The organism is Streptococcus sp. KHUD_010 (genome assembly GCF_040207525.1).
GTDB lineage: Bacteria > Bacillota > Bacilli > Lactobacillales > Streptococcaceae > Streptococcus > Streptococcus hominis.
In genome coordinates this window covers 286472-344142 of sequence record NZ_CP157941.1, presented here as the reverse complement: position 1 = coordinate 344142, position 57671 = coordinate 286472, and the positions used below count along the sequence as shown (strand labels likewise).

Here is a 57671-nt window from a genome sequence, read left to right as displayed (position 1 = left end):
GGTTTCTTGGTAAGAGGAGAAATAATTCCTAAAGCAACTTTATAACCTCTGCTCTGCTCAGTCAAGTTAGCTGTCGAAAGAGAAATTTTTACTTTTTGTGCTTTATGAGGTAAGATTTTTGTTAATTCAATTGGTACAGTTTTACTTTCAACAATAGCGCCTGACCTATCTTGAACGTAAATCTTCACTTTCCAATTACGATAAAAGGGAGCAACTCCTTTATTTGCTAATGTTAGTGATAATTGAGTAGTCTTCTTGCCAGAGATAAGTGTCATCTGAGGAACCCATAAACGATAGCCCATGTTTTTCAAGATTTCATTATAGCCACTATCATCATTGTCTATCATTTCAGCAATTTTGGGTCCTAAGAAAGTTGTATGGGACTCTTGAACTTCTTCAATGATTTGTTTGAGCTGTTTGCCCATAAGAGCTTTCATGCTAGCAGAGCTAGTGAATTCACCTCCAATAGGAGCTGTTTGCCAGGCATTTGGCATAGGGACTAAACCATTTTTTGCATTTTCCTGATCATAATCTCCACCAGATTGAATCCAATTGAGCCAAACTTTTTTACTTTCTTCGTCTCCAACCACATCATTATAAAGACCAAATCCATACTTCTTGGCTGCTACGAATGGACGCCGCATTAAAATATTCGCTTCTGGGAAAGCATCTATCCAAGGGGTAATATATTTTTCACGAATAGCCGCTTCCGGCAACTTCCGAATATTAGCCTCATCATTCACATGCCACTCTCCCCAATGACCTAACCCTCCTAGCTCAATAAAAGAAATTTGTCCTGAATCGGCCCAGCGTTGTCCCATTGCTTCAACCGCTTTTTGATAATATTGAAGAAGTTTTTTATCCTCATAATTAGGCGAAAAACCTTTTCCATAGGAAGAAGTATAGCGGTCTCCCGGATCAGACATTTCTTTGATCAACCAAGAAGGAATATCCTCATGAGTGGCTTTCCGAGGATAGTCCAAAACAAAGCGTAAAACAACATGTTTGCCTTCTTTTAGCCAACGTTTGAGCTGATTTTTCTCTTCTAAGGTTTCCCAAGCATATACCCCTTTTTTAGGCTCCAATTCTTTCCAAGTTACATCCATATAAACCAGCTGAACATCCTTAGTTACTTCTGATTCCTTAGCTGAAGGAGCATAGCCCATCAGAGGATTGGCTAGTGCTTTATCAGAGTAAGTAAAATTCTGCTCCACTCGTTTTCTACCTTTTTTAAAAGAAGGAGAAAAAAGCACTACACAAATAAATAGGAGGGCTAAAACACCTAAACAAATTGGTATTATTCTGTTCATTCTCATCATCCGTGATATTCACCATTGTATTGAATCAGAGTCACATCCGAAACTTGCTCAATATTCCGGATTTGCTCTACAAAAACAAAATTCTCTTTTTGACAAAAGACCTCTACTGCCATTTCGACAGTATCTCCTCGCATCGTTTTTGACTTAACAAAATATTTCATTTTTCCAAAAGCCTGAATAATTTTATCGCCCGTTTCATCACCTTTATAATGGATAACAGCAATATAGACTTTTCCTTGCCCCTGCATTTTGCTAAAAATGATTAACATTCCAAAAATGACAGTTGCCGTTACAATTGCCAAAATGTACATGCCCGCTCCAACGGTAATTCCTGTTGTAATAGCCCAGAACAGATAAAGCAAGTCCATCGGATCCTTAACCGCCGTACGATAACGAACGATAGACAACGCCCCTACCATACCAAGTGAAATAACAATGTTTGAGCTAATAGCTAGTGTTACCATCGCTGTTAAAATAGACATTCCAACTAAGGTCATGGCAAAACTTCTAGAATAGACAATGCCGGTAAAAAATCGTTGATAAACAAAGTAAATGAAAGCTCCTAGTGCAATGGCTAATAGTAAGGTTGCAACAATTTTCCCAATATTTTGGGTTGTGAAATTTTCTGATTGTAAGACAGATTTTTTAACGATATCTTGAACACTCATCTTTTTCTCCTCTACTAGTGGTCTGTATCATACCAGTATCCGAAATCATGTAAGTATGCTGTTTTTTCATAACACAATACATATTTGGATACGGCAAGAAACTCGGAAGCTTGTGGCGGAATGATAGTTTTTATAATTTGCGGTAGTAATTCTGTATATTTTACTTCAAAAACCAGCTTGCCTGGTGCGAGAACAGGCAACGTTGGCAAGGTTTCATCAAATATATCATAACTCCCAATAGCAGCACGAACATTGGAATCAAATGTCAATCGAACTGTTCCTGCGTCATAAACCCAAGGTTCTCGTTCATAGTCTACTATGACACGAGGTCGCATCATATTTGCCACACATTCAACATAAAATTCTCGACACAGCGAATAGGGGCTATGAAGAAGAAAATCATAATTTCCATCAATAATTTTCTCTGTTTCTTCTCGTGTCAAAGGTGCAGCTTCCTTATAAATATACTGTCCAAATTTCTTTTTGCGCTCCAATTTGATACTTCGGTCACTAAAATTATAGATCCGAATACGGTATTTTTTACGCATCAAAATTCCCGCTTCTTTCTCCTCATAAGCACTATTCCAGTAATCATCAAAGTACAGACTACGAATAGTATACCCACCATTTTGAGCATGTCTATCCAAAGATAGGATGGAGCCAAAGCGTTGCGTCAATAGTTCTTTTCCTTTCAGACCAATTAGGTATTTCCCTTCATGACGAAACTGTTCTTCTTTATTTATTTTCATAAACATCAACCTTTATCTTACCATCTTCCATCACATAAAAACTTAAAACGCCAAAAAGACTGGTAGTATCCACACGATATTGTTCAAAAGCGGCCTGAGATTTACCATCAGAATTTGTAGCAATCACGCGCATAAAATATTGACCTTTTGGAAGATGTTTTGTAGTGACACTTGTCTCTGCTAGACCTTTCTTGTCAAGGATCTTATCTTTAAAGTTAGGATCCTTAGCTAATTCTACATGATAAGTGATTTCTTTATTGTTAAAATCGTATGATGACATCCACTTAAGAACCAGTTCCCCATTCTCAACTCTTGGCTGGTCAATATAAAATGGTTGAGGAGACTGCAAACTATTTTTATAATCTTGATAATTTTTTTCAACTTCCTTTGGTAATTCATTTAAAATCTTGTCATATTGCTCCTCTTTTATAGGCATACGCTCCACATCTGGCATACGACTTAAATATGGTTTGACAATATTCGCATATTGCTTGCTCAAGTCACCGATACTGTTAGGACTAAGTTGATTTCTATATAATTTATCAACCACTTTATCCAAACCCGTTCTAAATCTTTCAGATTTTAGCAATCGTTGAAAAAGGAGATTCCCCCAATAATTACTGACACCATAACGCGAAGAATTTTGTCCCAACGCCCCCGGTCTACGAAGTTCTCGCTCGCCTTTCCGCAAGGAATCGTCCAAATCCCAAGGTAAAATATACCAACGAGTTCCATTTTGTGGGCTATAAAGGAACATATTCCGATTTTGACTGTCAATGTTTCCCATTAAAATCTGAAAAGCTAACCAATATTGGATATTTTCGGCATCAAAATATTTTTCTAATATTTTATCGCCTGTCGTTGACTTATCATTCAATTTATCCAACATATCAATAAGCTTGGTATGATCGTGATCCCCCTTAACTTCTAAGAGTTCTTCAAATTTTTTCTTATCGAACTTTGGGTCATTTTCCTTTCGAATAGCATCTTCCTTCCGATAAAATTCAAAGTTGTTCAACTTATAAAGTTGACCAGCTCTATCTAATCCATGCGCTTCAAGAGCTGTTTTATTCAGTTGTTCAACTTGTGTATATAGTCCATAGTCCTCAAAATTCTTTGAACCTGAACCAGTTTCATCTTTGACATACAAATGGACAAATTGAGTGCGAAGTCCAACAATTTGCGGAATGCCTTCCATCAATTTAAACGCCAGTCTATTTCGAAAGCGAAGAGCTTCGTAAGGGTGCTTATTCAAATTGATCGTTCGCTGTCCTTCCCAAGTCCCTTTATTTTATTTGATTTCTATCTTATAACTTTTCTGCTTTGAACGGCTGGAGCTTTGTCCTCGAATTTGAACGGTCGCATTTGGAACTTGCTCCTCAAATCCAAATTCACCCGCAACAGGACCTTTTTCATTTCCTACTTGCAAAAGACCCGCAACCTGATAGCGTTTCACTCCCATTTTTTCATAATCATAAGCAGAATATTGATTGATTTCTCGCCAAGAGTGATTGGTGTTCTCCGCAGTATTTCCGCGTCTTACCGTTAAATACATGGTAATTACATCTGGGTCTTTTTGGGCATACAAAGATTCTTTATCTCGAAGATGACGATCGTTGATGTTTGCCACTTTTTCTTTTTTTACATGTTTTGTAGTTGGTTGCTTCGTTTTGTTTCCACCACTATCAGAAATAGCTAAAATAATAAATGCAAGTGCCATTAATCCAAAAACCAGTAAAAATTTAGTCCATTTATTATCCATCCTTCGACCTCGCTTTCAAAGTAGTGAATAACCTCGTAAAGAAGCCTTCCTTTTCACGAGAAACGACTTCTTGACTTCCTAGGATACGATAGGGAAGATCTTTTGTATATTCGCTCAATCGCGTACTCGCCGTAAGATAAAGTACAAGAGCAGCTAATAAGAAGCCATATCCAATAAAAGATGTATCCATAAATTGGGTAAGGATACTAAAAATAACAGAGATTCCTGCAAACCATCTCGCACATTTCTTTGCCCCTTCATAATCAACAAAATAAAGTAGCATCAATAGATTGACATTTCCTACAGCATAAAGCCCGTAACCTAAGCAAAGTGTTTGAAAATAACCTTTCATCTGACTGTTAAAACCAAGCGGTAAAACTGTCAATAGAACAATTCCCACAAACATGGCTAATAAAGTAGCCAGAAGCTGTTTCCATGATAAATACTTTAATTCATTCCGAAGAACATTCATCATTTCAATTTCGCTCTGGTTGATTTTCTTAACACTTCCCACTCCTTCATACATATGGTAATATTTCCTAAATTTAGGATAAAACTTCACCTCAACAGAGACCACAAAGTTTACAGTTGATACTAAAGTAACCAGATAAGCTAACATGGCAGGGACATCGTAAACCGGTGCTGTATAAAACAATCCTCCGATTTCCTTGCTGAGTGGGCCAAACCAATTGATGACGATATGGGAAAAAAGTCCAATAAACATATAAATGCCTACTTTGAAAAGATCTAAATATCGATCAAACCAAATTAAGAATTCAAAATTGGCGGCATAATTTTTGGGGAAGTGCCTGTACAAAATACGAATCATTTGTACAAGAATGAAGCCATAAGATATACAAACACTAAGGAGCAAACCATATGGAATAGCCGATGCCAGCGCCACTAAACCAACTCCAATAGTAATACCTATTGCTATAGCAAAAGTTTTTAGAATACTACGGTAATCTTTTACAGCTGTTAAGTAATTCACGGCATTCCAAATTAGGCATAGTTCACTAAACAAGACCAAATTTAAGATGATTTCTAACAAAGGAATCCCTGAAATCAAGAGAAAAACTCCATAAGTCACAACTCCAAGACCTAGCATTACGGCTCCAGAGGAAAAATAAGAAGATAGCACTTTTTCAAACTTTTTCTCATAAAGCATATCTGCTACATAGCGGGTAACAATCATTGAAAAGAGGTTGGTAATTGCTAGAGAAGCTAGTATAGAATACGAAATTAAGCCCAGTAAATGATCACGTTCACCATTCCCGAAGTGACCTAAAACACTTAGACCGACAACTGACAAGATAAGCAAGATCCCAAGAATCATTGGCCCAACATATACAACTCCTGCATAACCATAAGCTTTTTGTTTTGCAAGGAAGTTACCTTTATTATATACTTTTCGCAGTTCAAATCCCAGACCTGCCATTATCTTACATACTCTTTATATAATTGTCTATATTGTTCAATCATTTGATGATACTGGTAAAATTGCTCACTTCTCTTTTTAGCAATCTGTCCCATTTTTAGACGTTTTTCTTCTGAACTTGCCATTACAAGCATTGCATGTGCTAAGCTCATTAAGTCTGTAGGTGGCACACAATAGCCAGCTGAACCTAATGTATCGTCTAGCTTTCCCTCTAATAATTCTTTACAACAGCCAACATCCGTTGTAACACAAGGTTTTCCAGCAGCCATTGACTCCAAAATAGATAATGGTTGACCTTCTGATATACTTGTTAGAATCATGAAATCCATCTTTTTTAAGTATTCCTTGACATCTACACGTCCTGTAAAAATCAGATTTTCTAATTTTAATTTACGAGCTAAAGCGTAGCATTCTTCCGCATAAGCTTTATCATCCACCCCACCCATGATATAAAGGCGAACATTTGGCATCTGGGAGGATACTTCGTAAAAAGCATAAATCATAGTTTTAATATCTTTAATTGGCGCCATTCTGACAGCAGCGCCGATGTTAATCCAATCATCTTTTTCAAAAGGAATGTTAGAAAAGCTTTCATAATCAATACCATTTGAAATAACTCGGCATTTTTTCGCATCACAACCAAGAGCAATTTGTGTTTCACGAGCTTTTGAAAAAAGACTCGTAATACAATCTGCCTTAGAATAAATAGCATCTGATAACATATAAAAGAAATCAATCCATTGCTTACGCATAGAGGGCAAGATCCAATCTGCACGAATAATCTCTTCCTCACGTTCACGTGTATAAATACCATGCTCCGTTAGAAGTAACGGCTTTCGCGTACGTGTGCTTGCTAATGTAGCTAGAATACCACCATACCCTGTAGAAATAGCATGATACGCATCCGCAGAAGGAATACTGCTTGATAAGAGGTTCAACAGAGGAAAAAGCATGGAACGAATGGTATGAAAGACATCTGACATAGGCTGTGAAGCATATTTTTCTTCACATAGCTCTTGAATCATGGAAAAGAACTCTTCGCTCGCTAAAAAATTATCTCGCTGAATTTTTCCATCTTGCAACATGTCAAAAATAAGTGACCAATCAGGATTGGCACAAAAAACTAACTGTTTTAAAGCTTCATATTCTTCACCAGTTAATTCTTCAAGACTTGTATCTGTCGTTTCGAAGCCATCTAAGCTATCCAGAAACACTTCATGAACTTCTACGACATTTTCAGGAAATTCATAGACAAATTTTCCCTTTTGTTCTTCATTGGCCCCAATAACCCAAATGATAAATTCATGTTCTTTCATTTCTGTGATATATTGGTGCATCCAAGTGGATACACCACCATGTACATAAGGGTAAGAGCCCTCTAAAACCAAACAGATTCTCATTTTTATTTTCTTTTCTCTTTTTATTTCAATTCAATCGCTACTTTTGCAGACGTAGCATGCAATAAATAAAGATTACCAGTCAAATGCTCTAATTTTCCACCTGTCACTTTTCCTGGTTTTCCTTCATTCAACCGAAGCATTACGTAGGCATTATCATGGAAATTCCCAAGATTTAATTCCAAACCAGTATCAGTCTTCTGTTGCTGAACACTTAAAATACCATAGCGTTGAATGGCCCCCGCCATTTCAGAACCCGTCAAATCTCTAATATTAGGTGCCATTTTATCAACCCATGCAATCTCATCACCAAAATCTTTATATAATTTTGCCCAGCCAAGTTTTGCACCTCGATCTTCGTCCATCACATCATCTGGATGGAGGAAATGGGTCATTACATAATGCATATTCAGCTCTGAAAAAACAGTCAGCTTAGAATAATTGTCCCATGATGCACCTGAAACAATCCGTGGTTGCTCAATCAGTCCATCATCAGCTACCTCAAATTCTTGAGAATAGGTGAATTTTCCTGGGAAATAGTTACTGGCAATGCTTTTAATTTCTGGGAATTTCGCTCTCAACACTTCTCTTCCTTCTTTTGAAAGAACATTTGAAGGTGGAATATAGACAGACTTTTCGCCTTTTGGAAAGAGCTCCTTCGTAAATCGAATCAACTCACGAATAGAAGATTCCATTGCTTTTTTGTCTTTCCAAGTCTTGTATGTTGGAAATTCATCTCCATAATCAACATCCTTTGGAGAAAGTGGCTGGTGATTATAACCGTGGTAGCTAATCTCTCCGCCATTTGCTAAAAGAGATTTTCCAAAATACTTAAAGCGCTCTATATCTTTTTGTGCCGTTACATTTCCTGATGTATCATCTTCATAATTTTCAATGACACCACCAGTATACTTGATACCGTACTTTTCAGATAACTTCAATAAATCCGGCCACCAAATATTCGTATAAAAATCAGAAATACTTGTATTGTAATCTCGCTTAATGTAGGTAGCATCTCCTGCTGGTACTGGTGAAGGGAAATCATCCAAATAGAACGTAGCACCATTAATTACTGGATAAGCTGTTGCTTCTGTCAACAAGCTATAAGAAGCTGCATAAATCCCACGAACTGCTCTTTCGTAAATTCCAAAATTATCTACTATAAATTTGCCTTTGCCATATTTTTTCTCCCAAACAAGAGGAATACGCGCTTCATTATCTGTCCAAGCGTGAACTTTGGTGTCTGATGAAAGAGAGACCGTCCAAGCCGATTCAAATCCTCCATCAATTGGATAACTTTTCCCGCCACCAATCATGAAGTCTTTATCAATATACATTTTGTTTACCACAGAATTTTCAGCACTGGAATTCGTTACTCCTAATTTTTGCTCAATGGATGCAGAAGCATCATCCTTAACTAGCGTAACACCAAAGAGAATATTTCCGCCTTGCTCAACCCAGTCAACCATTTCCTGCGTTTTTTCTCCCAGAGTTTCTAAATCGCTTAAAAGTACGATAACTTTTTTATAATTTGAAAAACTAGGAAGAGAATCTTTTGAAATATCAACCAATTGATAGCCTTGCTTCATGTCTTTAAGAATCTGCGAGAATTGTTCTTTCGCTCGTCTACTGGTATCATTGCTCTCATCATAAAGGACAAGATTTTCTTTTGCCAAGCTTTCAAAAACTGTTTTAGAAGTAGGAATATTCCCTTTTAGATAGGTATTTTTACTTGTAGCAACCGTATAACGCTCCCCACTTTTTTGAATCCATAAAAATGCAGCTAACAAAAGAAAAATAACCAGCACTATAATGGATTCTCTTGAATAAGCCAACGTTTTTTTCTTCTTTTTCATTCCTTCCAACCTTTAAGACTGCCAAAAAGCTAATTGTTCTCGATTCTCTTTTGAGATGTAAATTGAATCGTCCTTTATAGCCTTTACTAATTCTTTTATCCTTTCCCCTTGTTTTGTTTCATAATAATATTGCAGATATAACATATAAATGTCTTCTTGTTGTGTCCACTTTTGTGAAATCAAATCTAAATAATCTTTAACTCGATTATAATGTTTGAGCAATAATTCATTTTTAATGAAATTTAGATAATCCGACAACTCTTCTTTTTGTTGTATCTTTTTCTCCAAAAGATTTGAATAATCTGTTCTAAGTAGTGTTTCCAACCGTTTAGTGACAAGTCCCTTTTGCAAGTAACTTGCTAAGGTAGCACAATACTCTGTTAAAACTTGGAAATCATTAGGATTTTGACGATACTTTTTATTTAAATTTTGCAAACGAACATCGTACTGTCGTGACACCTCCGCAATCAAAGTTGTAGCGTAATGTACAACTTCTGTATCTTCATCTTTACGAGCCAAAAACAACAAATCAATAAAACGATTTGGAGTCCGACTAACCATTTCCATTAACATCCACCGTGCTGTCTCTTTATCTTGTAACAACAGTGCTTCTTCTAACGGAATGAGTTCTTCGACATCCTCATATGCATTTCCTAGTTCGTTCTTGTTTTCAATTCCACTTATCTCCGTCCAAACATCTGCCTCTTTTGCCAGAAGAGACGCATTTGATTTATCGTCATGTCTGGGTGGATTTAAAAGCCAAAGCAAAAGATAACCTAGAAATGGTATTGCAATAGGAAAAATAATATAAAACAACGGTAGTTTGATTTTTTTATATTGGAGCAAATAGTAAGAATGAATACATAGAATCAAATCTAAAATCACACAAAAAATAGAAATAATGTATTCCATTTATCAACCTCCGTGTTTGATTGAGTTAAAATTGTTCTCCAAAGACATCGTCTTTTTAATGTTTGCAAATGCTTGATGATAACCCGCTTTATCTAACATGGAAGCTGCTACTCCACCAATCATTTGCAAAAAGTGACGACGAGAGAGCGATAAACGATTATAAGAAACATCTTCAATCCACAGTAGGTACTTTAATCCTGAAGCAGCTTTTATTTCTAATGCATAAAATGGATAATCTGGAAGAAGATTCTTATTTATCCAAACTTCATCATTTTTTAACTCTTCTGCTAATATCGGGTAGTTACTTAGATGGAAGTCAGAAAAATTAGATAATGAATAAATGTTGACTTTATTTGTTCCCAATTGTTCCTCAATAACTTTCTTCGTTTCATTTAAAACCGCTTCTACTGTCGGCTTATCTAATTGTTGAAAAATAGAGAATAGTTTGCTCGCACCATTTTGATTGCTAACGACTTGCTGAACGAGCTTTTCACGATCATAAACTGCATCCTCATAGGAGATAGATAAGAGTTCATTTCTTTCATTTAGCAGCTGATTTTCTTTTTCTAGCATTTCTTTCTCATCTTGGTACTTCATCTGGATAATCCCACAAATAAGAGCAACAAACAGATAAGCCGCAAAGGAAATCCACCTATCAGTATTATAGACGATCGATTGCCAGTTTCCTCCCGAGAAGATATTGGCTGCAAATAACCCCAGTATCGAAAGGAGCCCTGCAAAAATACCATATAAAGTTCCAAAGATTGTACTAATCAAGGTTACAAAAAGTAAGCGAATATCAATCATTTTAAATTGATTGAAACCATTTAATAACGTACTCAAACCTTCTGATAGTAAAAAAGCAAGTGAAATTTCAGCTACTTTTTGATAAGCCTTACGAGACCGCATCATATAAATAGCCTTTTTAAAATGCTTGAATTCCAGATAATTAGACGTCTTAGTTTCTTTTACAAAATCTTTGTAAAGATCTGATAGATTATCTAGAACCGAGTAACGAATAAACCAGCCATAACGTTGTCTTAAATTATCTTCATCTGTCGAGCGATAAAGATAAGGTTCAGTTGACTTTGAATCAATCTCTATTGCACTTTTAGAGAGAGACAGTTCTTCTAATTTCGCCGCAAATTGCTGAAATGTAATCTGAAAGGGGTTATAAATAGTTAAGATTTCTGTTTGGTAATCCCAGCTATCAAAAATTTTGCTGATTAGCTCTGCTAAATCTTCTGAATTGATAAAATTCGCAATTTCATCTGGATATTCTCCAATATGAACTGTTTTATTTTGGTGAAGACTGTCAAATAACTGATAAAAATAATCTTCTGGTAATCTAGAAGAATACATATAAGGACTGCGAACTATTTTTAGGGATTGTCCATTCACCTTAGCCCAGTGTTGACAAAGACTTTCTGCTGCTATTTCTAATTCTTGATGACAGGTAAGTATCTCAGGACCCGTTACATAAAGAATCTTAGAGTTGGTCAACTCCTCAGTGCACCTCAAAAAAGACTGTAGCCTTTCTAACTCACCTATTTGATGATTTTTATAAGTTAAAAAGTTAGAGAAATAAAGAATTTGGTCAAATTGATAAGTTTTTAAAATTTTAGTCATATCAATTTTCTCTGATTTAGGGAAAACTGTCAGTTTTAATTTTTTTGAACTTTTCAAATGCGTTTCCCCTAAAAGATACACTATGGTATCTGGGAAGGCTGTTTGTATAAACTCTTTGGTTACATATCCTGTATTTCCGAATAGTAGAGTTTTCAATTTTCTTTTCTCCTTTTTAAAAGAAAGTGATGTCAATTTTTAAATATAATATTGAATATATAATACTATTTTAAGCATCAAACTAAATATAATAACCGTTTTTCTCAAAAATAGCAAGTATATCCCACTAATTTTTTACTAATTTATTTTGTGTTTTCTCCACATATTTATTACACGCCATTTCGATTCCTTTCTTTCTCCTCTATTTTGTGTTATATTTATCATATACAAAGAATTTAATTTGGAATAAAAATCCATTTTTAGAACGAAGGAGAAAACATGTCTGTTATTGAAAAATTAACAAAATCAGCTCACTTGATTGATATGAATGACATCATTCGCGAAGGAAATCCAACACTTCGGGCAGTCGCCAAGGATGTCACCTTTCCACTTACCGAACAAGAAGTTATCTTGGGTGAAAAAATGCTCCAATTTTTGAGGAATTCACAAGATCCTGTGATGGCTGAAAAAATGGGACTTCGAGGCGGCGTTGGTCTAGCTGCACCTCAGCTAGATCTGTCAAAGCGGATTATTGCTATATTGGTGCCAAACCTGCCAGATAAAGAGGGCAATCCACCAAAGGAAGCCTATGCTTTGCAAACGGTTATGTACAACGCTAAAGTAGTGGCACATTCTGTTCAAGATGCCGCACTAGCTGAAGGAGAGGGCTGCTTGTCAGTTGACCGCGAAGTGCCTGGTTATGTCGTGCGCCATGCACGCGTCACTGTTGAATATTTTGACAAAGAAGGTGAAAAACACCGTATCAAACTCAAAGGATACAACTCAATCGTGGTTCAACACGAGATTGACCACACCAACGGCATCATGTTCTATGACCGCATCAATGCAAAAGAACCCTTCGCAATCAAAGACGGTATGTTAGTGATTGAATAATAAATAAAAGGGAATCTCTGATATAACAGCATTCCCAATTAAAATTTCTTTATAAAAAGAATACAAATAAAAAGAACAATTTTGGCTTCTGATAAACAGAAAATCAAGGTTGTTCTTTTTTGTAGTTATCATGTGAATCTGTCTCAGACTCATGACTTTAGGATGACAAGCAATTTTAACGCAACTGCTATCGCACAAAACAAAGCACCGTTTTGAGGTGGTAAATAGAACTTGTGAAGCAAGTCTCATCTTCATTCGCTTTTGAAACTCCAAAGAGCAATTTTGATGAAAATTTCGTTTTCTGCATTCATTACCTCAACAGTAGGGAAAACTGTTAAGTCGCCTTGTGGGGTGAGACTATACGAGACATTTTGCACCGAAGTTTTGAAACAAGATAGCTGAGATTAACATTTTCAAATTTTAATTCCTTTGTGAGCGACTGCACTAGCAATTGTAGGTATCGGTCTCACTCCTATTTTTAGAAGTCAGCTTCCTCTTTCCCAGAAAATAGCTAAAAGAATAATCGCTCCCAACACAGATGGAATAATCGCTGTATCTGACAGATGAGGTCCCCAATTACCAAAGAGCATTTGCCCAAGCCAGGCTCCAAACCAACCTAGTAAAATCTTGCCAATACAGCCCATTCGTTCTCCACGATTGGTGATTGCTGCTGCAATTAGACCAATAATGAAACCGACAAACATACTCCCAATCATTTAGTTATCCTTCCTGATTATTTTATTATTCTCACTTTTGCATTATTTTTATGCAAACAGCAGCTTTTCTTCTTTTCGGAAGAACGGGCACGACTTGCTAACACAGCCAAACTGACCAACGCCACCGAGGCAAGTACTACTTTTCCAGAAAATTCTAGTGAATAATGAAAATCTCTTAGGGATTTTTTATCTTCAGCTGAAATCATTAACTTCATAATGTATCCTTTCTATTTGTAAATAGCTTACAAAGAACAACCGTAATCTATAAAATTTTGTAAAAAACTTTACAAGTAGTAAAATTTCCACTCTACTTTGACTATTTTAGTAGAACCTTTCAAAAAACAGCCAGCTACTCGCAGGAAGTCATTACCATGAAGCTGCAAAACCAATCATATTTTGCAAACAAACGAGCGAAAATTTTAGTCTAATGGCAACTGTCTCTGATGAAAGTTTCCCACATTCATCAAAAGAAAAGATCTTAGAATAAATCATCAAAGAGACTGAGCTGATTGTCTTCTGGCATATTGCCTAGAATTCCCATTTCATCCATTTTATCAACTAGAGTAGTGGATAAGCCACCGCGCTTGCGCAATTCGGTTTTTGAAAGAAACTCTCCTTCTGCACGCGCTTTAACCAATTGTTTTGCAACGTTGTCTCCCAAACCATCCATAGCAGAAAATGGAGGAATTAAGCTATCTCCGTCAATAAGAAATTCTGTCGCATCACTCTTATAAAGATCGAGTTTGCCAAATTTGAAGCCTCTTTCCAGCATTTCATTGACGATTTCTAGGGTTGTATAAAGGTCAATTTCAACATTGGAAGCTTCATTATTTTTGCGTTTTTCAGCGATTTCGTTCATCTTGCGCTTCACTGCATCTAGCCCACTACCCATGACTTTGATGTCAAAGGCTTTGGCACGAATAGAAAAGTAGGCACAGTAGTAATAAATCGGATGATGCACCTTGAAGTAGGCCACCCGCAAGGCCATCATCACATAGGCAGCCGCGTGAGCTTTGGGAAACATGTACTTAATCTTTCCACAAGATTCAATGTACCACTCAGGCACATTGTTCTCCTTCATGGCAGCGATATAGCCATTTCTCTCTTCATCAGAAATTTTGAGCCACATGCCTTTCCGCACCCGTTCCATAATGGTAAAGGCCATTTTAGGCTCTAAGCCCTTGTGCATCAGATAGACCATAATGTCATCTCGACAACCGATAACGGTGGACAGGTCAGCAATTCCCTGCTTAATCAAATCTTGTGCATTGCCCAACCATACGTCAGTACCGTGAGACAATCCTGATAATTGAAGCAATTCCGCAAAGGTCGTTGGATGAGTTTCATCCACCATACCTCGCACGAAGTTGGTTCCAAATTCAGGAATCCCCAGCATACCAGTCGGCGTACCTATTTGCTCTTGTGTCACTCCGAGAACATCTGTTCCAGAAAAGAGAGCCATAACTTCTTGGTCATCCATTGGAATTTCATTTGGGTCAATGCCTGATAAATCCTGCAATTTTCGAATCATGGTCGGATCATCATGACCGAGAACGTCAAGTTTTAGGACATTTTCATCGATATCATGGAAATTAAAGTGAGTCGTTTGCCACTCTGCCGTCAAATCATCCGCCGGATACTGAACTGGTGTGAAATCATAGACATCCATATAGTTTGGAATAACCACAATTCCTCCAGGGTGCTGTCCAGTCGTCCGTTTGACACCTGCTGCACCTTGCGCCAATCGCTCTACTTCTGCGTCACGGTAAAATTTATTGTAATCCCGCTCATACCCTTTCACAAAACCATAAGCTGTTTTGGCAGCGACTGTACCAACCGTACCAGCACGAAAGGCATATTCCTCACCAAAAATATCTCGGACATCCAAGTGAGCACTCGGTTGATCTTCACCAGAAAAGTTCAAGTCAATATCAGGCACCTTGTCACCATCGAAGCCAAGGAAGGTTTCAAAAGGAATATCCTGTCCATTTTTACTCAACTTATGTCCACAATGCGGACAATCTTTATCTGGCATATCAAAGCCTGAACCGTAAGAACCGTCCGTAATAAATTCTGAATACTGGCATTTGCCACAAACATAGTGAGGAGATAAAGGGTTTACCTCAGTAATCCCAATCATGGTCGCCACAAAACTAGAGCCGACCGAACCACGTGAACCCACTAGATAGCCACGCTCATTTGAACGCTGTACCAACATTTGCGAAGCCAGATAAATCACGGCAAATCCATTCCCCAAAATGGAGGATAATTCCCGCTCAATTCGTCGGTCAACAATATCCGGCAGCGGATTTCCATAAATTTCAAAAGCTTTGGCATAAGTCATCTCAGCGACTTTTTCCTCTGATTTGTCAATAAATGGTGTATAAAGGTCACCTTTCACCACTTCAATCGGTTCAAAGGTTGCTGCCAATTGATTTGGATTGTCAATAACCACTTTGTGAGCTAATTCATCACCTAAGAAGGCAAACTCATCCAACATTTCATTGGTTGTGCGGAAATGCGCTTTTGGAAGTGGAGCTGGTTGAGCATTTTCGCCATGTCCAATGGTACGGTTAATCATCGCTCCTTGCCCTAGACTACGGACGATAATTTCTCGATAAATTTCTTCTTCAGGCTCGATATAATGCACATCACCTGTAGCAAGAACAGGCTTGTCTAATCGATTTCCCACTTCAATCAAATTCTTAATAATGGTATGAAGCTCTTCGATATCCTTGACCTGCTCTTTAGCAATCAACGGTGCATAAATTGCTGGCGGCATGATTTCAATAAAATCGTAGTATTTCGCAACTTCTACTGCAGCATCAACACCTTGCGAAACAACCGCGTCAAACACTTCTCCTTCTGAACAGGCCGTTCCTAAAATCAAGCCTTCTCGGTGCGCATCCAAAACTGTTCGTGGAATCCGCGGTACACCCTCAAAATACTTTGTATTAGACAAACTGACTAATTTAAAAATGTTCTTCAAACCCGTTTGATTTTTTACATAAATCGTAGCGTGTTTGACCCGCGCTTTTTTATAGGAGTTTTCATCCACCAAATCTGTATTTAGCTTTTGAAGATTGGTAACGCCTCGTTTTTCTGCCGCATCGTTAATGAAAATAAAGAGTAGGCGTCCTGTCGCTTCCGCGTCATAATTAGCCATGTGATGATGATCAAGCGATACTTGAAAACGCTTAGTCAGTGGTCCCAAACCGTGACGCTTGTATTCTGGATAGAGATTGCGAGCAAACTCCAAAGTATCAATGACTGGCTGCGTAATTCGTGGAAGTCCATGCCGCTCATAATTGACATTCATAAATCCCACGTCAAAGGTAGCATTGTGGGCAACGAGTACCGTATCTTGGCAGAAGTCTTGAAATTCTTGCAAGACCTGCTCCAGCGGCTTCGCATTTTTGACATGCTCATCTGTAATCCCCGTCAGATCTGTCGTAAAAGCACTCAAAGGATGACCTGGATTGATAAACTCGTCAAACTCGGCAATGACATTGCCCTTGTACATCTTACTTGCCGCGACCTGAATCAAGTCATTGTAAATAGCAGACAAACCGGTAGTTTCCACGTCAAAGACAACATAAGTGGCTTCCTTGAGCTCCATATCCACTTCGTTATAAGTAATAGGAACTCGGTCTTCTACGATATTAGCTTCCATGCCATAAATCAGCTGAATGCCTGCTTTTTTCGCAGCTTTATAGCCATGCGGAAAACTCTGCACATTCCCGTGGTCTGTGATAGCAACTGCCTGATGTCCCCACTTAGCGGCTGTCGCAATCAATTCCTCCACTTCTGGAAGAGCATCCATGGTTGACATATTGGTGTGCGCGTGAAATTCAATCCGCTTCTCACCTTCTGGCATCAAGTCTTTCCGCTCATAATGTGTCACTTCTTGCACATCTTGGACATTCATGGTCAAGTCATGCGTGAAGTTGTTCATTTCAATATTCCCACGCACACGCAACCAAGAATTTTTCCTAATGATGTCAAATTTTTTGGCTTCTTCTTCGTTTTTAAACCATTTCTGAAGGGCGAAGCTAGAAGTATAGTCGGTCATCTTAAAGTTAATCAGCACACGCCCTGTGCGGGTAACTTTTTGCTCAAGATCAAAGACCATACCTTCAAAGACAATGCGATTTTCCTCAGTCTGGATGTCAATCATCTGCGTAATCTCTGCCTTATCCAGCTTTGGTCGGGCAGCCGCTTTTCGTGCTTGAAAATCAGAATAGCTTGGTTTTTCCTCAGCTGGTGGCGGGGCCATTTGTTGCAGCGCTTCGATAGCTTTTAGCGCCTCGTCATTAGCCGCTTGCACAATCTTTTCTTTCTCAGCTTGGAAAGTTTCGACTTGTTGCTGAGTCAAGGCGTCACTTGCTTTGACCTGACAGTGAAAATGCGGAAAGCCAAACTTCACCAATTGCTTGGCTAAATTTGGCAAATGGATTTTCCGAAAATGCTCCGTATCAATACTGGAGGGGCCCTCAATCCAGAGCTGATCGCCGTCCGCGTGTACCTTTAACTGTTGGTACATACTACGAAAGCCCTGACTGGCGCAAGGTCCTTCTGTAAAAGCCTCTTTGTAATAAGCCTGCAACAGCTCCTCTGTAAAATCTTGATTGGCAACCTTAATTTCAAAAATAGCTTGGTTGCCCGTCTTAGAAAATTCTTCATTTAAACGTTTTTTTAATTCTTGAAATAACTCAATGGGTAAAATTTCTCCAAAAACAAACTGAAATTCCCAAACATGACTAACGGTATGCACTAAAACTTGCTCAATTTCTGCATGTAAAAAGGCACTTGATTGTCTCATATCAAGTGGCATATCAATTTGATTCATTAAAATTTCAAACGTAGATGACATCTTTTTTCCTCGTATTGTAATGAAACTATTTTACCATAAAACAAATGAATTTTCGATTAAAAAATAGATAAGGAATATCCCTCATTGTTTTTAATATAAACCAATCATCTCATCAAGGACGTCAAATGCTAAGCTTTTGGTTTCCGGAACTTTGACAATTTTAAGGCTCTATAATTTCTGTAGTGGGTAAAACTACCGCAGAGATTATGGAGCTATTTTTGTGTATACAAAAAGTCCCATATGACCTATAATGAAAAGCGACGAAACTACTCATTAGAAAGACTCATATGGAACAACTCGATTTTATCACAAAACTTCTTGGAATTGAAGACAAAAATATCAAAATAGACAATCTTTTTGATGCCGACACTCACAAAGAAATCATAGCCCACCTTGACTATGATGCCCCTCCATGCCCTGCCTGCAAGGGACAGATGGCCAAATACGACTTCCAGAAACCTTCTAAAATCCCTTATCTGGAGACAGCAGGATACAAAACTCTTATCCGACTCAAAAAGCGGCGCTTTCGCTGTAAGAACTGTGGAAAAATGGCTGTCGCCGAAACCTCCCTCGTCCAGAAAAATCACCAGATTGCCGTCGCAGTCAAACAGAAAATCGCTCAATTATTAGTTGAGAAGCAAGCCATGACTGATATTGCCCACAGGCTCTCAATTTCGACCTCAACCGTCATTCGCAAGCTCAAGGAATTCAAATTTGAAACGAACTGGCAGAGACTGCTAGAGATCATGAGCTGGGATGAGTATAGCTTCAAGAAAGGGAAGATGAGCTTTATCGCTCAGGATTTTAATACCAATGAGGTCCTAGCCATCCTGGACGGCAGAACCCAAGCGGTCATTCGAAATCATTTTCTACGCTATCCTAGACAGGTTCGTAGGAGGGTTAAAGTGATGACCATGGACATGTTCAGTCCTTACTATCAGCTGACCAAGCAGCTTTTTCCGCATGCCCAAATCGTTCTGGATCGTTTCCACATTATCCAGCACCTCAGCCGAGCTATGAACCGTGTCCGCATCCAAATCATGCACCAATTCGACCGAAAATCTCAGGAATACCGAGCCCTCAAACGCTATTGGAAACTCATCCAACAGGACAGCCGCAAGCTCAGCCATAAGCGTTTTTACAGACCAGCTTTTCGGGCGCATTTAACCAATCAAGAGATTCTCCATCAGCTACTCAGCTATTCGGACCAACTTCGACAGCACTATGAGCTTTACCAGCTTCTGCTCTTTCACTTTCAGGAAAAGCAAGCTGATTATTTCTTTGACCTGATGGAGGAGGTTATTTCGGATGTTCACCCGATTTTTCAAACCGTCTTTCGGACTTTCCTGAAGGACAGACACAAGATTACCAACGCCTTGGAACTACCCTACTCCAACGCCAAGCTGGAAGCGACTAACAATCTCATCAAGGTCATCAAGCGAAACGCTTTTGGATTCAGGAGCTTTGACAACTTTAAGAAACGCATTCTCATCGCTTTGAACATCAAAAGAGAGAGAACGAATCTCGTCCTCTCGCGATGGTAGCTGACATCGACCCACTACAGTTGACAAAGAGCCAATTTTAAAACGAAAATTCTCATCGCTTTGAACATCAAAAAAGAGAGAATCAATCTGATTCTCTCTCACTTAGCGATAGGTTACCCACTACAGTTGACACTGAGTCTGTTTTCCTTTTTATTTTTTATATCCTTCTAATGCTTTTTGGCGTTCTTCAATTTGGCCTTTCGCATCTAATTTTTTGCCTTTGTAAACGGTGCTTTCCCATGAACCGTACATTGGATTTGGGAAGATGATGAACTTTTCACCGAATTCGTTCTTTAATTCTTCTAATTTCTTACTACGTTCTTCTGCTGATGTTTTTGAGAAATCCGCAAAGTCAACGAGGTTATCACCTAAAAGCATGACCAAATTCGTCGTTTCTTGTACTTTCTGACGGCGACCTTCTTTTGATTTCACACCTTTTTCTAAAAACATCAAATGATCTTTCCCTTGTACTGGAATACCTTCCTTTTCCAAATTCTTAATTGTCGCGTCTACCTGGCTCGCATCACGGTCAGAAACATAGTAAATTTGAACACCGTTTTGATGTGCATATTGGAGAAATTCTTTAGCACCAGGAACTGCCTTAGCTGAAGCTTTTTTCACCCATGCATCCCAATTTTTAGGATTAAAGGCCGTACCGTCTTTGACATTTTGAACTTGATAAGGACTGTTGTCTAATACCGTTTCATCTAAGTCAAGAACGATTGAGTAGGGCTTATCTGTCGGTTTTTGTAGCAATTCTTTCAAACGATTCGTTGCGACATTATAACCTTGCAGGTACAGCGCTTTAGCTTCATCTGACTTTTGATACCAAAGAGTGGACATGGTGTTTTCCCTTGATCGCAATTGGTCATAAGTCATGGTAACTTTACTGTCAGATGTGTTACTTTGCGCAACCTTATTGTCTGTCGTCTTCGTTCCACAGCTGGTCAATAAAATAACCGAAGCAAGAGCTGAAAAAATTGTGATTGTGGCTTTAGATGATTTCATAAAACCAATCCTCCTAATATTAATCTATCAAAATTATAGCGTTTTCATATCAATATTTCAAGTTCATTTGTTAAATTTTAGCAGAAAAATAGATTTGCAGAAGACAGCTAACAAGTTCATCTAAAATAGTGAACTGTAAGGAGCTTGGAATCTCTACAGCTCACGAACAGTCAATCTTTATTTCTTTTTCTTAAGGACAACTACACTTGATAACAACAAGCCAATTCCTGCTAGCACGCCAGCAATGGAAATTGTCGTCCCTGTGGACGGTAAAGTCTTATCTGCTTTTCCAGATCCCGCTTGCTGTTGCTGCGTCTGACTAGCTGAAGTATTTGACTGTGTTGACGAAGTCGTTGTTTGACCAGACTCTCCTTTCGGCGTAGAAGGCTTGGTTTGATTTTGTTCTTCTTTTGGTTTTTCTTGATTTGGTTTGCTATTTTTTTGAATGCGTAAAATCGTCGCTGTCAATGGTGCTAAGGTAACCCCGTCTGCTCCTAAGGTCACACCAGCTGGATTTGAAATAGCCGTTACCCCTGCGGTATTACCGTCTGCCACGACTTGAGCATTTGCCAAATGCTTGTAGGCTTCGCCAAAGTTAAACTTCCGCTCCTTGTTATCCGCATTAACAAAGACAGCGTAAATGTCTCCATTTGAAGCCACAACTTGGTAGCCAAGAACTGTATCCTCTTTTTCAACCCCGTCTTTACCCGGCTGAGTGATTAAAGTAACATTTTGATCGACTTCGGCTTTGGTCTTGCGTGTAAAGGCATCTGTTGACTTCCGCAAAGCAATCAGCCCTTTCACATAGTCGCGGCTCTTCGTATTTTCAGGGAATTTGTCATCGTTTGTTGCCTTCGTCCAGTCAAAATGATTGACCGCATCGCTCGAATCATAAGAGTCGTGTATAAAGTAAGGATATTCAAATGGTGTACCGTCCGCATTGGTCAGTAGATGTGATTTATTTGGCACTTTGTCTTCTGAAACCGGATATTTATAAGCAGGGTCACGGAATTGCTTGGTTCGTCCGTATTCTTGTCCAGAGTGAAGGAATGACGTCCCTTGAGAAGTAAGGATCATTAGATTGCCCAAACGCAGGCGACGGTGAATTTCTTGATTGTTCGCCGCGATAGCTGGATCTTTTTTAATAGATTGAGCAATCACATCAAAGAGGGTCAAATTATCATGCGCAGCAATGTACTGAATCACATCTCCCGGATCATCTGCTTCAAAATTCGTTGGTTGTGCTTTGATGTTTTTGAAAACATCTTCGACATTGCGTTTTCCACCTGTGATAAAGGCGGGCGCTCCTTCGTTCGGATAACCAGATTTCAAAGTATTTCGAATATCATCTGAGAATACACCGACTGTATCGGTAGATTTCATCCAAGATTGATCCGCTGCTTGGACTGGTTTATTTTCATCTCCAGTGTAAGTCTTCCACCCTTCACCTAACATCACCAAATTTGGATTGAACTTTTTAGCTTCCTCATACGCTTTTTGAATGGAGTCTGCATCGTGATCTCCCATCATATCAAAACGGAAACCATCCACTTTGTATTCGCTCGTCAAATATTTGATAGAATCCACCAAAACACGACGACTCATGTAGTGCGTCGTTCCCAAACGTCCGCCACCAAAACTAGTTCTAGGAGTGCCGTCTGCATCCATAAAGTGATAGTAATTCGGCTCTAAATCTTCAAAAATAGAGGTCTTTGCCGTGTGATTATAAACCACATCCATAATCACACCCATTCCGCGCTTGTGAATTTCATGAACAAGATTTTTAAATTCCTCAATGCGCTTAGCTGGATCTGTCGGATTGGTTGAATACATTCCTGTCAAGGAGAAGTAGTTTTGTGGATCATAACCCCAGTTGTAGTTGCTATTGCTAGAAACATACTTGTCCAATCTTTCGGCATTTTTCAATTCATTGACAAAATAATAACTTAAAACCGGCAGTAACTGAATATGAGTAACCCCAAGTTCTTTTAAATAGTCCAATTTTTCAACGAAAGCTGAGAATGTTCCAAATTGAGACTTCAAATTCTTAGAAATGGCTGCGTCAGAAGTAAAATCACGGACATGCGCTTCGTAGATAACTGCATCCTCCCGGCTCTTGAAGCCTGGAATGTTCGCATAGGTCAGATTTTTCGGACCAAGCTCACTTGGGTCAACAAAGGCTGCCTTTGCAATCTTGTAAGACTCACCTTTTTCGGCATCTTCGCTGTTCCAAGCTGCCAAAGATTTGGCGTATGGATCCAAAGCTAGTACTTTTTTATCACCGCGCGTAATTTCATAATGATAGAAATAACCGCGATAATCCTTAATTCCTAGATTTGTTTGCGATGTCAATGTTGTCTTCCAAGTACCAGCTTCTCCTTTTATCATCGCTACCTTACCAACTACTTTGTTCTGATCATTTTTATCATAAACAACCAAATCTACCTGATACGCACTTGGTGACCAGAAGGTCACATCCACTTTCGTACCTTTTTGGCTAACACGCGCACCCAATTCACCATCATATTTGTAGAGACTATCCTTCAACTGCCAATTCATACTGATTTTAAATTGGTCGTTGCCATACTTTACCGTATAAGGAGCTTGCAATTGTCCAAAGTCTCCTATGATTTTTGCTTTCTTTGTTTTAGGATCAAGCACAATGTCTTTCACAACCACTTCTTTACTGTCCTTGTCTGTAATTTTTAGATTCTTAAGAATATCTTCCTTTTTGGCACTTTCAAGGGTTGAGAAAGTTGCTTCAATCTCCGTCAAGCTGACATGCTGAGCACCTGTCATGCGGATATCATTGACAAAATACGGATTGGTATAAATATTCGGATCTGCATCTCGGAGGAAAATTTGACTGTTTTTCTTCAAATTTGTCAGATTATAATCCTGCGGTTGAATCTTCACATCGTCACCTGATTTGCTTTCATCTAAAAGTAGAAAACCAATTGCTTTTGCAGCATCTTTTAAAGGAACGTCTACATAGCGACCATACTTGCCTGTTTTTTCAAAATCCACTCCGTCAGGCCAATTCTTGCTGGGATTTTCCACATCTCCCCAGAGCCAAAGAGACTTCTTGTCATAATTCCCGTCTGTCCGATAATAATTGACTCGCACCATGCCCTCTTTTAGAGGCTCATAGGTATGAGGATTGTAATCCTTGTCAAACCAGACTTCGTTCATATTCGGACTGAGCAATTCAATCGTCTTGTCACCTGTTAGATTTGTACCTGCTGTATTATTGATTAAGAGACTAATTTTACTCCGTTTTTGTGCCATTTTGACATCAAGATAATAGCCATAATCATCCTTTTTAGCCATTGAAAAGCTAGTTGCTCCTGTCGGCCAGCCGCCTTTTTGGCTGGAAGGTGTCTCCACATCATCCCAGGTCCACAAGCCAAGACTAGCTAAATTCTCCGATGGAAGTGTCTTAAAATGCAGACGAATGCTGCCCTCTTCAATTTTGTCTTCTTTAGCTGGTGTCGCATCTGATGCAACTTTCTCAACAGGCTTCGTTGTCATTTTTTCTTCTGCTGCTTGTGCAGTTTCCTTCTCCGTAGATTGAACTTCCGTACTTGAATCCGTCGTTGGAGCTGGGGTATTTTCTCTTACGGAGCGAGCTTGAGTCAAGTCAAGTTTTTCTGATGAGCTTCCCTCAGTTGAAGCTGTACGTGAAGAATTGGCAACACTAGGTGTTGCCGAAAGCGAGTTGGTTGCTTGCCCTTGATTTTCCGACTTTTCCGAAACGACTGCTTGATGGTTCGTCACTTCTACTCCATCAGACTGTTCACTTGTTGGTGATGTTGGTTGCACTGTTTCAATAGATGTGTTTTCGACACTATTTGCTTCCTCTGCTTGCGCTAAGACATTCCCCGCCAAAAAAACACTAGCAGAAATAGCAATAGACGCTACCCCTACTTTTAATCTGCGAATTCCAAAATACTGACGCTTCTCAGCTGTTCGAGATTGTAAACGATAAACTTTCTTCATAAAAAGAAAACTCCTTTATTTTTTAGTTGCACAAATATTTTTAGACTAGTGCAAACGTTTTCTGTAGATATTATATATATTTATCAACAAAATGTAAAGGCTTTCAAACAAAAAATCTCTGTTTTTTTGACAAAGGTTAAATGTATTTTCTATATTATTAGATAAATTGCAATAAAAAGTGCAACGTTTACTCGTACTCATCCACTAGAGCTTTACAAGCAGTTCTGTAAGCTAAACATTTTCGTGGTCGGTGATTGATATCATATAAGGCCTTGTTCAAAGCCTCATCAGAGATGGCGGCTAAATCTGCTTTCTTTGGGAAATATTCTCTTAGTAAGCCATTGGCGTTTTCATTGTTTCCTCTCTGCCAGGATGAATAGGCGTCCGCAAAGAAAAAGGAAATTCCTAAATTCTCTACCAGAGGATAGCAGGCAAACTCTTTTCCCCTGTCTGAAGTGAAGGTTTTAAGAGCCTCTTTTGGAAATAGCTTACAAAGTTGTTCGATGGCTGAAAACATGGATTTGGCTGTTCTGTCTGGTATCTTGAAAGCTAAGTAACAGCGCGTTTTTCGCTCCAGAAAGGTCGCTAAACAGCCCTTACTTTTGCCTCTGGAAGACACACAGTATCGAGCTCCCAGTGACCAAAGGTCTCACGATTCCTGACCTCTTTAGGACGTTTGGCAATCGACATGCCAATCCTAAATGTCCCACGTGTTTCTTTGGGTTGTTGAGTTTTTCCTTTACGACGAAGGACGCTTAAATCCAGAGCAATCAAACCAGCATAGAGCCAGTTATAGATAGTTTTAAAAGTTACCATTGGCTTTTGTTCAAGCTGATAGCGGTCACACATCTGTTCAGGCGACTAGGAGGATTTTAAACCGTCTTCAATTTCCTTTTTCAACTTTGGTGTCAAACGAGACTTCCGACCTTTTTGTTTGGCCCTGCGATCGTACTCTTCCTGTGCTAAGGCTGCGGAATAACCATTTTGACATCGTCTTAACTCTCTTGAAATGGTAGACTTATGGACGCCAAGTTTATTTGCAATTTGGCAAGGTTTCAAACCTAATTCTAAGTAGGTTTCTATCTTTATTCGGTCGGTTATGGTAAGATGGGAGTAGCTCATAGTTTTTCCTCGGGTTCTGTTTGTGTGGTTACTTACAGTTTACACCAATGAAACGCTATGAGTTTTTTTGTTGCACTATATTTTACAATTTATCAATAACAAAAATGGACAAATGTCCTATGAAACAATGCAACTGACTTCATACAAAAAAACCAGTCCGTAAAGACTGGCTGTCTGTAAAGTTAAATATTCAAGGTTTCAATAAAAGCACCTGCCGCTAACTTTTGCTCCAACTTGTTGATAGTAGATTTGTCTAGGTAAGAGCTTAACTCAGCAAAAGCTTGGCAAATTTTGAAAACCGTATCTGCCTCTTGCTGATGGTAGAATGGTAGATCCTTATGCTTTCTGAGCCACCACTCTGAATCATAGTTGAGATCTTCTCTTTGATAGTAGACAAGGTTCTTCTTGGGTGTCAGATAAATCGTTTGATAGATTATTTTTTTCCTATCTTCAGAAAAACGGCTGTTACTATAAATCTTGATTCCTTTAAATTTTTTATACTCTCTGATTCCATGATCCACTAGCCTGCATTCCACTTCCTTATATTCCATCGTGACACCTCCTTAATTTTTCCACTTCCATTATAGCAGTTTTACGCAGGTTTTCAAGAAATGTTTCATAAGAAATGGATTATTAAGCTAGTTTTCAGCTGTATCGTACTATTTCTGCTTTACAATCATCCTTATTTTAAATACGACGGGCTGTTTGAGTGATGGTTTCTAAGAATTGCTGGCGCTGTTCATCAGAAATTTTTTCAACATTTGTTAATTGTGTTAGCTTAACCGGTGCGACAGCGCAGATTTTTAAAATTTGATTTTTCAGGACTTTACCATAATCCTGAATAAAAGGCAGCACAAAGGCCGGCGTATTATGGGTGGTGATAATCCAAGCAGATTTTCCTTGTAAGTGCCCTTCAAGACCGACTTTTTTATAAGAATAAGCGAAATCAGCTACAAATACTCGGTCAATAAATCCTTTGAGCATAGCCGGCATTCCGCTCCACCAAATCGGGAAAATGAAGATTAGGTGGTCTGCCCAAGTGACAAGATCACGGTATTTTTCCATTTCAGGAACCTTAGCCAAATCGCGGCGTTTTTGATTTTCATCAAATCGTAAGATTGGATCAAACTGTTTAGCATATAAATCTAAGGTTTTGACAGAATGCGCTTCAGAAAGATTGGTTTGGACTTGCTTGAGAATAGCACCGTCAAAACTTTGAGGGTTTGGATGAGTAAAAATAATTAAGATTTTCATGACTGTTCTCCTTTTATATAGATATCAAGCATCTGCTCAATGTTAGTCTGAATGGCTTTGTTGTCAAGGTCACGTCCAATGGGACTGTTCGCCAAAACAGCAAGACCTGAAATAAAACTCCAAAAATGAAACAGTGTTTCAGCTTCGCTGTTGGTAAAGCCTTCCTCCTTACGAAGCTCTAAAACAATCCGTTTAAATGCAGCGAATCCTGGCAAATCAGAATCCAGCGAAATAGTATCCTGAGTGACTTTCATATACTTAAAAGGAAATTTAATGAAGAGGGCTTCAAAGAAATAGGGGTAATCCTTCGCAAAGATGATAAAGTTAAATCCCATTTGGGCCAGTTGATTTCGTGCATAAGCCTTCCAATCGATCTTTTTTTGGATCTCTTGGTTGAGAAAAGTAGAAAGGCGTTTTAAAACGACTTTTAAATAGTTTTCTTTACTTTCAAAATGTCGGTAAGGAGTGCCGTGAGTAACACCGCAGGATTTAGCGACAGTCCTCAGTGATAGCTGGTCGATACCATGTTCTTCAATCTCTTTAATCCCCGTCTGGATCAGTCTTTCTTTTAACTCTGCTGTATTTCGTTTCATTTTTTCCCTCAAAAAGTATACAATGTCTACTTTCTTAGTATACATTGTATACTTTTTCTTGTCAATATTTTCTGTTTAGAAAAATTTCAGTAAAAAAGAGGATGGGACAAAAGTCCAACCTCAAATATAAAAAGCGAACAAAACTAGTTTTCTGGTAATCAGAATTCTGCTTTGTTCGCTTTTCGCATTTAATTATAGATTTGAAGGGCTTAATAATTAAGATTTTTAAAAATTGAAATCTTTTTGTCCCAAACTCTTCTTCTTTATCAAATAAGTAAGCTAATTTGAAAAACAACAAGTCTCTTATCGCTGGATAAACTCTGATTTGAGCACAATGGTTTTTTTCTCTTCAGATAAACCTGCAAATCTTGCATTTCTTCCTCTTCAAAGCTAATCATCATGATTTTAAAAAGATTATCACAAGCTGAAAGAAAACAATCTTCATCATGAACTTGAGTCGGTGCCTGATGAGTCAAGTCGTATTCGTAACGAATTCCTTCATCTATTGTATCACAATACCAATGATTCAAGTCATAATAACTGAGACTGACCTGTGGAAAATGCTGCCGCACAGCCTGTAAAATCGTTGATGCGGTCTGCTTGAAAATAACCTTGGTGTGCAGCGGACGAATTTGATGATTGACAACCTCATAAATTAAACCACCATTAAAGCCCACTTGCGGACCTTGCAAACCCAACAATTCAATAGCCTCACGCATCTCCATTGGCGCACGCGCAGAGACCATCGTAATCGGAATGGCTGCTCTGCGAATGCATCTGGCATTCCTTTCGGAAACTTGCCCCTTTGAATTTAAAAGCGTCCCATCCATATCAGTAAAAATACGTTTAATCGTTCTTGTTTGCATGATTTTTCTCTCCTTTTCTTTATGGATTTGCGCTCCACTCCGAGTTCAAATCTTATTTCTTCGCTAGCTTGACTTCATTGTACAATCTGGAACGCGTTCCATGTCAATAGGAAAATGAAAAAAGTGAATTAAATTTTTTAGAGGTAGCAAAAAAGGATTCCAAATGTTATCAGAATCCTCATTTTTCTTTTATTTCGCAACAATATTCGCCAATTTAGGTGACTTCAATAGCCTGAGAAACTATTGAAGGTTGGGGTTACGGCTAACAGAACCTATTACTTAACAACAATATTAACAAGTTTGTTAGGGACTACAATCACCTTTATGATTTCTTTGCCAGTGATTTCTGACTTGATTTTTTCGTTGGCAAGAGCAAGTTTTTCAAGTTCTTCACGGCTGGAATCTTTTGCTACAACGAGTTTAGCACGTACTTTACCTTTGATTTGGATAACAATTTCAACGTCGTTTTCAACGAGTTTTGCCTCGTCCCATGTTGGCCATGCAACGTATGAAATTGATTCGCCTGATTGTGTCAATGTTTGCCACAATTCTTCAGAAAGGTGTGGTGCAAATGGTGCTAACAATTGTACAAAGCCTTTAGCGTAGTCAGCAAAGAGTTTGTCCTCTTTGTTAGCAGCGTTGACGAATACCATTAATTGCGCAATAGCTGTATTGAATTTCATGGCTTCAAGTTGTTCAGTTACAGCTTTGACTGTTTCGTTGTAAACTTTATCCAAATTACCATTGTTTTCTGCAACAATTTCTTTTGTCGTCAACAAGCGATAGACGCGGTCGAGGAATTTACGTGAGCCTTCAAGACCTTCTTCAGACCATGCGATTGAGGCATCAAGCGGTCCCATGAACATTTCGTACACGCGAAGTGTATCTGCACCATAATGTTCAACCACATCATCAGGGTTAACAACGTTTTTAAGTGATTTAGACATTTTCGCTGGTGCTTGTTCAAGTTCTTCACCAGTTTCAATGTGAAAGAATGAACCGTCACGTTTTTCAACTTTGTCAGTTGCCACAAGTGCACCACGGTGATCGCGGTAGCTTGTTCCCAAAATCATCCCTTGGTTAAAGAGCTTTTGGAATGGTTCCTTGGTTGGAACGATACCTAAATCATAAAGGAATTTATGCCAGAAACGAGCGTAAAGAAGGTGAAGCACAGCGTGTTCTGCACCACCGATGTAAATATCAACTGGTAGCCATTGTTTCAACAATTCTTCATCTGCTAATTTTTCATCGTTGTGTGGATCAATATAGCGCAGATAATACCAGCTGGAACCAGCCCATTGAGGCATAGTATTGGTTTCACGGCGGCCCTTCACCCCGTCTTCACGGGTCACTTCCAGCCAATCGGTCAAGTTAGCAAGTGGGGATTCCCCTGTACCGGAAGGTTTGATGTCTTTGGTTACTGGCAATACAAGTGGTAATTGCTCCTCTGGAACAGCTGTTGTTGTACCGTCTTCCCAATGGATGATTGGGATTGGTTCACCCCAATAACGTTGACGTGAGAAGAGCCAGTCACGCAAGCGGTAAGTCACTTTCTTGTTACCAACGCCTTCTGCTTCAAGCCATTCAACCATTTTGTCAATAGCTTGCGCTTTATCAAGTCCATCTAGGAAACCAGAGTTGATGTGAAGTCCGTCTTCTGTGTAAGCTTCCTCTTCAACATTTCCGCCTTCGAGAACTGGAATGATATCCAAATCGAATTGTTTTGCAAATTCCCAGTCGCGATCATCATGCGCAGGAACTGCCATAATAGCTCCTGTCCCATAGCTAGCAAGCACATAATCGGCAATCCAGATTGGCATTTCTTTACCATTTACTGGGTTAATGGCATAGCTACCAGTCCAAACACCTGTTTTTTCTTTAGCAAGGTCCGTACGAGCAAGGTCAGATTTAAGACTTGCTTGATGTTTATAGTCAGCAACTGCTTGCGCTTGTTCTGGTGTTGTAATAGCTTCAACAAGTGGGTGCTCAGGCGCTAAAACAGCGTAAGTCGCACCAAATAATGTATCTGGACGAGTGGTAAAGACGGTGAATTCCTTATCTGTTCCTTTCACTTTGAAGGTGACATTGGCACCAGTTGATTTCCCAATCCAGTTGCGTTGCATGTCCTTGATAGACTCTGGCCAATCAAGTTCATCCAAGTCATTGAGCAAGCGCTCTGCATAGGCAGTGATTCTGAGCATCCATTGGCGCATTGGTTTGCGGACAACTGGATAGCCTCCACGCTCAGATGTTCCGTCAGGAAGGACCTCTTCATTGGCGATAGCTGTTCCTAGTTCCTCAACCCAGTTTACTGGGACTTCCGCTTCATAAGCCAAGCCTTTCTCGTAAAGCTTGGTGAAGATCCACTGAGTCCACTTGTAGTAGTTTGGATCTGTGGTGTTGACTTCACGGTCCCAGTCGTAAGAAAATCCAAGCGCATTAATTTGGCGTTTGAAGTTGGCAATATTTTCCGCTGTAAATTCTGCTGGGTCATTTCCTGTGTCCATAGCGTATTGCTCTGCAGGCAAACCAAAGGCATCCCATCCCATTGGGTGAAGGACGTTGTATCCTTGCGCACGTTTGTAACGGCTGAGGATATCGGTTGCTGTATAACCTTCTGGGTGTCCTACGTGCAATCCAGCTCCTGAAGGATATGGGAACATGTCAAGCGCATAAAACTTCGGTTTTGATACATCCGTTCCTGTCTTAAATGTATGATGTTTCGCCCAGTAGCCTTGCCACTTAGGCTCAATTTCTTTATGATTGTAAAAACTCATGCTATTTCTCCAATTTTATGATGTTACTATTATACCATTTTCAAGAGATTTTTACAGATGAAATCATGAAGTTTCCATTGATATCTATTACAAAACATACTCTAACTATTTCCTTTTAATTGACCACTAAAATTAAAAGTTGTATAATGCTAGCTGGAGGAAATATCATGGATTTACAAACGATTTTTGCATATGGGTTCATTCTCCTTTTCATCATCACAGAAACGTGGATTAAAAGGAAAACAAAATCAAACAATGAAAATAACTCTGAAGACAAAGGAAGTCGTTACATCATTATTGGTAGTGTTGTTTGTTGTCTTCTATTAATGAATGAACAACTTCTACCTTCTATAGCTCAACTGCCACATTTTTTGATCTATATTGGAATTCTCCTTTCTCTAGCCGGCTTTATATTACGTATCTATGCAGTTAATTATCTTGGGAAGAATTTTACACTTGCTGTTCAAACAACAGATAGTCAACAATTGGTAGAAGCAGGTCCCTACTCTATAGTGAGAAATCCTGCCTATACTGGTAGTATCGTATCCATACTTGGCTTGTCAATTGTTTCATTAAATCCTCTCACAATTATTATTTGTCTCATTCTATTGGTAGTTGGTTACAGTATTCGATTAAAGGTAGAAGAAAAAGCCTTACACAATCATTTTGGAAAAACATATGAAACATACTGTCAAAAGGTTCGCTATCGAATTTTCCCTTATATTTGGTAATTTCATTCAAATATAACATACCTTTCAACTAGATTTGACTGATTACTAAACATGATAAATATTTCTTTAATGAAGGATTGAGTTTTGCGTTATACAAGATTCAATCCTTTTAGTTTGATTTCACTCTGTTTATATCGGATGCCACTATATTGAACTTTGGGATTTCTCCAAAACGATTCTAACCTTCCTTTCATAACATCTCCCAAAAATTTTTACTTTTTCGGAACTATTGATTTAAATCATACCCTTTAACTCAAAATTAGCTCCTAATCGGAGCTAACTTCTATCAATTTTTTATTTCTTCAATCTTCTCACGTCCGAGTTCTCGATAGCTACGGTCGCCAACGACTTGAACCGTAAACTGGCCGTTCTCATATTCAAGAATCGTCACGCTACCATTATCGAGACCATGCGGATGCATGCCATTGATCAGGTACACAATGGTTCCAATGGTCATCCCGTGGCTGACAACAAGGGCATTCCCACCACCTTGTTCTTCCATTTCTTTGGCAATCGATTCAAAGCCTTCCTTAATTCGGCTACTGAGTTTTTCCCAGCCTTCTGCCCAACCAGCAGTATCAACCTCTACCAAGCCTTCTGCCAGCTCTGCATAGGCAGTGATTTTAAGCATCCATTGGCGCATTGGTTTGCGGACAACTGGATAGCCACCACGCTCCGATGTCCCATCTGGAAGGACTTCTTCATTGGCGATAGCTGTTCCTAGTTCCTCAACCCAGTTTACTGGTACTTCGGCTTCGTATGCCAAGCCTTTTTCATATAATTTTGTGAAAATCCACTGAGTCCATTTGTAGTAGTTAGGATCCGTTGTATTCACTTCACGATCCCAGTCATATGAGAAACCAAGTGAGTTGATTTGGCGTTTGAAATTGGCAATGTTTTCTGCCGTAAACTCAGCTGGGTCATTTCCTGTGTCCATCGCGTATTGCTCAGCAGGAAGCCCAAAAGCATCCCAGCCCATTGGGTGAAGAACATTGTAGCCTTGCGCACGTTTGAAACGGCTAAGAATATCAGTCGCAGTGTATCCTTCTGGATGTCCTACGTGCAGACCAGCTCCAGATGGGTAAGGAAACATATCCAGCGCATAAAAGTTTGGTTTGTCAGCATCTGTTCCTGTCTTGAAGGTATGATTTTCAGCCCAATAATGTTGCCATTTTTTTCAATTGATTTGTGATTATAAAAGGTCATTGATTCACTCCAATTTTGTGATGTTATTATTATACCATTTTTAGGCGATTTTAAAAGGCATAATTAGGGAAAGAGGAAACATAATCAAAAAAGGATACTTTACTAACTGGATTTGTTTTCTAGATCATTTTATTGAGAAGTTTTAACTCCATAGCTAAATGGAAAATCCTAAAATATGAAGCCTAGCATTTATTCTACCCTTTTTATTGCAGTCGCTTTAACCGCGATACGTCCAATTCATAGACTTCACCTGCAAATGCCACTGTTGACAGACGGTGTGAAATCATAAAAATCATTCCTTGGCATTCTTCTTTTACAATAGACAGAAACGCCGCTTCGTTGAGCGAATCAAGATTGCTAGTCGGCTCATCAAAGATATAACAATCCGCCTTTTTCAAGAGTGCCCGCATAAGCTCTAAACGCTGTCTTTCTCCAGCTGAAAAGTCACGTTCACCGTCAATAATTGTATCCAAACCATTCGGCAATCTTTCTAGGCACTCTTTTAGTCGGCATCTTTCTGCCAACTTCCAGATACTCTCATCACTAATGTCGTTTCTCCCCAGTAAGAGATTTTCTCTCAAAGATTGGTGAAAAAGCTGAGCTATCTGTGGTACATAGGCAAATGAAGCCTGCAAATGCTGACGATTGATTTCTCTAGCATCTACACCAGTAAGAAAAACTGAACCAGCATTGCTGTCATACCAACGCATAATGAGCTTCATCAGGGTTGATTTACCACTACCACTCTTACCAATCAAGCCAATAATCTTCCCTTTTTCAAAATGTGCAGAGAAATTATTAAACAGCTTTTGCTGACGATTGTCGTAGGCAAAATCCATATTCTCAATCAGAATATCGTCTAAAGTGACAGCTATTTCCTGACCAGTTTGGACGGGCTCTACCTCATCTAAGAGAGCAAAAACAGTACGACCTGCATTCATAGCTCGTTTAAATCCTAAAGGCAGGCGTCCTAATTCTAAAAAAGGAGCAAAAGAGCTAGAAAAAGCAACTAAAACGAGAACCGCTCCCTGACAAGATAACTGATGATTTTCCACTTGATAGAATGCCAAAAGAGCAACGCTTGTAAGAGACAGTCCCACCACCAAAAAGGTTACCGTTTGCTGTAGATATTGTTTCTGGGTAACCTGTCTTTCCAACTGATTCACGGTCTGACTTTTGCCCGTCAATTCTGCAAATCGTTCGTGACTCTTGCCAAATTGAGACAAATCGCCCATCGCTTTCAGACTTTCCAAGAAAAAAGAAACATAATTCGAGCGTTCCTGATTTTGCTTCTGCAAAATATCTTGTAAACCGAGAGCAAACATTCTCGGTAAAATAATAGCTAAAATCCCATAAGTCATTAAAGTCACTAAAGCAAACCAAAACGAGAAATATGCAAAATACATTCCCATCAAAAGAGCTGTCAAGAACCCTGTACAAATAGGAGCTATCGTATGTGCAAAAAAGATTTCCAGCGCTTCAATATCTTCACCAATCATCTTGAGCAATTTTCCGCTGTCCTGACGATCCAACTTTGCTGGTGCCAAACGGCGTAGCTTCGCAAAAATGAGCTTACGTAAATCCGCCAGAGAATGGAAGGCAACAAAATGCCCAAAATAATGCTCTCCATAGCGAAAGGCGCCCCGAGCCAGGGCTAGTCCAATCAATAAAATCAGACTCCACCAAGCAGACTGCTGACCATTTAAAGCATGAAAACCTAATACAATCACAAGAGTTGGAATTGTCACCGTTGTGACAAAGCCAAGTACCGCAAAGAAAACCGCTAGAGCGATAAAAGGGAGCAAATGGTTCATCACCTGAAAAAGTCTGCTGAGGATAGCACGAGTTGTGTAACGTTTTTTAGTTTCCATGCGTTAATTCCTCCAACTCTTGCTGGGTATTTGCCAATTGACGGTATTCTTCACTCTGTTCATAGACTTCTGTCGGCGTTCCCAAAACCGTTTTTTCTTTTTCTATAAAGAGAACTTGACTTGCTTTAGCGACTTGTTTTATCTTATGGCTAATCTCAATGACAAGCGCATCTTGCGCTACCAAATTTAGCAAATCATAGATAGCCACTTCATTGTCTTTATCTACACTGGATGTCACTTCATCAAACAGATAGAGTGAACGCTTGGCCAAGACAGCTCGCACACAAATGATCTGCTGGCGTTGCCCCGGTGATAATTGACTGCCGTTTTCCCCCACAAGAGTCTCAAGACCTTGAGGCAGATCTCTTACAAATGCTAAAACACCTTTTTCAGCCAGCCAGTCCTCTAATTCAACCCGCGACCAATCTACCGCCAACTGTAAATTCTCAAGAATGGATGCGTTTAAAAGGACACTGTTTGCTGACACGTACATGACTTCCTGATAAATGGTTGATTGGGATAGGCCTTTGATTTCTTTTGCTCCTAAGAAAATGGAGCCTCTGTCCGCCTGTCGTTTCCCCAACAACAGCTTGGCTAACGTCGTTTTCCCACGGCCGCTTTCTCCTGCAATGGCTAAGATTTGTCCTCGTTTCATTTTAAAACTTAGATTTTCAAATAATTTTCTATCCGCAAAAGCAAAATCCAAGCCATTAACTGTCAATTCACTAAAAGGAGGCAATTCCTGCCGTTCCTCTTTTGCTTCTTTTTCAATCGAATCCAAAAACCCAAAAATTCGATCAGCCATTTTGGTATTCATCATAACTAAATGCATTCCATAACCGGCTTCACGAATCGGCGTGAAAAACTCAGTTGCAATAAAAACAAAGTAAATCATAGCAAACAGTGATAAGTGCCCTGCTTGTAACATGGAAGCTGCAACGAATCCTGACACGCCAATCCCCAAGTACATGACTGCATCCATGTAGCCAACTGACTGCAGCTGAAATCCTAGAAGTTCCATAGTTGCATCACGGAAATCCTCTGCCTGCGCTGCAAATTCCTTTTCATATTTAGCATCTGCCTGATAAGAATAAAGAGTGTTCAGCCCCTGAAGATCATCTAAAAAGAGATTGCCAACATCCATATAAGAAGCCCAGTAACGATTCATAATCCTGCGCGAACGCTTCTGCATGAGAATGATAGACATAGGAATCAAAGGCAGCGAGAGAATAAAAATCAAACCGCCAGCAGGGAACAGAAAAAACACAATCACCAACACTGTCAAGCAATTCAAATACGTTCGTAGATTTAAGGGGAGATAATAAGAATAATACGTATCCAAACTGTCAATTCCTTGTGACGCTACCGTCAAAACATCTGCAGCCGTCTTACTATCTTGAAATTCTCCGTCTTTATCTACGAAAGCCTGAAAAAATACTGCTTTTAGTTTGTTGCGAGCAAACTGCGAAGCTACTCCTTGGAAATTTTTCGCCAGAAGCGAAAGCGCAAAACCTAAACAAGAAAAGAAAAATAGCCAAAAAAGAACCGACAAAAAATTCAATGGTATTCCCTCATATAAATCCGACAAAACTTTTGCTATCAATGCAAAGCCCAAAATCCGCATGATGAATTGAAGCCAAGCTAAAAAAGCCGATAGATAAATCAGTTTCATTTTAGGCTGGATCAGTTCTTTCAAACGAGCAATCAGCTCTTTCTTTCTGCCTCGTGATATTTTTTCTTGCTCTTCTGTCATCACTTTCTCCTCACGTTCTTCATTCTATCCTATATTTATTCATTATAACACTCCCAAACAGAGAAATAAATTAAATTTTCAGTTTTTTTAATTTGTTCAGTCCATGAAAACTTTCCTTCTTTGTGTAATTTATTCATAAGACAAAGCAATTAGCCAGCCTCTATGCGCTAAACACACAAAAAACCAGCTGACCATTCCAACTGGTTTTGAGTAAAGTGATACCATTACCAAATAATCACACGGTCTTCTGGTTTGCGCCACATGCCGTCTCCTTCTTTAACGTCAAAAGTCGTAAAGAAATCATCAAAGTTTGGCAATTGAATATTGGTCCGAAGTTTTCCGGGAGCATGCACGTCCACGCTGGCTAGCATTTGCATGTATTCTGGACGAGCTTTCATGCGCCAGATACGAGCAAAGTTCGTAAAGAACTCTTCTGCAGAGAAGTCTGCTTCTTTCTTAGCAGCTTCCAGTGCTGCCGCAATACCACCAAGGTCTGCAATATTTTCTGAAACAGTTAGTTTCCCATTGACTTTAGCACCGTAAGAATCCTGTCCGTCAAATTGCTCAATCACCTTTTGAGTACGTGCTTGGAAGGCCTCGTAATCTTCTGGCTTCCACCAATTGTTCAAACTTCCGTGTTCGTCAAATGAAGCTCCATTTGAGTCAAAGGCATGAGAAATTTCATGAGCAATCACCGCACCGATACCGCCATAGTTGGCTGATGAAGATTGATGTAAATCATAAAATGGCGCTTGGAGAATAGCTGCTGGGAACACAATTTGATTTTGCTGTGGGTCATAATATGCATTGACCATATGAGCTGGCATGTGCCATTCACTGCGATCCACTTCCTTGTTCCACTTGCTCCATGTATGCGCAATAGAAATTTTTGCTAAGTTTCGAGCATTCTCAACTAAGCTCAAATTCTCATCAATCACTTTTTTCTCATAGGTTTCTGGCAATTTCTCTGGATAGCCGATATGCGGTGTGATGACATTGAGCTTAACAATCGCTTTGCCACGTGTTTCCTTAGCGAGCCAATCCGCCGTTTCCAGACGCGACTTATAAACATCAATCATAGCAGCAACTTTGTGCTCTACATCTGCTTTTGCTTCAGGCGAGAATTTTTCTCCCGCATACCAAAGACCAAGGGCTTGGTTATACGGACCTTGCGCTAGCTGGTAAGCTGCCTTTTCTTTTGGACGGGGTTCTGGGACACCTGAGATAGCGCGTGCATAGGTCCCTGAAAGGACACGAATTTCTTCAGTGAGTAAAGAAGTCCATGCTCCAGCCGCAAACAATTTCAATCCTGCATGGATAGCAGCCCAATTCTTTTCTGAATAATATTCCGCCGCAAACTCTTTCCAGAAGCGCTCTTGCGGAACAATCACCTTGTCTGGGATTTGTCCCAAAATCTCTGTAAAAATCGCATTAAGTGGCAACTCTGGAGCTAGCTTCGTGAAATCTGTCCAATCATAAGGATGATATAATTTCACATATTCCGAGCTTTCTTCATTTGACAGGACATACTTGGCTAATTTAGCATCCAATTCCAGATATTTATCTAAAATATCTTTTGTTTCTTCTTTCGAAAAGCCAAATTTAGGCAGCAGTTTTTCCTGCATTTTCCGCCAGATTGCCAGCAATTCCTTACCTTTTTCATTTCCTTCTTCATAGTAGGTTGTATCTGGCAAAATGATTCCAGGTGCATCAGCCCAGAGAACATTCATTTGCGCATTCATAAAGTCTGGCGCGACGTCAAAAGTAAAGAAATTTGGCTTTCCAGCCATTTCATATTCAGCAATCTTTCCAGTAAATTCTTTGAAAGAGCCGAGCGCTTTATATTCTTCTACCAGCGGCATTGCAGGAGCAACTCCTGCTTGTTCCCGCCCGTCAAAATCTGCCACCAAACGGTGATATTTCACAAAATTTTTCAAGACTGGATCATTCGGTACATTTTGGCCTGCTAACCATTTATCAGTTGTGGCCAGCATCAATTTTTCAATATCTTGATCCAAATCCATAAATCCACCTGTCATAGGTTTATCATCAGGAATAACTGCTGTTTTTTCCCATTCACCATTAACATAATCAAAAAAATCATCTTGTAAACGTGTCATCTTGTTCTCGCTTTCATTGTTTTACCTTAATCCTATCAAAAAAGTTCTGAATAATCAAACTTTTATCAAAAGGGAGTTTTCTGGCAAACCTTGCTTCTGATTTTCTTAAAAAATCTAAAAATTAACTTGACTTAATTTTTATTTTAAGGTATATTAATAGCAGGGGTGTATAAAAATGATACGTATCGAAAATTTAAGTGTCTCTTATCAGGAAACGCTTGCTCTCAATCAGATTTCTTTGGAAATCCAAGGCCCAACTATCATGGGAGTTATTGGTCCCAACGGAGCTGGTAAATCCACCCTTTTAAAAGGAATGTTGGGCATCATTGATCATGTTGGACAAACTTATCTTGATGATAAAGAATTCTCAAAGGTACTTAGCCATGTAGCTTATGTGGAACAAAAAGTTCACATTGACTACAACTTCCCTATCAAAGTGAAAGAGTGTGTGTCTCTTGGACTGTATCCAAAAGTGAAACTCTTCCACAGACTAACAAGCACAGACTGGGACAAGGTGACAAATGCACTACGCATTGTCGGCTTAGAGGATTATGCTGAACGCCAAATCAGCCAATTGTCAGGAGGGCAATTTCAACGGATCTTGATTGCGCGCTGTCTAGTACAAGAAGCTGACTGTATCTTTCTGGATGAACCATTCGTTGGGATTGATTCAATCAGTGAAGAAATCATCATGACAACGCTACGCAGTCTAAAAGAACAAGGAAAAACGATTCTCATTGTTCACCATGACTTAGGAAAAGTCCCACATTACTTTGATCAAGTTTTAATTTTGAATAAAGAACTCATTGCCATTGGAGAAACTTCATCAACTTTCACAGAAGAAAACTTGAAAAAAGCCTATGGCTCTCAGCTTTTTGTGAATGGAGGTCTTTAATATGTTTTCAGAATTTATTGATGGACTACAAAATTTCCATTTTCTACAAAATGCGCTGATTACAGCCATTGTCATCGGGATTGTTGCTGGAGCAGTTGGTTGCTTCATTATCCTAAGAGGCATGTCTTTGATGGGCGATGCCATTTCACACGCGGTCTTGCCGGGAGTTGCGCTCTCCTTTATTTTAGGAATCAACTTCTTTATCGGAGCCATTGTTTTTGGACTTTTAGCTTCGGTCATTATTACTTATATTAAAGGAAATTCAATTATCAAAAGTGATACTGCCATTGGAATAACTTTTAGTTCCTTTTTAGCTCTTGGAGTCATTTTGATTGGAGTTGCTAATAGCTCAACTGACCTTTTCCATATTCTTTTTGGGAATATCTTAGCTGTGCAAGACATTGACATGTGGATTACAATCGGTGTCGGAATCGCTGTTCTAATTATTATTGGACTATTCTTCAAAGAATTATTGATTACATCTTTCGATCCACTTCTGGCAAAAGCGATGGGGATGCCAGTCAACTTTTATCATTATCTCTTGATGATTCTCTTGACGCTGGTTGCAGTTACAGCTATGCAAAGCGTGGGAACAATTTTGATTGTTGCTATGCTGATTACACCTGCTGCTACTGCTTATCTTTACGCTAACAGTCTTAAAACGATGATTATCTTGTCTTCTAGCTTGGGGGCACTTGCATCTGTCTTAGGACTTTTCATCGGCTATACCTTTAATGTTGCGGCTGGTTCAAGTATTGTACTGACATCTGCCATTATCTTTGCCATTAGTTTCTTTATCGCTCCAAAACAACGATTTAACAAACTTAAAAACAAACCCAAGCTAAAATAAAGTTAGTATTAAATTTATCAAAGGAGAACCTTACATGAAAAAATTAGGTTTTGTCGCCGTTCTGTTTTTGGCTGTCGTAGGACTCTTTGCCTGCGCTGGTCAGAAAGGAACATCTACTAAGAATTCAAAATTGAATGTTGTTGCTACCAACTCGATCATTGCTGATATTACAAAAAATATCGCTGGTGATAAAATCAATCTGCACAGCATTGTTCCAGTCGGAAAAGACCCACACGAATATGAACCACTTCCAGACGATGTCAAGAAAACTTCTAATGCTGATTTAATCTTCTATAATGGTATCAATCTTGAAACAGGCGGAAATGCTTGGTTTACAAAATTAGTTAAAAATGCGAAAAAGACTGAAAACAAAGATTACTATGCTGTAAGTGACGGTGTTGAGGTCATTTATCTTGAAGGTCAGAATGAAAAAGGAAAAGAAGATCCACACGCTTGGCTCAATCTTGAAAACGGAGTGATCTATGCAAAAAATATTACAAAACGTTTGATTGAAAAAGACCCTAAAAATAAAGAAACTTACGAAAAAAACTTGAAAGCATATACTGCAAAATTAGAAAAATTAGACAAGGAAGCAAAGGAAAAATTCAACAACATTCCTGCTGACAAGAAAATGATTGTTACCAGCGAAGGTTGCTTCAAATACTTCTCTAAAGCCTACGGCGTGCCTTCTGCTTACATTTGGGAAATCAACACAGAAGAAGAAGGAACTCCAGACCAAATCAAAACATTGGTTGAAAAACTTCGTAAAACCAAAGTCCCTTCACTCTTTGTCGAAAGTAGTGTCGATGAACGTCCAATGAAGACCGTTTCAAAAGATACGAAAATTCCAATTTATGCTAAAATTTTCACTGACTCAGTCGCTGAAAAAGGAGAAAAAGGCGATAGCTACTATGACATGATGAAATGGAACTTAGATAAGATTTCAGAAGGTCTTAGCAAATAAGAAATGGAAAAAGGAGCCGGAATTGATTGCCAGTTCCTTTTTACTTAAAATTCTTCTTGAATAAATAAGCCTTTCATTTCTCTGAAATAAGCGGTTATCGGCTGTATTCTTAAACTATTTTTGATATACTAGTAAGATAAGGAGTAAAAGGACAACATGACCCCAAACAAAGAAGATTACCTCAAATGTATTTATGAGATCGGTACGCATACTCAAAAAATTACAAATAAAGAAATCGCGGCCCAAATGCAGGTGTCTCCCCCAGCTGTCACAGAAATGATTAAAAAGATGATTGCTGAAAAATTAATTATAAAAGATAAGATTAAGGGCTATTTATTGACCAGACTTGGTCTCCACCTTGTCTCTGAACTATATCGCAAACATCGCTTAATTGAATATTTTCTGGTACACAATCTACAATACACCACAACTGATCAAATCCACGAGGAAGCGGAAGTTTTAGAACACACCGTTTCAGAATTATTTGTCGAGCGCTTAGAAAAAATGCTAGGTTACCCAGAAACTTGCCCCCACGGCGGAACCATTCCAGCAAAAGGTGAATTACTAGTTGAAAAGTATCAGCTAACATTGGATCAAGTTGAAAATGCTGGGACCTATCGCTTAGCACGTGTCCATGACGAATTTGAGTTATTAAAATATTTGGAAAAGCACAATTTACATCTGGGAGATACGCTGATACTGGAACAATACGATCCTTACGCTCAACTGTATGCGCTCAAGGTCAATGGAAAAGAGCTGCAAGTCAACTCTGTTATCGCTCAACAGCTTTATGTGGAGAAAATCTAAAAAGAAGTCGAAGCTGATAACACCAACACATTAGAGACTGCTCAATGCGTATTGAGTTTTATCCTAGAAAGCAAACGAGTCTGGAACAGTTTTGTCCCAGACTCGTTTTTATTTATCCTTTTCTCAACGATTCTTCGTATCTAACACAATCGTCACCGGTCCGTCATTGACTAGCTCAACCTGCATATCAGCTGCGAAAACACCTGTTTTAACAGCTATTTCTCGACCTAGCAATTCGTTGAAGTCATCATATAGTTGACTAGCCAAGTCTGGTTGCGCAGCGCCTGTAAAAGCTGGGCGATTGCCTTTTTCTGTATCTGCGTAAAGGGTAAATTGAGAAATAGAAAGAATCTCTCCCTTTACGTCTTTAATGGACAAGTTCATCTTGTCTTCATCATCTAAAAAAATCCGCATATTGGCAATTTTTCTCGCTGCATACGCCACATCTTCTTGATCATCATCTGGGGCAACACCGACTAACAACAGCAGTCCTTGCTGAATTTGATTGTAAAGTTTGCTATCAATCGATACCGAAGCCCGCTTCACACGCTGAATCACTATTTTCATTTTGAACTTTCTAATTTCTGTTACATTTTGTGAATAAATTTACAAGAACGCAATTCCAGCAAAACATTTCCGCTCTGTTGTCCTCACTTAGCCGTTTGTCCGTTTGACAGAATAAACTTCTGGCACGCTCTTAATCTTATCTACAACTGTCGTGAGCATAGATAAATTAGCGATTCCGAAAGAAACATGGATGTTTGCAAATTTCATATCCTTCGTTGGCTGTGCATTGACAGTAGAAATATTCTTGGTTGTATTGGACAAGACTTGTAGCACATCGTTTAAAAGACCTGCTCGATTCAAACCATAAATATCAATGTGTGCTGTATATTCTTTCGTAGAGGTATTTTCTTCCCATTCGACATCAATCAAACGCTGCTCATAATTTTCCTGCGCCCGCAGATTCATACAGTCCTTACGGTGAATTGCTACCCCACGACCTTTGGTAATGTACCCGACAATCTCGTCACCAGGAACTGGATTACAGCATTTGGCAATCCGTATCAAAAGCCCCGACGCACCTTGGATAATAACGCCGCCCTCATGCTTGACTTTCAGCGTTTCTTTATTCTCCCGTTTCACTTCGCCGCCCTTGACAAGCTCTTCTGCTTCAGCTCTCGCTTTAGCGCGTTCTTCCTCACGGCGTTCTTTTTCTGTCAAACGATTAAAAATAGAAATCGCACCAATCTCACCAAAACCAATTGCCGCAAAAAGAGCTTCTTCTGTTTTGTAGCTCGTTTTTTGCAGGACTTCTTCCATGTGCTTTTTGTCCATGTATTTATTGGCTACATAGCCATGTTCTTGGAATTGTGCCTGTAAAAGTTCGCGCCCTTTAGAAATGGACAATTCCTTGTCTTGGTTTTTGAAAAATTGACGAATCTTATTGCGTGCCTTGCTTGTTTTTACAACATTTATCCAGTCACGGCTTGGTCCAAAGGAGTTGGAACTGGTGATAATCTCGACTTGATCCCCTGTTTTTAACTTCGTAGTCAGTGGCACCATGCGACCATTTACCTTGGCACCGACCGCTTTTTCACCAACTTTGGTATGGATTTCATAAGCAAAATCAATCGGTCCAGAGTCTTTTGGCAACGAGCGGACAGCTCCGTCCGGTGTAAAGACATATATTTCCTCAGCCAGGTAATTTTCTTTGACAGAATCCACAAAATCTTGCGCATCGTTTGATTGGTCTTGGAGTTCCATCATCTCCTTGATCCAGTTCATTCCAATCGCAGATTCTTTGCTATCAACTTGACCTTTAATGCCTTTTTTATAAGCCCAGTGAGCGGCAACCCCGTATTCAGCCACTTCGTGCATCTCTTTCGTCCGAATTTGAAACTCAATCGGACCTTTAGGCCCATAAACGGTGGTGTGGATAGACTGATAACCGTTTGCTTTGCGATTGGCAATATAATCTTTAAAACGTCCGGGCATTGGTCGCCAAAGTTCATGAATGTAACCCAGCATGGCATACACATCACTTTGCGTATCTAAAATGCAGCGAATAGCAATCAAGTCATAAATTTCATCAAAACGCTTTTTCTTGTCCTGCATTTTCCGATAAATCGAATAAATATGCTTTGGACGACCGTAAATTTCCCCATGAAGATTACGCTCAGACGCATAGGTTTCAATCTTATGAACCACTTCGTCCACTAATTCCTCACGTTCCCGACGTTTTTCTTTCATCAGATGGGAAATCTTATAAAATTCTGTCGGATTCAAATAACGAAAAGCTAAATCTTCTAGTTCCCATTTAACACTCGAAATCCCCAAACGATGAGCTAATGGAGCATAAATTTCCATGGTTTCGCGTGAGATGCGTTCCTGTTTGTCTTTGCGCAGGTGCTTAAGTGTTCTCATATTGTGCAAACGGTCTGCTAGTTTTACCAAAATGACACGGATATCCTTGGACATCGCCATTAGCATTTTGCGGTGGTTTTCAGCCAACTGCTCCTCATGAGACATATACTTGACTTTACCAAGTTTGGTCACACCATCGACAATCACGCGCACTTCATGTCCAAATTCGCGCTCCAAATCATCTAAAGTCGCATTTGTATCTTCTACTACGTCATGCAAAAAACCGCAAGCGACACTGACCGCATCCAGCTTCAACTTCGCTAAAATCCCTGCTACTTGGATCGGATGGATAATATAGGGCTCACCCGACTGACGAAATTGCCCTCTATGTCGATCTACTGCATAGAATAGAGCTTTTTGCACCAAGGTGACATCTTCTGATGATAAATACTTTCTAGTAAGAGCGACCACTTGATCGCCTGTTAAATTCACTTCTTTTGGCATGTTCTCTCTCCAGTTCTTCCTACCATTTTATCACTTTTAAGGCAATATGAAAACAAGGAAACACAGAAGAATGCAAAGCTTCTGTGAGAAATGGCCGATTTTTTTCAAACTGCGATTACATATAAGCCATACCCAGTAAATAGTAATTACTCTAAGTTTAGAAAAAGCCCGCCTTTATATAGGCGGGTTGTGATGGAAGAGGTGATGCTTTTCTGCATGTAGCATATCTCCGATAAATTCAACATAAGCATAAATGAGATAGCAAGCTGATACAACACCTAAAATAGCAATAAACAGCTCAAATAAGGTAGATAAAGACATGATGAACCTCCTCTCCTTACCAAGCAAAAGCAGTTTTCGCAATCTAGCCAGCAGATTTGTTTCCGTGCTTCCACCCTTTCTAGCTAAACTAGATATTTCACTTATATTATACCAAAGTTAGGAGTTAAGAACAATAGAAATGAGAGCTATTAAAGCTACTTTTTCCTACTGTATCAATTCTGTCAAAACACTAACTGCACTTAATGCGTAAAGTGGAGCTGTCTCTGTCCGCAAGATACGTGGACCTAGCCCTGCAAGTATAGCTCCTGCTTCTTCCAATGTAGTAATTTCTGCTGGAGACAGACCGCCTTCTGGCCCAAAAACAAATAAAATCCGACTTCCTATTTCGAGTCCTGTCACAGCCTTGACCAAAGCAGCAGACTCCCCCTCTTTGGCAGATTCCTCATAAGCTACAATGACGCGGTCAAACTGGCTCAAACAATCTAAAAAATCAATTTTCTTCTCAAAAAGTCGGACTTCTGGTACCCGATTGCGTTTGCTCTGCTCAGCTGCTCCCAAAACAATCTTTTCAAATTTTTCTGCCTTTTTGGCTAATTTCTTACCGTCCCACTTGGCTACAGACCAGTCTGCTGGAAAAGCCCAGATAGCAGCTGCTCCCAGTTCTGTCGTTTTCTGAGCCACCCATTCCAGCTTATCTCCCTTGGGAAAGCCAGAAGCAACCGTCACATGAAGCGGCAGCTCCGCGTTATCTGGAAATTTTTCTACCAGATTCAACACGTGGCGCTCCCTATCCGCAACTCTTGCTAGACGTTTAATGCCATCTTCAAAAACCAGCACCACTTCATCATCTTCTACCAAACGCATGACAGAAAACATATGCTTAAGGGTATCTTTATCTCTGATAATGACAGGATTTTCAACCTGTCCCTTCACAAAATACTGCTGCATCTAGCCTCCTATCACTCCTGAAATCTCCTTGGTTTTCTTAAAGACACAGGCATTCCACTCGCCTTGAATCATGTGAATCTCTAGGGAAAATCCAGCAGCTTCTGCCGACTCCCGCACCAGATCCCATTTCTCAGAGATAATCCCGCTCATAATCAGATAGCCCTCATCCTTAAGCAAACGGTAAGCATCGTCCGTCAGATTTACCAAAATATCCGCCAGAATATTAGCTACAATGACATCCGCCTCGATGTCAACGCCTTTGAGAAGGTCGCCAGCTGCCACCTGAATATTTTCAGTCCCAGCATTCAAGGCAATATTTTCCTGAGCAACACGGACAGCCACATCGTCCAAGTCATAGGCATAGAGATCCTTAGCGCCCAAGAGAGAGCTAGCAATGGAGAGGACACCACTTCCTGTGCCTACATCCAGCACCGTTTCTCCGCCCCGCAAGACCTGCTCCAAAGCAAAGAGACTCATCTTGGTGGTCGGATGAGTGCCCGTTCCAAAAGCCATACCGGGATCTAGCTTGATGACTTTCTCACTCGGACCAGCCTCATAGTCCGTCCATGACGGCACGATGGTCAAGTCATGGGTAATGCGAGCTGGCTCAAAGTATTTCTTCCAGTTGTCCGCCCAGTCCTCCTCAGCCAGCTGCTGAGTGGTTAACTGGGTTTCTCCAATATCCAAACCAAAATCCCTCAGCTGAGCCAACCGCTCTTTCACTTCCTGACGAATACTTTCAAGATTCGCTGTTTCTGGATAATAAGCCGTAATGCCAACCGTATTCAGCTGCTCTACCTGAGGCAACACCTCCCCAAAAGGACCAGCTTCCCCCAGATAATCCGCACTGTCATCAATCGCCACACCTTGACTGCCTAAATCAATCAGAATATTACTGACTGCTTCTTCCGCCTCACGGCTGACCGTAATGGTTAGTTCTTGCCAAGTGTTCATATAACTAATACTCCTTGCTATATTCTAAACCAATTTCTTTAAAAATATAAAACCGTAATACCTCTTGACAAAGCTGAAGTAAATCGTACATCTCATGGTAGTCAGTTATTAAATTTTTATAATTAGAACGTTCTTCTCCGTGGGTATAATAGTTCCTCGTATCGTATAATCTATTAACAACCTCTGATATCTCTTGATTTGAAAAATATTGTTGCTTTAATTCTACAGATATATTTTCAAAAAGATAAGTCAATTTTTTCCTTAAGTCACTATCTTTTCGTTTATACTTCAAGCGATTTCTTAGTCGGTTTTTAAACTCTTTATCTACATTTTTATTTATATAATTGATTACTCGATTTATATTCTCGCTTTCTTCGTTTGAAATTATATTTTTAGGTTGTACAATAAAATTTCTAGCATACACTTCTAGATTTCTTATTGAGTCCATAAATTGATCTTCTAAGTACGGCTTTGCATGTAAATTCGCTGTGAACTTACTAACAATAAATTCTAATTTTTCTTTCTTATTAAACCAATCGTTTAAAATAATTGCAAATTTTTTATCCATTTTCATTAAGGAAATATTATGTAATCTAAATTTATCCCATCTGGTAACGCTCCTTGAATGTTGAATAAAATACTTCCCCTTAATAATAGGATAATTATTATCTTTACGTTTCTCACATAAAAATTCTATCCCCACAAAAGATAATGGTTTATCAGATAAAATCTCAACTAAGTCCTTAACCTTCATAGAGACTTCATAGCACTTATCGAATGAGACTTTTCCCTTCCCATGCGGGGATAATATAAGTTTATAATGTGGACTTAATGTCAAATTATCATAAGTAAATGTATACTCCACAGTATCTTTAAATTCTAAATTTTCAGACTCTATGACAACTTGATTCACAGGGTAATTTGAAAGATTTACATTGATATTAAAATCTTGCTGTTCAAAATCTCGTTCGGTATTAACAATAGACTTACCAATCCAATCCTCTATATGATCGAAAGAAAATTCATAGTTTTGAATCTGAGTATCTTCTAACTGATCAATCAATTGTGACAGTAACTGCTCAAAGTTCCCATCATTTTCTAAATAATTATAGTCAATAGTGAAAATTTTAAAATTTTTAATACGATATTTCCTCATCGGAAAGCCTGGAATATTATAAGTTCCAAACGGACTACCATAAGATTCCAAAATCAAGAGTTTACCAGAGGAATCAAATCCATAAATTTTATCCACTGGATTCTCAAAATTAACTTTAATAACATCGTCATCAGGAAACTCTCCAAAAATTTCTAACACAATCTCTTCAGGCGAGTAAGTCAAAATACCGCTATTTCCCTCATCACTAATAATTTTTGTTTTGTCAGTTGAAAAATTACCTTTGATTTCAAACTCTTTATCCCATGAGTACGTTTTGTATGTTAATTTTCCCATATCTCTATATTTTTAATATCCTCCAAACTCCACATCAACTACTCCTCATTTACCAGTCTCTACTCAATTTCCTTCGTCATATAAACCATATCCATGCCCTCTTGATCTGGTTCAGTATGCGTTTGATGATAGCCGCATTTTTCATAAAATTTGACCATAGGCTCATCTTGGAAAACCGTACATAAATCCCACTGAGTAATCGTCGAAAATGTTTTCTCAAGCAGGTGAATCCCTTCATAACCATAGCCTTTTCGCTGATACTGAGGTAAAATCGCAGCTGTCCCAAGCCAACCTTCTGTTCGCGCATCGTTGGTCTGCAAGCGAAGAAAGCCAACAATTTCCTCTTCGTCTTTGACAAAATAGTAAAAACTATTAGGACGTTCCACCAACTTCCACTTAATCCGCTCCCTATCTTCCAGATACGGGTCATACTGGTCATGATATTTTTCGTAGACAGCTTTAAAACTAGCACGTCGAATATTGATAATGGTTTCTAAATCTGTAGCTTCTGCTTGTTCTATATGAATCATATCTGCACCTCCAAATAATCTCCCAATCTACTTTTCAACTGCGGGATGACGTTTTCATCCGCTAATAATTCTTCTATATTTGCCAATTTGTAGCCCTGTCCTTCGTCACCAAAGACAATCTGATCTATCAGTTCTTGACAAATAGAGGCCACCATGAAAACAGAAACTTTCTCAGGATGAACAAATCCCTGATAACATTTGACCCATGTAATGGAATCCTCCATGAGTTCAATGCCCAGCTCCTCGAAGACTTCTCTTTTGATGCACTCAAAAGGCGTCTCATCCTTTTCTCTCCCACCGCCAGGAAAATCCCACATATTCGGGTAAGGAATTGTCGGAATATCGTCTCTTAAAATGGTCAAAATTGTATCGCCATACAGCAAAGCAATTTTACAGCCTGAGAAATCAAACGTTTGATGCAAAACAGTCATATCGCTCATTCTCCCCTTCCTCCGTACAATTACTCGTCTTCTTGGACACGCTTGTGTTTTAGTACCTCGGATATGAATAGAAATCCGTCTCAGTCAAATCAGCTCTGCCTTTTTCAAAAGCTTCATTATTCCAGACAATTTCAAATTCTTCTACCGCTGGATCTGCTAGAAAGTCCATGAGAGCATCTAACCCTTCTTCGGCCGTCTGCTTCAAAAAGTCCACAAAGTAGGTCAGGAATTCACGAGACAAACCTTTCTTTGGCTCATAAGGGACAACTGTTAGATAATCCTCTATTTCAAAGTGAGACTTAGCAGGGTTATAAAAGAGAACGCTTTCTTCAAAGAAAATATCTTCTGCACTACTTTCCCCATCTATATCTAAAAGTTCTATGCTATTTGCATTTTGCACTTCTAAGAGAAATGACAGCTCTACTGCATGGTTTTTCTTGTCCCAATTGATTTCATAGTCAAATGGAAAGCTTTTCTCCATTTCTTCATCTAATATATCCAAAAATCCATACTTCGCCATAGCCAGCCTCTCTCTAATCCTATAAAATGTGTTAAAATAGATACAACTATAGTAACATAAATCAGAACAGTTGAAAAGAATACCAGTAAGGAGGAAAACGTATGCCAGAAAATTTAGCGATTCGCATGCGGCCTAAAAATATCGATCAGGTCATCGGTCAGAAACATCTGGTTGGCGAAGGAAAAATCATTCGTCGCATGGTGGAAGCCAATCGCCTGTCTTCCATGATTCTCTACGGTCCACCAGGGATTGGCAAGACTTCAATTGCTTCGGCTATTGCCGGAACTACCAAATTTGCTTTTCGGACCTTTAATGCTACCGTTGATAGTAAGAAGCGCCTGCAAGAGATTGCAGAAGAAGCCAAATTTTCTGGTGGTTTGGTGCTGCTTTTAGATGAGATTCACCGCTTAGACAAGACAAAACAAGACTTCCTTCTCCCTCTTTTAGAAAATGGTCTGGTCATCATGATTGGTGCCACAACAGAAAATCCTTTCTTCTCTGTCACTCCTGCCATTCGCAGCCGGGTACAGATTTTCGAGCTGGAGCCTCTGACAAATGACGATATTAAACAAGCCATTCAAACAGCCCTGACGGACACCGAACGAGGTTTTGATTTTCCTGTCCAGCTAGATGACGACGCACTGGATTTTATTGCCACTTCCACGAATGGCGACTTGCGTTCAGCCTTTAATTCTCTAGATTTAGCAGTCCTTTCTACCTCAGCGGATAATTCAGGCGTTCGCCATATCACTCTGGATATTATGGAAAACAGCCTACAAAAGAACTACATTACTATGGACAAGGACGGAGACGGTCACTATGATGTCCTGTCCGCCTTACAAAAGTCCATCCGCGGGTCTGATGTCAATGCCAGTCTCCATTATGCAGCTCGCTTGATTGAAGCTGGAGACCTTCCCAGTCTCGCACGACGTCTGACGGTCATCGCTTATGAGGACATTGGTTTGGCAAACCCCGACGCCCAGATTCATACCGTCACAGCTTTAGAGGCAGCCCAGCGGATTGGATTTCCGGAAGCCCGTATCCTCATTGCCAACATTGTCATTGACCTAGCGCTTTCTCCTAAGTCTAATTCTGCCATAGTAGCTATAGATAAAGCTCTTTCTGATTTGCGACAAAATGGGAACTTGCCTATCCCCCGTCATCTACGAGACGGTCACTACGCTGGCAGCAAGGAGCTGGGAAATGCGCAGGATTACAAATATCCACATAATTATCCTGGTAACTGGGTGCAGCAAGACTATCTTCCTGACAAAATAAAAAATGCCGATTATTTCACTCCAAATGAAAATGGAAAGTACGAACGAGCCCTTAGCATGACTAAAAATAAGATTGATCAATTAAAAAATAACTAAAAAATTATGGTATCGTTTGCAAAAAATCAATTTTTTCTCTTGAATTTTTCAAAAATTGTGGTATCATAATTATAGAAACGCTGTGGTGTACGACTTCACACTTAAGTGTTGACCGACTATTTTCTGTATTATTAGGGAAACAAAAGACTTCTAACAGCTTGCAGGCCGTTTCACGCGGAAGCAGCTTCAGTTAGAGCGAGTTGCCCACCTGCTTAATTGCGCGGGTTCAATACAAATCGTGAAGGTCCGGCACCAATACAGCTTTTTCTGTTGCCTCCTTAGCTCAGTTGGTAGAGCAGTGGACTCTTAATCCATGGGTCACAGGTTCGAGCCCTGTAGGGGGCATCTAATATTTACATACAAAAGCCTACCATATAGGCTTTTTTACTTACTCTCAACTATTTTTGCCCCATCATTTGCCCCACTTTTAAATCTATCTTTTCTTTTTGAATCAAATTACATCTTAACAAATAGTGTAAAGCCAGTTACTTTTGCTTTGATGCCATACAATATTTTCATGTAGAGAAGACAAATTTTATCTTCTCTTTTTATTTTCAAAATGATAAAAACTGATTTTCTTTTCATGAATCAGACTGAAACTTCCAAATTGTCCATTTATTTTATTGACATTTCCTATAAAAAGATGTAAAATACTTTTGGGGAACTATATAGCATTTTACACTAATCACAATATATAGTATCTTAAAATAAGATTTTTGTAAATTTGACAACTATACTTTGTAGTTGTGTAAACAGGTATATAATTCCCTACTTTTATTATCAAACTATACTATATAGGGGGTATTGAAATGAAATTTTCCAATCGTTTACTGCTATTCCTTACAGGAGTTGTTTTTGTCCTTTTAGCACTTTTCCTATTTACAAACCCAGCAGCTAATCTTGTTGCTTACAGCTGGTGGATTGCATTTGGTTTACTGGTTGCTTCTATAGCAGCTATTTTAGGCTATTTCTCTGTACCAAAAGAGCTTCGCTCACCTGTTTATCTTTTCGAAGGGATTGTTAATCTTCTCTTAGCTCTTTACCTCGTTGCTTATGGCTTTGTGACCCTGCCGGTCGTCATTCCAACCATTTTAGGAATTTGGTTAATTGTAGAAGCCATTATTGCTTTCTTTAAAGGTAATCGTCTGGGATTGATTTTCCCTATTATTGGTAGCCATATTATGTGGATAGCATTGCTTGCATTTTTACTAGGTCTAGTGATTCTGTTCAATCCAGTAGCTACAAGTGTCTTTGTCGTTTATGTCGTTGCCTTTGCATTTTTAGTTGCTGGCTTCACCTACATTATTGATGCCTTTCGTAAATAATCTAGTTGCTATTTCTATCGCATTTAAAAAAGCTGGGAAATCATATTCTCAGCTTTTTCGTATCTTATTTGTCACTTTTTCGCATCCCATTCTGCGTAGAATTGCTCTAAGTATTCTTCCAAAAAGTGGTGGCGACCTATCGCTAATTGCTTAGCATAGTCTGTATTCATCAAATCTTTTAACTTCAACAACTTTTCATAAAAATGTAGAATTGCTGTTCCTTTATTGCTTCGATATTCTTCTACCGTCATATCTTCTCGTGGTCGCAAGGCAGGGTCATGAATGGGTCTGCCCGTATGTCCAGAATAAGCCATAGCGCGTGCTATTCCAATCGCTCCAATCGCATCCAAACGGTCAGCGTCTTGAACAATTTTCCCCTCCAAAGTGCTGACATTTTTCTCTTGATGACCACCTTTAAATGACATCGTTGCAATAATCTCCAGTACATGAGCTGTTTCCTCATCTGAAGCCTGATGATTCTGTAGCCATTGCTTGACCTTTTGCAAGCCCACCCCTTCATTCTCATTTAATTTCCCGTCAGCTATATCATGCAGCAAGGCAGCTAGCTCACAAATAAAAACATCTGCTTGTTCTTGTTTGGCAATTTCTACAGCATTGTTTGTGACGCGCACAATATGCCACCAGTCATGCCCACTCATCTCGTCTTTCAATTCAGCATAAACAAAATCTCTTGCTTCTTGAAGAATTTTCGCTTGTCTATCCATTATCATCTATCTCCCTTTTTATTTATATACACAAAAATCTCGAAATGATTTCGAGACTTTCTTGATTGAATTTATTTCTCAAGCCCAATTGTTTTCATTTTTTCTTGAATTTGTTGGTAGACTTGATTCCAATCATTTGGATCTGCAATATCCAAATCATCCGTTGCAATTCTCATTTTAGGACTGTAATTGTAATCCTCATACCAACTTTGATAATGCTTGTAAAGCAGTTGATAGTAGTCAGCGAGTCCATTTTCTTCATTTGGTTGCTCATAATCGCGACCGCGTTTTTTGATATTATCCATAATGTGGTCAAAACTACCGTCTAAATAGATCAACAAATCTGGCGCTTTCTTAGGCAGACCTTGGATTTCTTCCATCATATTGTCCAAAAGTTCCAAATAGATATTGTACTCTTGCTCACTAATGCTGCCTTTGAGCGTATTGATATAGGTAAACAGAGCATCTTCATAGATAGAACGATCTAGAATATTATTGTCATCATAATAAGCCGCTTTGATCATTTTAAAGCGTTTATTTAGAAAATAAATCTGCAAAGCAAAACCATACTTATCAGGGTCTTCATAATACTTATCCAAAATAGGATTTTCTTCTACCGGTTCAAAAAATGGCTGCGTTCCTAATTCCTCGGCTAGTCGATAAGTGTAGGTCGTCTTTCCTACCCCAATCATGCCCGCTAAAATAATCACTATCTTCCTGCACCTCCCAAATCTATCCAATATCAGGTTATCAGCCTCAGCCGAACCACCATATATTGTGCTAAAAAAAATGATAACACAATATATTGATGACGTCAAGATATAAAACTTCTAAATGTATAAACAAAAATAACCTTGTGCAAAGAAGCACGATTAGCTCCAATACAAGCATTATTTTTAGGATTCTCCATTCGTGACAGTAAATTTAATATGCGAATAATCTTTTTCTAAATCTTTCCCTTTCAAAAAAGCTGTCGCATCTTTTTTAATCTGAATGAGGTCAATTCCTTGCGCTTGTGCTGCAAATACACAACCACAATAGCATTGGCGGTAAATGTCGTACTCCTCGCACATTTCGACCGAGCGCTTATAGCCTTGATTTTTCTTGAAATCACTAGGAAGATACTGCGTTGCGTAAACTTTCTGCACTTCAATTCCAACGCTATTGATCGTCTGCGAATTTTTATGAGGGCTGATTGTCAAGGCGCTTCCAAAATAATCAAATCCCAAATCAACCGCCACTTGCGCTGTTTTATCCAAGCGATAATCATAGCAAACTTTACAACGATCGCCACCTTCCGGCTCTTCTTCCAAACCGTGTACTGTTCGGAAAAATTCTTGTGGCTCATAGGGGGCTTCTAAATATTGAACATGATTACCAGTATTTTCATTGAAATCGTGAACAAATTTTTGGGCAACATAGGCACGACGCTGGTATTCTGCTTTGGGATGAATATTTGAATTGGCAAAATAAACTGTCACGTCCGCATACTGGGTCAAATACTCCAGCGTATAAGTGGAGCAAGGCGCACAGCAGGTGTGCATTAAAACCGTAGGACGCTTCTGGTCCGCCTCCCAAACTTTGACCATTCGCTGCATGACACGATCATAGTTTATTTTTTGGTTGGGATTCATTTTACTCAGAATTTCTTCAACATCAATCATCGTTTTCTCCTTGGAAATGTATCACTATTTTACCACAGAAAGGGAGTAGTGACAAATAGACAGAATAGAATATCATTCTCAGGCAACACGAATTTATTCAGCAAGAGAGAATAAATCTCTAATATTCAATGAACAATAATTCTGTTTCGTTTGTCTTCTCTGTACCTATCTTATGTGCCCAAACTCAAAAATAATAAAAAGAGAAGCGAGCTTGGATTTATTGAATCCATCACCACTTCTCTTTTTAATATCCTTGAGGGCACGCTTACACTTTAATATAAAAGTAATCTTGTACAAAATTGAACATGATTAAGAACTGTATTTCTTAAACTACATCATTCCACCCATCATACTTGGATCCATTGCTGGAGCAGGGCTAGCTGGTTCTGGTTGGTTAGCAACAACTGCTTCAGTTGTTAAGATGAGGCTCGCTACTGAAGCTGCATTTTGAAGAGCAGAACGAGTAACCTTGACTGGGTCAATAATTCCTGCATCAATCATATTCACCCATTCACCGGTAGCAGCATTGAAACCAGTCCCTGCTTCCGAATTTTTCAAGCGGTCAATGACGATAGAACCTTCAAATCCTGCATTTAGAGCGATTTGACGAACAGGTTCTTCCAATGCTCGAAGAACGATGTTGCGACCAGTTGCTTCGTCACCTGACAAGTCTAGTGCTTCAACGGCACTTAAAACATTGACAAAGGCTGTTCCACCACCTGAAACAATCCCTTCTTCGACAGCTGCACGAGTTGCATTGAGGGCATCTTCAATACGGAGTTTCATTTCTTTGAGTTCTGTTTCTGTTGCAGCACCAACTTTGATGACAGCCACACCACCTGACAATTTCGCTAAGCGTTCTTGGAGCTTTTCACGGTCAAAGTCAGATGTAGAACTTTCGATTTGTGACTTAATGACAGCCACACGGTTGGCAATCGCTTCTGCATCACCAGATCCTTCAACGATAACAGTGCTATCTTTGTCCACAGTTACTTTTGAGGCTTGTCCAAGTGCTTCAATCGTTGCATCTTTCAATTCCAGACCAAGGTCTTCTGTAATCACTGTACCGCCAGTCAAGATAGCAATATCTTCTAGCATCGCTTTACGACGATCCCCAAATCCTGGTGCCTTCACAGCGACTACATTGAAAGTACCGCGGATTTTATTCAACACAAGAGTTGGAAGAGCTTCACCGTCGACATCATCTGCGATAATCAAAAGCGGACGGCTTGTTTTCAAAATATTTTCCAACAAAGGAAGAATTTCTTGGATATTAGAAATCTTCTTATCTGTAATCAAAATATATGGATTATCTAAGTCAGCAACCATTTTTTCATTGTCTGTCACCATGTATTGAGAAAGATAGCCACGGTCAAACTGCATACCTTCAACAACATCTAGCTCTGTTTCCATTCCTTTTGATTCTTCAATAGTAATGACACCATCGTTGCCAACTTTTTCCATGGCTTCAGAAATGTATTCTCCGACTTTTTCAGAACGTGATGAGACAGCTGCAACTTGCGCAATGGCTTCTTTGTTAGAAACCGGAACAGAGTTTGCTTTTAAGGCTTCAACAGCTGTTGCAACAGCTGTTTCAATACCACGACGAATGCCAATTGGGTTTGCACCAGCCGTTACATTTTTAATCCCTTCGCGGACAATTGCTTGGGTCAACACAGTCGCAGTAGTTGTTCCGTCACCAGCGATATCATTGGTTTTTGATGCAACCTCTGACACCAACTTAGCTCCCATATTTTCAAAATGATCTTCGAGTTCGATTTCTTTTGCAATGGTGACACCGTCATTTGTGATGAGTGGTGAGCCAAATGATTTTTCAAGAACGACATTGCGCCCTTTAGG

General features: G+C 39.2%; 43 protein-coding genes, 1 tRNA gene and 4 pseudogenes (2 of these 48 running past the window's edge). 10 read left to right on the top strand and 38 right to left on the bottom strand.

Features of this window, described 5'->3' with window-relative positions:
- From ABKA15_RS01725 to ABKA15_RS01685, 9 genes and pseudogenes are all read right to left on the bottom strand, one after another.
- Positions 1-1214: the 5' portion of a DUF4832 domain-containing protein gene (locus tag ABKA15_RS01725; RefSeq protein ID WP_225620240.1), read on the bottom strand. 73 nt of this gene lie to the left of the window's left edge; the window shows 1214 of its 1287 coding nt (coding positions 1-1214); it begins with the start codon at positions 1212-1214; the stop codon falls past the left edge of the window.
- 101 nt (positions 1215-1315) lie between these two features.
- Positions 1316-1987: a DUF4956 domain-containing protein gene (locus ABKA15_RS01720; protein WP_049512974.1), complete on the bottom strand. Its 672-nt coding sequence runs from the start codon at positions 1985-1987 to the stop codon at positions 1316-1318.
- 14 nt (positions 1988-2001) lie between these two features.
- Positions 2002-2736 (bottom strand): polyphosphate polymerase domain-containing protein, encoded by a 735-nt coding sequence (locus ABKA15_RS01715; protein WP_049512976.1) that lies wholly within the window; start codon positions 2734-2736, stop codon positions 2002-2004.
- A pseudogene (locus ABKA15_RS01710) lies at positions 2723-4498 on the bottom strand (CotH kinase family protein). The gene ABKA15_RS01715 and the pseudogene ABKA15_RS01710 overlap by 14 nt, the downstream one beginning before the upstream one ends.
- Entirely contained in the window at positions 4491-5936 is a 1446-nt protein-coding gene (gene pelG / locus ABKA15_RS01705; protein ID WP_049512978.1) for an exopolysaccharide Pel transporter PelG, read from the bottom strand. Before pelG ends, ABKA15_RS01710 begins: the two are co-directional and overlap by 8 nt.
- On the bottom strand, positions 5936-7336 hold the full coding sequence (pelF, locus tag ABKA15_RS01700) for a GT4 family glycosyltransferase PelF (RefSeq protein WP_049512980.1): 1401 nt from the start codon (positions 7334-7336) through the stop codon (positions 5936-5938). The genes pelG and pelF overlap by 1 nt, the downstream gene beginning before the upstream one ends.
- Before the next feature lie 20 nt (positions 7337-7356).
- Positions 7357-9189, bottom strand: coding sequence for a DUF2194 domain-containing protein (locus ABKA15_RS01695; RefSeq protein ID WP_186832619.1), 1833 nt, complete (start codon positions 9187-9189; stop codon positions 7357-7359).
- A 12-nt stretch (positions 9190-9201) separates the two neighbouring features.
- Positions 9202-10101 (bottom strand): hypothetical protein, encoded by a 900-nt coding sequence (locus tag ABKA15_RS01690; RefSeq protein WP_049512982.1) that lies wholly within the window; start codon positions 10099-10101, stop codon positions 9202-9204.
- 3 nt (positions 10102-10104) lie between these two features.
- A complete protein-coding gene (locus tag ABKA15_RS01685; protein WP_049512984.1) occupies positions 10105-11886 on the bottom strand; it encodes a hypothetical protein in 1782 nt (593 codons plus the stop codon).
- Between the two features lie 279 nt (positions 11887-12165).
- Between ABKA15_RS01685 and def the strand changes: the two genes are divergently transcribed.
- Positions 12166-12780 carry a peptide deformylase gene (def, locus tag ABKA15_RS01680; RefSeq protein WP_049512986.1) on the top strand — a complete coding sequence of 205 codons (615 nt, stop codon included), beginning with the start codon at positions 12166-12168 and terminating at the stop codon, positions 12778-12780.
- A 485-nt stretch (positions 12781-13265) separates the two neighbouring features.
- Here the strand turns inward: def and ABKA15_RS01675 are convergent, their stop codons facing one another.
- The 3 genes from ABKA15_RS01675 to ABKA15_RS01665 form a co-directional block, all read right to left on the bottom strand.
- Positions 13266-13496 carry a GlsB/YeaQ/YmgE family stress response membrane protein gene (locus ABKA15_RS01675; RefSeq protein WP_003039588.1) on the bottom strand — a complete coding sequence of 77 codons (231 nt, stop codon included), beginning with the start codon at positions 13494-13496 and terminating at the stop codon, positions 13266-13268.
- 17 nt (positions 13497-13513) lie between these two features.
- The gene (locus ABKA15_RS01670) at positions 13514-13711 is read right to left on the bottom strand and encodes a hypothetical protein (protein ID WP_350015368.1); all 198 of its coding nucleotides are present in this window, start codon (positions 13709-13711) and stop codon (positions 13514-13516) included.
- Positions 13712-13974: 263 nt separating this feature from the next.
- Positions 13975-18369, bottom strand: coding sequence for a PolC-type DNA polymerase III (locus tag ABKA15_RS01665; protein WP_049512990.1), 4395 nt, complete (start codon positions 18367-18369; stop codon positions 13975-13977).
- A 287-nt stretch (positions 18370-18656) separates the two neighbouring features.
- Between ABKA15_RS01665 and ABKA15_RS01660 the strand changes: the two genes are divergently transcribed.
- The gene (locus ABKA15_RS01660) at positions 18657-19913 is read left to right on the top strand and encodes an ISL3 family transposase (protein WP_350015367.1); all 1257 of its coding nucleotides are present in this window, start codon (positions 18657-18659) and stop codon (positions 19911-19913) included.
- Positions 19914-20063: 150 nt separating this feature from the next.
- Here ABKA15_RS01660 and ABKA15_RS01655 read toward each other — a convergent pair whose 3' ends face one another.
- The 8 genes and pseudogenes from ABKA15_RS01655 to leuS all read right to left on the bottom strand — a co-directional run bounded on the left by ABKA15_RS01655 (position 20064) and on the right by leuS (position 31532).
- Positions 20064-20921 carry a 5'-nucleotidase, lipoprotein e(P4) family gene (locus ABKA15_RS01655; protein ID WP_049513582.1) on the bottom strand — a complete coding sequence of 286 codons (858 nt, stop codon included), beginning with the start codon at positions 20919-20921 and terminating at the stop codon, positions 20064-20066.
- Positions 20922-21098: 177 nt separating this feature from the next.
- Positions 21099-24920, bottom strand: coding sequence for a pullulanase (locus ABKA15_RS01650; RefSeq protein ID WP_049513581.1), 3822 nt, complete (start codon positions 24918-24920; stop codon positions 21099-21101).
- A gap of 187 nt (positions 24921-25107) precedes the next feature.
- A pseudogene (locus tag ABKA15_RS01645) lies at positions 25108-26042 on the bottom strand (IS30 family transposase).
- A 182-nt stretch (positions 26043-26224) separates the two neighbouring features.
- Positions 26225-26593 (bottom strand): EXLDI protein, encoded by a 369-nt coding sequence (locus ABKA15_RS01640; protein ID WP_049513101.1) that lies wholly within the window; start codon positions 26591-26593, stop codon positions 26225-26227.
- A 136-nt stretch (positions 26594-26729) separates the two neighbouring features.
- Positions 26730-27296, bottom strand: a complete 567-nt coding sequence (locus tag ABKA15_RS01635; protein WP_049513103.1) for an NAD(P)H-dependent oxidoreductase — start codon at positions 27294-27296, stop codon at positions 26730-26732.
- Positions 27293-27889 carry a TetR/AcrR family transcriptional regulator gene (locus ABKA15_RS01630; RefSeq protein ID WP_049513229.1) on the bottom strand — a complete coding sequence of 199 codons (597 nt, stop codon included), beginning with the start codon at positions 27887-27889 and terminating at the stop codon, positions 27293-27295. The genes ABKA15_RS01635 and ABKA15_RS01630 overlap by 4 nt, the downstream gene beginning before the upstream one ends.
- A gap of 350 nt (positions 27890-28239) precedes the next feature.
- Positions 28240-28755 (bottom strand): annotated as a pseudogene (locus ABKA15_RS01625) (HAD family hydrolase); the annotation flags it as partial.
- Positions 28756-29030: 275 nt separating this feature from the next.
- Entirely contained in the window at positions 29031-31532 is a 2502-nt protein-coding gene (gene leuS / locus ABKA15_RS01620; RefSeq protein ID WP_049513107.1) for a leucine--tRNA ligase, read from the bottom strand.
- Between the two features lie 167 nt (positions 31533-31699).
- Here leuS and ABKA15_RS01615 point away from each other — a divergent pair, with 167 nt between their 5' ends.
- Entirely contained in the window at positions 31700-32263 is a 564-nt protein-coding gene (locus ABKA15_RS01615) for an isoprenylcysteine carboxylmethyltransferase family protein (RefSeq protein WP_049513109.1), read from the top strand.
- 286 nt (positions 32264-32549) lie between these two features.
- On the opposite strand, the gene ABKA15_RS01610 is transcribed toward ABKA15_RS01615, so the two are convergent.
- The 5 genes and pseudogenes from ABKA15_RS01610 to ABKA15_RS01590 all read right to left on the bottom strand — a co-directional run bounded on the left by ABKA15_RS01610 (position 32550) and on the right by ABKA15_RS01590 (position 39213).
- Complete coding sequence (locus ABKA15_RS01610; protein ID WP_247937502.1) at positions 32550-32894, bottom strand: histidine phosphatase family protein; 345 nt, start codon at positions 32892-32894, stop codon at positions 32550-32552.
- A pseudogene (locus tag ABKA15_RS01605) lies at positions 32868-33469 on the bottom strand (class I tRNA ligase family protein); the annotation flags it as partial. The gene ABKA15_RS01610 and the pseudogene ABKA15_RS01605, both read right to left, overlap by 27 nt.
- A gap of 203 nt (positions 33470-33672) precedes the next feature.
- Positions 33673-35340, bottom strand: a complete 1668-nt coding sequence (locus tag ABKA15_RS01600; RefSeq protein ID WP_049513113.1) for an ABC transporter ATP-binding protein — start codon at positions 35338-35340, stop codon at positions 33673-33675.
- Complete coding sequence (locus ABKA15_RS01595; protein WP_350015366.1) at positions 35330-37093, bottom strand: ATP-binding cassette domain-containing protein; 1764 nt, start codon at positions 37091-37093, stop codon at positions 35330-35332. Before ABKA15_RS01595 ends, ABKA15_RS01600 begins: the two co-directional genes overlap by 11 nt.
- Positions 37094-37317: 224 nt before the next feature.
- Positions 37318-39213, bottom strand: coding sequence for a M13-type metalloendopeptidase (locus ABKA15_RS01590; RefSeq protein ID WP_049513117.1), 1896 nt, complete (start codon positions 39211-39213; stop codon positions 37318-37320).
- Positions 39214-39388: 175 nt separating this feature from the next.
- On the opposite strand from ABKA15_RS01590, the gene ABKA15_RS01585 reads away from it, so the two are divergent.
- From ABKA15_RS01585 to ABKA15_RS01570, 4 genes are all read left to right on the top strand, one after another.
- Entirely contained in the window at positions 39389-40108 is a 720-nt protein-coding gene (locus ABKA15_RS01585; protein ID WP_003028891.1) for a metal ABC transporter ATP-binding protein, read from the top strand.
- A 1-nt stretch (position 40109) separates the two neighbouring features.
- Entirely contained in the window at positions 40110-40958 is an 849-nt protein-coding gene (locus ABKA15_RS01580) for a metal ABC transporter permease (protein WP_301331516.1), read from the top strand.
- A 34-nt stretch (positions 40959-40992) separates the two neighbouring features.
- Positions 40993-41922 carry a metal ABC transporter substrate-binding protein gene (locus tag ABKA15_RS01575; protein ID WP_186832745.1) on the top strand — a complete coding sequence of 310 codons (930 nt, stop codon included), beginning with the start codon at positions 40993-40995 and terminating at the stop codon, positions 41920-41922.
- Positions 41923-42078: 156 nt separating this feature from the next.
- On the top strand, positions 42079-42729 hold the full coding sequence (locus tag ABKA15_RS01570; RefSeq protein WP_106387989.1) for a metal-dependent transcriptional regulator: 651 nt from the start codon (positions 42079-42081) through the stop codon (positions 42727-42729).
- A gap of 123 nt (positions 42730-42852) precedes the next feature.
- Here the strand turns inward: ABKA15_RS01570 and dtd are convergent, their stop codons facing one another.
- From dtd to ABKA15_RS01525, 9 genes are all read right to left on the bottom strand, one after another.
- Positions 42853-43296 (bottom strand): D-aminoacyl-tRNA deacylase, encoded by a 444-nt coding sequence (gene dtd, locus ABKA15_RS01565; RefSeq protein ID WP_350015365.1) that lies wholly within the window; start codon positions 43294-43296, stop codon positions 42853-42855.
- Positions 43297-43383: 87 nt separating this feature from the next.
- On the bottom strand, positions 43384-45600 hold the full coding sequence (locus ABKA15_RS01560) for a bifunctional (p)ppGpp synthetase/guanosine-3',5'-bis(diphosphate) 3'-pyrophosphohydrolase (protein ID WP_049513126.1): 2217 nt from the start codon (positions 45598-45600) through the stop codon (positions 43384-43386).
- A gap of 174 nt (positions 45601-45774) precedes the next feature.
- Positions 45775-45921, bottom strand: coding sequence for a hypothetical protein (locus ABKA15_RS01555; RefSeq protein ID WP_003028899.1), 147 nt, complete (start codon positions 45919-45921; stop codon positions 45775-45777).
- A 165-nt stretch (positions 45922-46086) separates the two neighbouring features.
- Positions 46087-46830 (bottom strand): 16S rRNA (uracil(1498)-N(3))-methyltransferase, encoded by a 744-nt coding sequence (locus ABKA15_RS01550; protein ID WP_186832747.1) that lies wholly within the window; start codon positions 46828-46830, stop codon positions 46087-46089.
- Entirely contained in the window at positions 46831-47784 is a 954-nt protein-coding gene (gene prmA, locus ABKA15_RS01545; protein WP_186832748.1) for a 50S ribosomal protein L11 methyltransferase, read from the bottom strand. It lies immediately after the preceding gene.
- A gap of 4 nt (positions 47785-47788) precedes the next feature.
- Complete coding sequence (locus tag ABKA15_RS01540) at positions 47789-49234, bottom strand: HEPN domain-containing protein (RefSeq protein ID WP_186832749.1); 1446 nt, start codon at positions 49232-49234, stop codon at positions 47789-47791.
- Between the two features lie 59 nt (positions 49235-49293).
- Positions 49294-49764, bottom strand: a complete 471-nt coding sequence (locus ABKA15_RS01535; protein ID WP_350015364.1) for a GNAT family N-acetyltransferase — start codon at positions 49762-49764, stop codon at positions 49294-49296.
- Positions 49761-50204 (bottom strand): NUDIX hydrolase, encoded by a 444-nt coding sequence (locus ABKA15_RS01530; RefSeq protein ID WP_106387984.1) that lies wholly within the window; start codon positions 50202-50204, stop codon positions 49761-49763. Before ABKA15_RS01530 ends, ABKA15_RS01535 begins: the two co-directional genes overlap by 4 nt.
- Before the next feature lie 49 nt (positions 50205-50253).
- Positions 50254-50724 (bottom strand): DUF3013 family protein, encoded by a 471-nt coding sequence (locus ABKA15_RS01525; protein WP_106387983.1) that lies wholly within the window; start codon positions 50722-50724, stop codon positions 50254-50256.
- 101 nt (positions 50725-50825) lie between these two features.
- On the opposite strand from ABKA15_RS01525, the gene ABKA15_RS01520 reads away from it, so the two are divergent.
- From ABKA15_RS01520 to ABKA15_RS01510, 3 genes are all read left to right on the top strand, one after another.
- Complete coding sequence (locus tag ABKA15_RS01520) at positions 50826-52097, top strand: replication-associated recombination protein A (RefSeq protein ID WP_049513141.1); 1272 nt, start codon at positions 50826-50828, stop codon at positions 52095-52097.
- 272 nt (positions 52098-52369) lie between these two features.
- Positions 52370-52442, top strand: a tRNA-Lys gene (locus ABKA15_RS01515).
- A 464-nt stretch (positions 52443-52906) separates the two neighbouring features.
- Positions 52907-53422: a DUF308 domain-containing protein gene (locus ABKA15_RS01510; RefSeq protein WP_049513143.1), complete on the top strand. Its 516-nt coding sequence runs from the start codon at positions 52907-52909 to the stop codon at positions 53420-53422.
- A 71-nt stretch (positions 53423-53493) separates the two neighbouring features.
- On the opposite strand, the gene ABKA15_RS01505 is transcribed toward ABKA15_RS01510, so the two are convergent.
- The 4 genes from ABKA15_RS01505 to groL all read right to left on the bottom strand — a co-directional run.
- Positions 53494-54153 (bottom strand): HD domain-containing protein, encoded by a 660-nt coding sequence (locus ABKA15_RS01505; RefSeq protein WP_080984153.1) that lies wholly within the window; start codon positions 54151-54153, stop codon positions 53494-53496.
- Between the two features lie 65 nt (positions 54154-54218).
- Positions 54219-54857 (bottom strand): deoxynucleoside kinase, encoded by a 639-nt coding sequence (locus ABKA15_RS01500; protein WP_049513147.1) that lies wholly within the window; start codon positions 54855-54857, stop codon positions 54219-54221.
- Between the two features lie 186 nt (positions 54858-55043).
- On the bottom strand, positions 55044-55811 hold the full coding sequence (locus tag ABKA15_RS01495) for an epoxyqueuosine reductase QueH (protein ID WP_049513149.1): 768 nt from the start codon (positions 55809-55811) through the stop codon (positions 55044-55046).
- Between the two features lie 330 nt (positions 55812-56141).
- On the bottom strand, positions 56142-57671 hold the 3' portion of the coding sequence (groL, locus tag ABKA15_RS01490; protein ID WP_049513151.1) for a chaperonin GroEL. It continues 93 nt past the right edge of the window; only the last 1530 of its 1623 coding nucleotides appear in the window; its start codon lies off the right edge, out of view; it ends in the stop codon at positions 56142-56144.

Excerpts from the sequence above, each read along its gene's own strand:
- ABKA15_RS01720 (WP_049512974.1), bottom strand. The coding sequence starts at position 1,987 with ATGAGTGTTCAAGATATCGTTAAAAAATCTGTCTTACAATCAGAAAAT.
- ABKA15_RS01715 (WP_049512976.1), bottom strand. The coding sequence starts at position 2,736 with ATGAAAATAAATAAAGAAGAACAGTTTCGTCATGAAGGGAAATACCTA.
- pelG (WP_049512978.1), bottom strand. The coding sequence starts at position 5,936 with ATGGCAGGTCTGGGATTTGAACTGCGAAAAGTATATAATAAAGGTAAC.
- pelF (WP_049512980.1), bottom strand. The coding sequence starts at position 7,336 with ATGAGAATCTGTTTGGTTTTAGAGGGCTCTTACCCTTATGTACATGGT.
- ABKA15_RS01695 (WP_186832619.1), bottom strand. The coding sequence starts at position 9,189 with ATGAAAAAGAAGAAAAAAACGTTGGCTTATTCAAGAGAATCCATTATA.
- ABKA15_RS01690 (WP_049512982.1), bottom strand. The coding sequence starts at position 10,101 with ATGGAATACATTATTTCTATTTTTTGTGTGATTTTAGATTTGATTCTA.
- def (WP_049512986.1), top strand. The coding sequence starts at position 12,166 with ATGTCTGTTATTGAAAAATTAACAAAATCAGCTCACTTGATTGATATG.
- ABKA15_RS01675 (WP_003039588.1), bottom strand. The coding sequence starts at position 13,496 with ATGATTGGGAGTATGTTTGTCGGTTTCATTATTGGTCTAATTGCAGCA.
- ABKA15_RS01670 (WP_350015368.1), bottom strand. The coding sequence starts at position 13,711 with ATGAAGTTAATGATTTCAGCTGAAGATAAAAAATCCCTAAGAGATTTT.
- ABKA15_RS01665 (WP_049512990.1), bottom strand. The coding sequence starts at position 18,369 with ATGTCATCTACGTTTGAAATTTTAATGAATCAAATTGATATGCCACTT.
- ABKA15_RS01660 (WP_350015367.1), top strand. The coding sequence starts at position 18,657 with ATGGAACAACTCGATTTTATCACAAAACTTCTTGGAATTGAAGACAAA.
- ABKA15_RS01655 (WP_049513582.1), bottom strand. The coding sequence starts at position 20,921 with ATGAAATCATCTAAAGCCACAATCACAATTTTTTCAGCTCTTGCTTCG.
- ABKA15_RS01650 (WP_049513581.1), bottom strand. The coding sequence starts at position 24,920 with ATGAAGAAAGTTTATCGTTTACAATCTCGAACAGCTGAGAAGCGTCAG.
- ABKA15_RS01640 (WP_049513101.1), bottom strand. The coding sequence starts at position 26,593 with ATGGAATATAAGGAAGTGGAATGCAGGCTAGTGGATCATGGAATCAGA.
- ABKA15_RS01635 (WP_049513103.1), bottom strand. The coding sequence starts at position 27,296 with ATGAAAATCTTAATTATTTTTACTCATCCAAACCCTCAAAGTTTTGAC.
- ABKA15_RS01630 (WP_049513229.1), bottom strand. The coding sequence starts at position 27,889 with ATGAAACGAAATACAGCAGAGTTAAAAGAAAGACTGATCCAGACGGGG.
- leuS (WP_049513107.1), bottom strand. The coding sequence starts at position 31,532 with ATGAGTTTTTACAATCATAAAGAAATTGAGCCTAAGTGGCAAGGCTAC.
- ABKA15_RS01615 (WP_049513109.1), top strand. The coding sequence starts at position 31,700 with ATGGATTTACAAACGATTTTTGCATATGGGTTCATTCTCCTTTTCATC.
- ABKA15_RS01610 (WP_247937502.1), bottom strand. The coding sequence starts at position 32,894 with ATGCTTAAAATCACTGCCTATGCAGAGCTGGCAGAAGGCTTGGTAGAG.
- ABKA15_RS01600 (WP_049513113.1), bottom strand. The coding sequence starts at position 35,340 with ATGGAAACTAAAAAACGTTACACAACTCGTGCTATCCTCAGCAGACTT.
- ABKA15_RS01595 (WP_350015366.1), bottom strand. The coding sequence starts at position 37,093 with ATGACAGAAGAGCAAGAAAAAATATCACGAGGCAGAAAGAAAGAGCTG.
- ABKA15_RS01590 (WP_049513117.1), bottom strand. The coding sequence starts at position 39,213 with ATGACACGTTTACAAGATGATTTTTTTGATTATGTTAATGGTGAATGG.
- ABKA15_RS01585 (WP_003028891.1), top strand. The coding sequence starts at position 39,389 with ATGATACGTATCGAAAATTTAAGTGTCTCTTATCAGGAAACGCTTGCT.
- ABKA15_RS01580 (WP_301331516.1), top strand. The coding sequence starts at position 40,110 with ATGTTTTCAGAATTTATTGATGGACTACAAAATTTCCATTTTCTACAA.
- ABKA15_RS01575 (WP_186832745.1), top strand. The coding sequence starts at position 40,993 with ATGAAAAAATTAGGTTTTGTCGCCGTTCTGTTTTTGGCTGTCGTAGGA.
- ABKA15_RS01570 (WP_106387989.1), top strand. The coding sequence starts at position 42,079 with ATGACCCCAAACAAAGAAGATTACCTCAAATGTATTTATGAGATCGGT.
- dtd (WP_350015365.1), bottom strand. The coding sequence starts at position 43,296 with ATGAAAATAGTGATTCAGCGTGTGAAGCGGGCTTCGGTATCGATTGAT.
- ABKA15_RS01560 (WP_049513126.1), bottom strand. The coding sequence starts at position 45,600 with ATGCCAAAAGAAGTGAATTTAACAGGCGATCAAGTGGTCGCTCTTACT.
- ABKA15_RS01555 (WP_003028899.1), bottom strand. The coding sequence starts at position 45,921 with ATGTCTTTATCTACCTTATTTGAGCTGTTTATTGCTATTTTAGGTGTT.
- ABKA15_RS01550 (WP_186832747.1), bottom strand. The coding sequence starts at position 46,830 with ATGCAGCAGTATTTTGTGAAGGGACAGGTTGAAAATCCTGTCATTATC.
- prmA (WP_186832748.1), bottom strand. The coding sequence starts at position 47,784 with ATGAACACTTGGCAAGAACTAACCATTACGGTCAGCCGTGAGGCGGAA.
- ABKA15_RS01540 (WP_186832749.1), bottom strand. The coding sequence starts at position 49,234 with ATGGGAAAATTAACATACAAAACGTACTCATGGGATAAAGAGTTTGAA.
- ABKA15_RS01535 (WP_350015364.1), bottom strand. The coding sequence starts at position 49,764 with ATGATTCATATAGAACAAGCAGAAGCTACAGATTTAGAAACCATTATC.
- ABKA15_RS01530 (WP_106387984.1), bottom strand. The coding sequence starts at position 50,204 with ATGAGCGATATGACTGTTTTGCATCAAACGTTTGATTTCTCAGGCTGT.
- ABKA15_RS01525 (WP_106387983.1), bottom strand. The coding sequence starts at position 50,724 with ATGGCGAAGTATGGATTTTTGGATATATTAGATGAAGAAATGGAGAAA.
- ABKA15_RS01520 (WP_049513141.1), top strand. The coding sequence starts at position 50,826 with ATGCCAGAAAATTTAGCGATTCGCATGCGGCCTAAAAATATCGATCAG.
- ABKA15_RS01510 (WP_049513143.1), top strand. The coding sequence starts at position 52,907 with ATGAAATTTTCCAATCGTTTACTGCTATTCCTTACAGGAGTTGTTTTT.
- ABKA15_RS01505 (WP_080984153.1), bottom strand. The coding sequence starts at position 54,153 with ATGATAATGGATAGACAAGCGAAAATTCTTCAAGAAGCAAGAGATTTT.
- ABKA15_RS01495 (WP_049513149.1), bottom strand. The coding sequence starts at position 55,811 with ATGATTGATGTTGAAGAAATTCTGAGTAAAATGAATCCCAACCAAAAA.